The sequence below is a fragment of the Chengkuizengella sediminis genome (assembly GCF_010078385.1).
In the GTDB taxonomy this organism is placed as follows: domain Bacteria; phylum Bacillota; class Bacilli; order Paenibacillales; family KCTC-33759; genus Chengkuizengella; species Chengkuizengella sediminis.
Genome location: NZ_SIJC01000019.1, coordinates 1 through 45,677 on the forward strand (window position 1 = coordinate 1; position 45,677 = coordinate 45,677).

55 protein-coding genes and 1 pseudogene are annotated in these 45,677 nt (G+C 34.0%); 45 read left to right on the forward strand and 11 right to left on the reverse strand.

The annotated features are described in order from the left end of the window. Positions 1-106 precede the first annotated feature (106 nt). From EPK97_RS20590 to EPK97_RS20600, 3 genes and pseudogenes are all read left to right on the forward strand, one after another. A pseudogene (locus tag EPK97_RS20590) lies at positions 107-1,546 on the forward strand (heavy metal translocating P-type ATPase); the annotation flags it as partial. A 208-nt stretch (positions 1,547-1,754) separates the two neighbouring features. Continuing rightward, positions 1,755-2,708, forward strand: coding sequence for a sugar kinase (locus EPK97_RS20595; RefSeq protein ID WP_162038513.1), 954 nt, complete (start codon positions 1,755-1,757; stop codon positions 2,706-2,708). A 54-nt stretch (positions 2,709-2,762) separates the two neighbouring features. Next, on the forward strand, positions 2,763-3,425 hold the full coding sequence (locus EPK97_RS20600; protein WP_162038514.1) for a bifunctional 2-keto-4-hydroxyglutarate aldolase/2-keto-3-deoxy-6-phosphogluconate aldolase: 663 nt from the start codon (positions 2,763-2,765) through the stop codon (positions 3,423-3,425). 68 nt (positions 3,426-3,493) lie between these two features. Here the strand turns inward: EPK97_RS20600 and EPK97_RS20605 are convergent, their stop codons facing one another. Next, positions 3,494-4,300, reverse strand: coding sequence for a histidinol-phosphatase (locus EPK97_RS20605; RefSeq protein ID WP_162038515.1), 807 nt, complete (start codon positions 4,298-4,300; stop codon positions 3,494-3,496). An 8-nt stretch (positions 4,301-4,308) separates the two neighbouring features. Further along, complete coding sequence (locus EPK97_RS20610) at positions 4,309-5,214, reverse strand: LysR family transcriptional regulator (protein ID WP_162038516.1); 906 nt, start codon at positions 5,212-5,214, stop codon at positions 4,309-4,311. 256 nt (positions 5,215-5,470) lie between these two features. On the opposite strand from EPK97_RS20610, the gene EPK97_RS20615 reads away from it, so the two are divergent. Continuing rightward, the gene (locus EPK97_RS20615) at positions 5,471-5,926 is read left to right on the forward strand and encodes a chemotaxis protein CheX (RefSeq protein ID WP_162038517.1); all 456 of its coding nucleotides are present in this window, start codon (positions 5,471-5,473) and stop codon (positions 5,924-5,926) included. A gap of 59 nt (positions 5,927-5,985) precedes the next feature. Beyond that, positions 5,986-6,762, forward strand: coding sequence for an SDR family NAD(P)-dependent oxidoreductase (locus EPK97_RS20620; RefSeq protein ID WP_240903905.1), 777 nt, complete (start codon positions 5,986-5,988; stop codon positions 6,760-6,762). A 63-nt stretch (positions 6,763-6,825) separates the two neighbouring features. On the opposite strand, the gene EPK97_RS20625 is transcribed toward EPK97_RS20620, so the two are convergent. Continuing rightward, entirely contained in the window at positions 6,826-7,068 is a 243-nt protein-coding gene (locus tag EPK97_RS20625) for a YkuS family protein (RefSeq protein ID WP_162038518.1), read from the reverse strand. Positions 7,069-7,247: 179 nt separating this feature from the next. On the opposite strand from EPK97_RS20625, the gene EPK97_RS20630 reads away from it, so the two are divergent. Both EPK97_RS20630 and EPK97_RS20635 read left to right on the forward strand, forming a co-directional pair. Continuing rightward, complete coding sequence (locus EPK97_RS20630; RefSeq protein ID WP_162038519.1) at positions 7,248-7,988, forward strand: ABC transporter ATP-binding protein; 741 nt, start codon at positions 7,248-7,250, stop codon at positions 7,986-7,988. A 3-nt stretch (positions 7,989-7,991) separates the two neighbouring features. Further along, positions 7,992-9,203 carry an ABC transporter permease gene (locus tag EPK97_RS20635; RefSeq protein WP_162038520.1) on the forward strand — a complete coding sequence of 404 codons (1,212 nt, stop codon included), beginning with the start codon at positions 7,992-7,994 and terminating at the stop codon, positions 9,201-9,203. A 434-nt stretch (positions 9,204-9,637) separates the two neighbouring features. Here EPK97_RS20635 and EPK97_RS20640 read toward each other — a convergent pair whose 3' ends face one another. The 3 genes from EPK97_RS20640 to asd all read right to left on the reverse strand — a co-directional run bounded on the left by EPK97_RS20640 (position 9,638) and on the right by asd (position 12,478). Beyond that, on the reverse strand, positions 9,638-9,985 hold the full coding sequence (locus tag EPK97_RS20640) for a GNAT family N-acetyltransferase (RefSeq protein ID WP_162038521.1): 348 nt from the start codon (positions 9,983-9,985) through the stop codon (positions 9,638-9,640). Between the two features lie 125 nt (positions 9,986-10,110). Beyond that, on the reverse strand, positions 10,111-11,433 hold the full coding sequence (locus tag EPK97_RS20645; protein WP_162038522.1) for an aminotransferase class I/II-fold pyridoxal phosphate-dependent enzyme: 1,323 nt from the start codon (positions 11,431-11,433) through the stop codon (positions 10,111-10,113). 262 nt (positions 11,434-11,695) lie between these two features. Continuing rightward, positions 11,696-12,478, reverse strand: a complete 783-nt coding sequence (gene asd, locus EPK97_RS20650) for an archaetidylserine decarboxylase (RefSeq protein WP_162038523.1) — start codon at positions 12,476-12,478, stop codon at positions 11,696-11,698. 330 nt (positions 12,479-12,808) lie between these two features. On the opposite strand from asd, the gene EPK97_RS22270 reads away from it, so the two are divergent. The 7 genes from EPK97_RS22270 (at position 12,809) to pflA (ending at position 23,105) form a co-directional block, all read left to right on the forward strand. Beyond that, positions 12,809-12,937: a hypothetical protein gene (locus EPK97_RS22270; RefSeq protein ID WP_276609521.1), complete on the forward strand. Its 129-nt coding sequence runs from the start codon at positions 12,809-12,811 to the stop codon at positions 12,935-12,937. Between the two features lie 182 nt (positions 12,938-13,119). After that, positions 13,120-13,683, forward strand: coding sequence for a glycerol-3-phosphate responsive antiterminator (locus EPK97_RS20655; RefSeq protein ID WP_162038524.1), 564 nt, complete (start codon positions 13,120-13,122; stop codon positions 13,681-13,683). 85 nt (positions 13,684-13,768) lie between these two features. Beyond that, positions 13,769-15,259 (forward strand): glycerol kinase GlpK, encoded by a 1,491-nt coding sequence (gene glpK / locus EPK97_RS20660; protein WP_162038525.1) that lies wholly within the window; start codon positions 13,769-13,771, stop codon positions 15,257-15,259. A gap of 123 nt (positions 15,260-15,382) precedes the next feature. Further along, complete coding sequence (locus EPK97_RS20665) at positions 15,383-17,053, forward strand: glycerol-3-phosphate dehydrogenase/oxidase (protein WP_162038526.1); 1,671 nt, start codon at positions 15,383-15,385, stop codon at positions 17,051-17,053. Positions 17,054-17,269: 216 nt separating this feature from the next. Beyond that, entirely contained in the window at positions 17,270-19,879 is a 2,610-nt protein-coding gene (gene adhE, locus EPK97_RS20670; protein ID WP_162038527.1) for a bifunctional acetaldehyde-CoA/alcohol dehydrogenase, read from the forward strand. A gap of 173 nt (positions 19,880-20,052) precedes the next feature. Next, positions 20,053-22,323, forward strand: a complete 2,271-nt coding sequence (gene pflB / locus EPK97_RS20675; protein ID WP_162038528.1) for a formate C-acetyltransferase — start codon at positions 20,053-20,055, stop codon at positions 22,321-22,323. A 35-nt stretch (positions 22,324-22,358) separates the two neighbouring features. Beyond that, entirely contained in the window at positions 22,359-23,105 is a 747-nt protein-coding gene (pflA, locus tag EPK97_RS20680; RefSeq protein ID WP_162038529.1) for a pyruvate formate-lyase-activating protein, read from the forward strand. A gap of 1 nt (position 23,106) precedes the next feature. Here the strand turns inward: pflA and EPK97_RS20685 are convergent, their stop codons facing one another. Next, positions 23,107-23,826 carry a Crp/Fnr family transcriptional regulator gene (locus EPK97_RS20685; protein WP_162038530.1) on the reverse strand — a complete coding sequence of 240 codons (720 nt, stop codon included), beginning with the start codon at positions 23,824-23,826 and terminating at the stop codon, positions 23,107-23,109. Positions 23,827-24,039: 213 nt separating this feature from the next. On the opposite strand from EPK97_RS20685, the gene EPK97_RS20690 reads away from it, so the two are divergent. Further along, a complete protein-coding gene (locus tag EPK97_RS20690) occupies positions 24,040-24,642 on the forward strand; it encodes a WIAG-tail domain (RefSeq protein ID WP_162038531.1) in 603 nt (200 codons plus the stop codon). 28 nt (positions 24,643-24,670) lie between these two features. Here the strand turns inward: EPK97_RS20690 and EPK97_RS20695 are convergent, their stop codons facing one another. Then, positions 24,671-25,663, reverse strand: coding sequence for a ketoacyl-ACP synthase III (locus EPK97_RS20695; protein WP_162038562.1), 993 nt, complete (start codon positions 25,661-25,663; stop codon positions 24,671-24,673). A gap of 268 nt (positions 25,664-25,931) precedes the next feature. On the opposite strand from EPK97_RS20695, the gene EPK97_RS20700 reads away from it, so the two are divergent. The 3 genes from EPK97_RS20700 (at position 25,932) to EPK97_RS20710 (ending at position 27,884) form a co-directional block, all read left to right on the forward strand. Beyond that, the gene (locus EPK97_RS20700; RefSeq protein ID WP_162038532.1) at positions 25,932-26,690 is read left to right on the forward strand and encodes a YhcN/YlaJ family sporulation lipoprotein; all 759 of its coding nucleotides are present in this window, start codon (positions 25,932-25,934) and stop codon (positions 26,688-26,690) included. A 116-nt stretch (positions 26,691-26,806) separates the two neighbouring features. Beyond that, a complete protein-coding gene (locus EPK97_RS20705) occupies positions 26,807-27,031 on the forward strand; it encodes a helix-turn-helix domain-containing protein (protein ID WP_160645613.1) in 225 nt (74 codons plus the stop codon). Between the two features lie 121 nt (positions 27,032-27,152). Continuing rightward, complete coding sequence (locus tag EPK97_RS20710; RefSeq protein ID WP_162038533.1) at positions 27,153-27,884, forward strand: class I SAM-dependent methyltransferase; 732 nt, start codon at positions 27,153-27,155, stop codon at positions 27,882-27,884. Between the two features lie 3 nt (positions 27,885-27,887). On the opposite strand, the gene EPK97_RS20715 is transcribed toward EPK97_RS20710, so the two are convergent. Then, positions 27,888-28,391 (reverse strand): phosphatidylglycerophosphatase A family protein, encoded by a 504-nt coding sequence (locus tag EPK97_RS20715; RefSeq protein ID WP_162038534.1) that lies wholly within the window; start codon positions 28,389-28,391, stop codon positions 27,888-27,890. A gap of 219 nt (positions 28,392-28,610) precedes the next feature. Between EPK97_RS20715 and EPK97_RS20720 the strand changes: the two genes are divergently transcribed. From EPK97_RS20720 to EPK97_RS20730, 3 genes are all read left to right on the forward strand, one after another. Then, positions 28,611-29,630 (forward strand): GerMN domain-containing protein, encoded by a 1,020-nt coding sequence (locus EPK97_RS20720; protein WP_162038535.1) that lies wholly within the window; start codon positions 28,611-28,613, stop codon positions 29,628-29,630. Between the two features lie 196 nt (positions 29,631-29,826). Beyond that, on the forward strand, positions 29,827-30,567 hold the full coding sequence (gene rph / locus EPK97_RS20725) for a ribonuclease PH (RefSeq protein WP_162038536.1): 741 nt from the start codon (positions 29,827-29,829) through the stop codon (positions 30,565-30,567). Then, positions 30,567-31,181 (forward strand): XTP/dITP diphosphatase, encoded by a 615-nt coding sequence (locus EPK97_RS20730; protein ID WP_162038537.1) that lies wholly within the window; start codon positions 30,567-30,569, stop codon positions 31,179-31,181. Before rph ends, EPK97_RS20730 begins: the two co-directional genes overlap by 1 nt. A 654-nt stretch (positions 31,182-31,835) precedes the next feature. Here EPK97_RS20730 and asnB read toward each other — a convergent pair. After that, positions 31,836-33,680 (reverse strand): asparagine synthase (glutamine-hydrolyzing), encoded by a 1,845-nt coding sequence (gene asnB / locus EPK97_RS20735; protein WP_162038538.1) that lies wholly within the window; start codon positions 33,678-33,680, stop codon positions 31,836-31,838. A 363-nt stretch (positions 33,681-34,043) separates the two neighbouring features. Here asnB and EPK97_RS20740 point away from each other — a divergent pair, with 363 nt between their 5' ends. From EPK97_RS20740 to EPK97_RS20845, 23 genes are all read left to right on the forward strand, one after another. Then, entirely contained in the window at positions 34,044-34,154 is a 111-nt protein-coding gene (locus EPK97_RS20740; RefSeq protein ID WP_162038539.1) for a sporulation protein YjcZ, read from the forward strand. A gap of 267 nt (positions 34,155-34,421) precedes the next feature. After that, positions 34,422-34,607, forward strand: coding sequence for a hypothetical protein (locus EPK97_RS20745; protein ID WP_162038540.1), 186 nt, complete (start codon positions 34,422-34,424; stop codon positions 34,605-34,607). A gap of 206 nt (positions 34,608-34,813) precedes the next feature. Beyond that, positions 34,814-35,284, forward strand: coding sequence for a hypothetical protein (locus EPK97_RS20750; protein WP_162038541.1), 471 nt, complete (start codon positions 34,814-34,816; stop codon positions 35,282-35,284). A gap of 200 nt (positions 35,285-35,484) precedes the next feature. After that, positions 35,485-35,952 carry a hypothetical protein gene (locus EPK97_RS20755; RefSeq protein ID WP_162038542.1) on the forward strand — a complete coding sequence of 156 codons (468 nt, stop codon included), beginning with the start codon at positions 35,485-35,487 and terminating at the stop codon, positions 35,950-35,952. 39 nt (positions 35,953-35,991) lie between these two features. Continuing rightward, entirely contained in the window at positions 35,992-36,474 is a 483-nt protein-coding gene (locus EPK97_RS20760) for a hypothetical protein (RefSeq protein WP_162038543.1), read from the forward strand. Then, entirely contained in the window at positions 36,475-36,648 is a 174-nt protein-coding gene (locus EPK97_RS20765; RefSeq protein ID WP_162038544.1) for a hypothetical protein, read from the forward strand. Positions 36,649-36,759: 111 nt separating this feature from the next. Continuing rightward, positions 36,760-37,290, forward strand: coding sequence for a Holliday junction resolvase RecU (locus EPK97_RS20770; RefSeq protein ID WP_162038545.1), 531 nt, complete (start codon positions 36,760-36,762; stop codon positions 37,288-37,290). A 469-nt stretch (positions 37,291-37,759) separates the two neighbouring features. After that, entirely contained in the window at positions 37,760-38,134 is a 375-nt protein-coding gene (locus tag EPK97_RS20775) for a hypothetical protein (protein WP_162038546.1), read from the forward strand. After that, the gene (locus tag EPK97_RS22275) at positions 38,127-38,258 is read left to right on the forward strand and encodes a hypothetical protein (RefSeq protein WP_276609522.1); all 132 of its coding nucleotides are present in this window, start codon (positions 38,127-38,129) and stop codon (positions 38,256-38,258) included. The genes EPK97_RS20775 and EPK97_RS22275 overlap by 8 nt, the downstream gene beginning before the upstream one ends. Positions 38,259-38,445: 187 nt before the next feature. After that, a complete protein-coding gene (locus EPK97_RS20780; protein ID WP_162038547.1) occupies positions 38,446-38,916 on the forward strand; it encodes a hypothetical protein in 471 nt (156 codons plus the stop codon). Between the two features lie 171 nt (positions 38,917-39,087). Then, positions 39,088-39,567 carry a hypothetical protein gene (locus EPK97_RS20785; RefSeq protein ID WP_162038548.1) on the forward strand — a complete coding sequence of 160 codons (480 nt, stop codon included), beginning with the start codon at positions 39,088-39,090 and terminating at the stop codon, positions 39,565-39,567. 167 nt (positions 39,568-39,734) lie between these two features. Beyond that, complete coding sequence (locus EPK97_RS20790) at positions 39,735-40,196, forward strand: hypothetical protein (protein ID WP_162038549.1); 462 nt, start codon at positions 39,735-39,737, stop codon at positions 40,194-40,196. A 191-nt stretch (positions 40,197-40,387) separates the two neighbouring features. Next, entirely contained in the window at positions 40,388-40,597 is a 210-nt protein-coding gene (locus tag EPK97_RS20795) for a hypothetical protein (RefSeq protein ID WP_162038550.1), read from the forward strand. Positions 40,598-40,673: 76 nt separating this feature from the next. Beyond that, complete coding sequence (locus tag EPK97_RS22280) at positions 40,674-41,021, forward strand: terminase small subunit (RefSeq protein ID WP_162038551.1); 348 nt, start codon at positions 40,674-40,676, stop codon at positions 41,019-41,021. 22 nt (positions 41,022-41,043) lie between these two features. Then, positions 41,044-41,640, forward strand: a complete 597-nt coding sequence (locus tag EPK97_RS22285; RefSeq protein WP_338075740.1) for a terminase small subunit — start codon at positions 41,044-41,046, stop codon at positions 41,638-41,640. 101 nt (positions 41,641-41,741) lie between these two features. Further along, positions 41,742-41,924, forward strand: a complete 183-nt coding sequence (locus EPK97_RS21585; RefSeq protein ID WP_205690290.1) for a hypothetical protein — start codon at positions 41,742-41,744, stop codon at positions 41,922-41,924. Beyond that, positions 41,921-42,196 carry a hypothetical protein gene (locus EPK97_RS20815; protein ID WP_205690292.1) on the forward strand — a complete coding sequence of 92 codons (276 nt, stop codon included), beginning with the start codon at positions 41,921-41,923 and terminating at the stop codon, positions 42,194-42,196. Before EPK97_RS21585 ends, EPK97_RS20815 begins: the two co-directional genes overlap by 4 nt. 291 nt (positions 42,197-42,487) lie before the next feature. Continuing rightward, a complete protein-coding gene (locus tag EPK97_RS20820; protein WP_162038553.1) occupies positions 42,488-42,634 on the forward strand; it encodes a hypothetical protein in 147 nt (48 codons plus the stop codon). Positions 42,635-42,890: 256 nt separating this feature from the next. Further along, positions 42,891-43,160, forward strand: a complete 270-nt coding sequence (locus EPK97_RS20825) for a hypothetical protein (RefSeq protein WP_162038554.1) — start codon at positions 42,891-42,893, stop codon at positions 43,158-43,160. A gap of 117 nt (positions 43,161-43,277) precedes the next feature. Further along, positions 43,278-43,391 (forward strand): BhlA/UviB family holin-like peptide, encoded by a 114-nt coding sequence (locus tag EPK97_RS20830; RefSeq protein WP_162038555.1) that lies wholly within the window; start codon positions 43,278-43,280, stop codon positions 43,389-43,391. Continuing rightward, positions 43,376-43,687: a hypothetical protein gene (locus EPK97_RS20835; RefSeq protein ID WP_162038556.1), complete on the forward strand. Its 312-nt coding sequence runs from the start codon at positions 43,376-43,378 to the stop codon at positions 43,685-43,687. Before EPK97_RS20830 ends, EPK97_RS20835 begins: the two co-directional genes overlap by 16 nt. A gap of 21 nt (positions 43,688-43,708) precedes the next feature. Next, positions 43,709-44,368 (forward strand): N-acetylmuramoyl-L-alanine amidase, encoded by a 660-nt coding sequence (locus EPK97_RS22470; RefSeq protein ID WP_162038557.1) that lies wholly within the window; start codon positions 43,709-43,711, stop codon positions 44,366-44,368. Positions 44,369-44,370: 2 nt separating this feature from the next. Then, complete coding sequence (locus EPK97_RS20845; protein WP_162038558.1) at positions 44,371-44,610, forward strand: hypothetical protein; 240 nt, start codon at positions 44,371-44,373, stop codon at positions 44,608-44,610. 91 nt (positions 44,611-44,701) lie between these two features. On the opposite strand, the gene EPK97_RS20850 is transcribed toward EPK97_RS20845, so the two are convergent. Next, positions 44,702-44,848 carry a hypothetical protein gene (locus tag EPK97_RS20850; protein WP_162038559.1) on the reverse strand — a complete coding sequence of 49 codons (147 nt, stop codon included), beginning with the start codon at positions 44,846-44,848 and terminating at the stop codon, positions 44,702-44,704. 316 nt (positions 44,849-45,164) lie between these two features. On the opposite strand from EPK97_RS20850, the gene EPK97_RS20855 reads away from it, so the two are divergent. Continuing rightward, a complete protein-coding gene (locus EPK97_RS20855; RefSeq protein ID WP_162038560.1) occupies positions 45,165-45,506 on the forward strand; it encodes a YolD-like family protein in 342 nt (113 codons plus the stop codon). The last annotated feature ends 171 nt before the right edge of the window (positions 45,507-45,677 follow it).

Sequence of the window (45,677 nt, forward strand, 5' to 3'; positions counted from 1 at the left end):
TTTACGTCGTCATAAGTTTTTTCATTATCTAAATTTAAGTTTTCAAGATCTTCGTCGTTACTTTGTTCTGAATTAAGAAAAGTTTTCATTGTAAAATCTTCAATTTCTTTTAGTAACGGTTGGTGAAAGGATACCTGCGGATGGTGTGATCATTAAAGGTCAATCAACGGTGGATCAATCGGCAATTACAGGTGAATCCATTCCCGTTCAGAAAAAGTTAGATGATGAGGTGTTTTCGGGAACAATGAATCTTATGGGTTCTATTTTTATTAAGGTTACTAAATTAAATCATGAAACACTTTTTCATAAAATTATACAACTTGTGCAATCTGCTCAAAGTGAGAAATCATCATCTCAATTATTTATAGAAAAATTTGAAAGAACTTATGTGAAAGCGGTTATTGTTACAGTAGGTCTAATGTTATTTCTTCCACACTATTTATTGGATTGGACTTGGAATGAAACCATATATCGAGCCATGATTTTATTGGTTGTTGCATCACCTTGTGCCCTTGTAGCTTCCATCACACCAGCTACTTTATCTGCAATATCACATGGTGCAAAACTAGGTATCCTTTTTAAAGGGGGAGTCCATATTGAAGGACTTGCAAAAATAAAAGCCGTTGCATTAGATAAAACAGGAACTTTAACAAAAGGGCAGCCTGAATTAACAGACCTTATAGTTAGGGAAGGTATAACTCACGAAACTTTTTTGATCTATACTGCTTCCATTGAAAATCATTCCACCCACCCTCTTGCTCAAGCCATAGTGAATCATACTAAAATTGAACAAAAACTTCAGTTAGTACAACCCGATTTTATTGAAGATATACCAGGTCGAGGAGTGATTGGAAAAGTAAATGGTAAAGAATTCAAAATTGGAAATGCTGAGTTTGTTGGACTGGAGATTTCTGAAGTTTTTTTAAAGAAAAGTGGAAACGAATTATCTAAAAAAGGTAAAACACTTGTATTTGTGGCAGATCATAATGGAATTGTAGGCGTCATAGCTTTAAAAGATCACATAAGAGAGCAATCTAAAGAAGCAGTATTACAGTTGAAAAAACTAGGTATTTATACCATGATGTTAACTGGTGACGATGAAGAAACAGCAAAAGTCATTTCAAGAGAGATGTCGGTTGATGGTCACATTTCGAGGTGTTTACCTGAGGATAAATTAAATCATGTAAGAAATCTACAACAACAACATGAAAATGTGGGCATGGTAGGGGATGGGATTAATGATGCGCCTGCACTTGCAACGGCTAATTTAGGTATTGCAATGGGGGGAGGCACAGATGTTGCTTTAGAAACAGCAGATATTATATTAATGAAAAATGACCTATCGAAACTTCCTAGAGCAATTCAATTGTCAAAAAATATGAACAAGATTATTAAACAAAACATAGTTTTTTCATTAGCTATTATTTGTATTCTTATCTGTGCAAATTTTTTACAGATATTAGATTTACCATACGGGGTTATTGGGCATGAAGGTAGTACGATCTTAGTCATCCTAAATGGTTTACGTTTGTTGAAAATCAAATAATAATCATGTAGCGGCGATCTAAATGTTGGAGAGCCGCAGTTTTAAGATTTATACCTACTAAAAAAATTAGGTGTTTTAAATTACTACAAAACGATATAATAATGTGATAAAAACATTGCTAAAGCCATCAAAATATAATTTAATCAAAACTTAGAAATAGCTTCTATAACATGATTTGCATGGATTAATAGGTAGGAGGAGCCTAAATATGAATAAACAGTTTGAGGTTATCACTGTTGGTGAGAGTATGGGTTTATTTACTCCACCAGGAGATAAAACACTAGAAACAGCAACACAGTATTTCCGTTCATTTGGTGGAGCGGAAAGTAATGTGGCTATTGGCTTAGCTAGATTAGGGCATTCCGTTGGCTGGTTTTCTCGTTTGGGTGAAGATCCTATTGGTACATCCATTTTGAAATCTTTAAGAGGAGAAAATGTGGATGTATCAAGAGTTCAGTTTCATGAGAATGCATCAACTGGATTTATGATGCGCCATATCAGAACAGGTAGAGTAGAAGTTTTTTATTATCGAAAATCATCTGCAGCAAGTATGATGGAACCTAGTGATGTGGATGAGGAATATATACAACAGGCACAAATCCTACATATTACAGGAATCACACCTTCGCTTAGCTTGTCCTGTCGTGAAATGATATTTCATGCAATTCAACTAGCAAAAAAACATGGTGTGAAGGTTTGCTTTGATCCTAATCTAAGATTAAAACTATGGAATATAAACGAGGCTCGATCCACTATATTAGCAATAATGGAAAAGGTCGATTATTTCCTTCCTGGATTAGAGGAACTTGAGCTTTTGCTTGAAACTAAAGATTGGAATATCATTCAAGATAAACTGTTGGAGTTAAAAGCTATCTCTATTGTAAAAGGAGGAAATGGATTGAATTATATCATTTCCAAGGAAGGTACAATCGAAGTCCCATATGAGTTATCCGAAAAAGTTGTAGATACGATTGGTGCTGGGGATGCATTTTGTGCTGGTTTTCTATCAGGGGTATTAAGAGGCTTACCATTGGACAAAGCAGTGGAAAAAGCTCACTTAAATGCTTCAGTTGTAATTCAAGATCATGGTGACTGGGAGCCTCTACCTGATGCTAAAATGATAGATCAAATGTTATTGAAAAAACATTTTGTAGAGAGATAAACTTATTTGTATACTAAACTAAGATTAGAATGAAATGAAGTGGAGAGATGAGACATGAGAAAATACGAGACTTTAAAAAAAATAAATAAGTTTGGTGTTGTTGCAGTTTTAAGAGGAAAGTCTCCTGAGGTAGTTTGGAAGATGTCTGAAGCTGTAATTTCTGGTGGAATTAAAAGCATAGAAGTAACAATGACAGTTCCTAATGCCTTAGATATTATAGGAGAATTATCCAATAAATATGCTCAGGACGATAACTTTGAGTCTCCAGTTATTGGCGTTGGTTCCGTATTGGATGATGTAACTGCCCGATTAGCAATTCTGAAAGGAGCATCCTATATAGTTTCCCCAGCTTTTCAACCTGAAACTGCTAAGATGTGTAATCGTTATCGTATTCCCTATCTTCCTGGGGTAATGACAGTGCAGGAAGCACAGACTGCAATGGAAGCAGGAGCAGATATTGTGAAATTATTCCCTGGTAATGTGTATAGCCCTTCTACGATCTCAGCGTTAAAAGGACCGCTTCCACAATTGAATATAATGCCTACAGGTGGAGTAAATATAAATAACCTACAAGAATGGTTTCAAGCAGGTGCATTTGCAGTAGGAATAGGATCAGATTTGACTAAAGAATTTGAAAGAGCAGGAGATATATCAATCGTTACTGATAAAGCCAAGGCCTATATGAAAGCATTTCGTAGCAAAGATGAAAATGGATAGCATACAAAAACAAATCAGTCCTAAGTTCCAAGGAGCTTAGGACTTTGGAATTTTAAGCATGTGTCTAATTATAAAGTAACACTCATCTGCTGCTTTTGTTTGAAGTAGACCCACTCTTTAAAACCGATTTCCTTTAATCTTTCTGCAACTAGGTCCCATTCATCTCCTACTCGATCAGGTACATGCGCATCTGAACCAAAGGTAACGTTTACACCGTAAAACAATGCTTTTTCTAAAATATCGTCTGAAGGGTACCATCCTCCAACATCTTTTGTTTTACCGGAAGTATTAATTTCAATTGCAACTTCACACTCACCAATCACTTTTAACGTTTCATCTATACTTTCTGTTTGAATGTTTGAAAATTCAGGATAATAACCCTTCATAGCATCAATGTGTCCTAAAACCTGAAACATTCCACTTCTAGCAGACTGCTGAATAAGCTCATAATATTGATCCTTTTGCTCCATTTTCTCCTGCTCGCTTAAACCATTCCATCTTTTTTTATTAAAAATACTAACACCTTTAACTCTATGGACTGAACCGATCAAATAATCTAAGGCGTATTTTTTATACTCCTTTTGATAAATGTTTGCGTATTCAGGAAAGAAATCAGATTCCACTCCAATTAGAACCTCGATTTGACTTTTATACTTTTCCTTTAACTTTAAGATTTCATTTATATAGTTAGGAAATTCACTTTTAGCCATCGCAATTCTAGGCTCAGCTTGATCTTTAGGATGTGCAAAATAAGGTGAATGGTCTGATATCCCAATGATTTTTAAGCCTTTTTCTACTGCTGCATTGATATAATCCTCTATAGAACCTTCTGCATGACCGCATCGATTATGATGTGTGTGTAGGTCGAATTTCATTCCATCATCTACTCCGATCCTAAAAATTGTGACTCTGACATTCCTTTTAAATCATCCAAAAATTGCTGAAGTGCAGTGCTTAAATATCGATCTGATTTATAAATGACACCAACTGGATGACTAACGGCTCCCAATTCATCAACTTGAATCATTTTTAATGTGCCCATTTTTAGCTCATTTGAAATTGAAGACTTAGAAATAATGGCAGCCCCAAGATTAATTTCAACCATCCTTTTCACTTCTTCACTACTTGTTAATTCCATCACGATTTGAGGCGTAATGTTAAGCTTCTTAAAAATTTGATCCATAAACCTTCTACCTGCTGATCCTGGTGAAATCATAATAAGAGGTAGGTCTTTTAAAGACTCTGCTGGTGTATGTCTTTTATTAGCTAGAGGATGTTCAGGAGAAACAACAAGCTCAAAAGTATCATAGTATAACACGGATGTTTCAAGAGTAGGTTTTTTTTCAAATAAATAAGTAATACCGATATCAATGAATCCGCTTTCCACACTTGACACAATCTGAGATGAAGGCATCGAATGAATGGATGTTTTGATGAGTGGAAATTGATTTTGAAAATAGCTTAGAACACGAGGTAATACCTGCATAGCTATCGATGTAGTTGTTCCTAATTTAATATGCCCTTGAGGCGTTTCATTCATATCAGATAATTTTTGCTTTAATTCATCTACAATATTTAATATCTGAACCGCATGTTCTATAAAAAGGTTTCCATTGTCAGTTAAAGTGATAGGTTGATTGCGATCAATGAGTACTGTATGAAATTCATCTTCTAAGCTTTTGATTTGAGCAGAAACCGCAGGTTGTGTTAGGTTTAAAAAATCCCCAGCTTTTCTAAAGCTTTTCATTTTTGAAAGAGCAATTAAGGTATCTAATTGATTAATATTCAACAGTTTTTCCTCCTTTCTAATAGATAAAATTTATTATAGGAATAGAATGTAATAAAAAGTTTATATGTATTATTATAAGCAACCTGAGTAAGTGAAGCAAACGAAACCTTTTATTCATAAGTGATTTTCACTTTAGCACCCTCAAAAATTGTATAAATTAGTCGAAATTTGTAAGAAATTCATGTACTTCATCGTATTATTTCGTTATAATTAGCAAATAACGTCAATGTTTTTTCCAAATTAAGGAGAAAAATTTATGGATAAAAATTATATACACCCTTTTTTAGAGTCAGCAAGTAACGTCCTTGAGCAAGTAGTACGCGTTCGTCCAACATCTGGAGAACTGGAAATCAAAGATATACAATATCTTGACCATCATATTTGGATCTTAATTGGTATGAGTGGGCAAATGAAAGGAGAAATCCTATTTGGTTTACCAGAACAAGTAGCACTTAAAATAGTTTCAGAAATGATGGGCGGATTTCAAGTAAGTGAGTTAGATGAAATGAGTCAAAGTGCAATTTCTGAATTAGGTAATATGATAAGCGGTAACGCTTCAACTTTATTATATGATCGTGGTGTAACTGTAGATATTACCCCACCTCAAATTATTCAATCTATTGAACATTTTGATACGCAGAAGGCATGGACCATACCATTAAACATAAGAGAAGTTGGAGAGTTTAATATTCAAGTATTAACAATGGATTAAGGGTCAATGAGATAAAAAGAAAAAGAGCTTCTTATTCAATAGGGATAGGAGAGAGAAAGTTGCTAAAAAATAAGGTTATAGTCATTACAGGTGCTTCAAGTGGGATAGGATCTGAGATGGCGATACATCTAAGTTCTCATGGAGCCATTCCCATTTTATTGGCTCGATCCCTGGATCGTCTTCAGAAGGTATCAGCACAACTACAAGATCAGCATGAGTTTTACGAGATTGATATCTCTTCAAAAGATCAGGTTTTTGAAGTTGTCTCTTCTGTTATATCAAAATATGGAAAAATAGATGTCTTTATAAATAATGCAGGTTATGCAATTTTTAAGGACTTTATGAATTTATCCATAGATGAGATTGAAGAAATGATAAGAACGAATTATTTGGGGACAGTATATTGTTGTAAAGCTGTTATACCTTCAATGTTAGAGAGACAATCGGGTCATATTATTAATGTGGCTTCATTGGCTGGGAAGGTAGGATCTGCAAAATCATCTGCATATGCTGCAAGTAAACATGCAGTTTTGGGATTCACAAATAGTTTACGTCAGGAGTTATTTGATACCAATATCATAGTATCTACTCTGAATTGTGGCCCTATAGATACTCCCATGTTAGAAACAGCGGATGTTTCAGGTAACTACAAAAAGAACTTACCAAGTTGGTTTATATTAAAACCAGAGGCGGTAACAAAAGCAATATTAGATATAATAGTTAATAAACGAGTGGAAAAAAATATCCCATTCATGGCGAATATGGGTTCTAAATTATTACAGATCATGCCTAGGTCTTTAGAAAAGGTGACGGCTAAAATTACAAATAAAAAGTGAAGTGATAAAACCTCCAAACCTATTCATAAAGAGGAACGGGATTTGAAGGTTTATTTTGTTTAATTATTTGTTTAAACTCTGATTTACTTGATTCACAACTTCCTCTGCTGTTAATCCATCCGCATTAATGACAGAAGCTTGTGTTTGGGTATCAGCTATTCCCATCATATTTTGATCTTGTCCTGTTATGACACAGCACTGGCAGTTTTGCATATTGTTTTCTTCCAGATTAAACACTTCGTGTCCTTCATTTTGCAATGCTTGTTTAACATTGGATAAGTTATCTTCTACAGCTACTCTTGCCATGATTCTTCCCTCCGTTTATGTAAGTTTCCCCCTTGATATATCTTGTCGGGGTAGTATCCCTTTAAGTATTTTGAACCATGTTGAATGAAAATATTCTCAATCATAATTTTGATAAAAGAAACTACAGGTATTATAATAAAAAACATAAAAAGGAAAAAATTCAGATGGGGTGTTAATTTTTGAAACCAATTTTGCAATTAAAAGAGGTTACAGGAGGATATAGTTTAAAAAGACCCGTATTACATGGGTTATCTATAAAAGTGAATCCGGGTGAAATGGTTGGGTTAATTGGTTTAAATGGTGCAGGAAAAAGCACTACGATCAAACATATATTGGGGTTGTTAAAACAGCATAAAGGAGAGATTTTCATAAATGGGAATACGTTGGAGAGTAACCCAATGGACTATAGATCTTCATATGCGTATGTTCCAGAAAGTCCTTTAATGTATGACGAGCTAACAGTGGAAGAACACCTGAAATTAACGTCAATGGCTTATGGCATTGATAAAAAAGAATATGCGAGTCGTGTTGATTATTTAGTTGATGAGTTTCAAATGAGAGACAAGCTGACAAAGTTTTCTGCTCATTTGTCTAAAGGGATGCGTCAGAAGATGATGATTATGAGTGCATTTCTCGTTCAACCTTCATTATATATAATTGACGAACCTTTTTTAGGCCTAGACCCACTTGGCATTCGTTCATTGCTTGATTTAATGGTGAAAATGAAAGAAGCAGGGGCAAGCATATTAATGAGCTCCCATATTTTATCAACGATTGAACAATATTGTGATAAGCTGGTTGTACTTCATGAAGGACATGTCATTGCAAGTGGAGAGTTAAGTAATATACAATTGGCCTCTGGTATAAACAATGCGTCATTAGAAGATGCCTTTTATGCTCTAGTTAAGGGTGGAGTTTAGATCATGAAGATGTCTGATGTATGGAATAAAAGATTTAAGGATTTTTGGGCAGAGGTGTCCCCTTATTTAAGATTTGTACTAAATGGGGGACTGATTGCTTTTGTTGTTATTAGTTTTTCAATCGGGAGTATTTACTATAGGCGATTTATAGAAAATCCACCAGTTGATTTTCCAATTCATTTGTTGTTAACATGTGTTTTATTTTGGTTCATTGCATATAGTCCAATTCGCACTTATTTAAGAGAAGCAGATTTGATTTATTTAGTGCCCGCAGAATATAAAATGAACTCTTATTTTAATAAAGCTATATTTGTTAGTTTTTTAGTCCAAAGTTTCGTATTGATACTGATTTGGGTAGTATTATTCCCTCTTTATTTAGTTACCAGTGATACCAACAGTCTAATGTTCTTTGTATATTTAATTGTATTAATGATAATCAAATGGATTTTGATGTACGGATCATGGCAAGAGGTTCAATTTCAAGCTGACAATCACCGGGTAGTGTTTTCTTTTTTTCGTTGGATTATATCTTTCTGTGTTTTATATGCTGTGTTTTCTTATAGCTTTCCTAAAGGAATGTTATTCATTGCATTTGTTCTAATGACTTACATCATTTCTTTTCGATTAATACCGAAATATCAAATAAATTGGGACAGACTTATTCATGTTGAAAAGCAACACAAAGCTAGAATATATGCTTTTTTAAGCTGGTTTGTTGATGTGCCGCAACTTCCAAAACGAGTGAAGAATCGTAAAATATTAAGTAAAAGTGTTAAATTTGTTCCATTTGAAAAGAACAATACCTTTGTTTTTCTTTATTATTTAACATGGATCAGAACAGATTTATTTGGCATTGTTGTTCGTATGACTGTAATAGGAATGATATTAATATTCTTTTTAACAAATGATTGGATGAAATACCTTTTTTATATCATAATAATCTATTTAACAGGTATGCAATTATCCTCTTTAAGACAATATCATAAAAATATGTTCTGGTTATATATTTATCCTTTGCAAAATGAACGAAGAGTGGAAGGGATCTTGAAAAATTCATTTCGCATTCATCTCGTCATTATCATCATGATGACGATACCTTTTATATTAACAATTTCAAACATTCTATATGGGTTTATTTTACTAGCTGTTAGTATTTTATTGTCCTATATGTATCATCAATCATTGAGTAAAAAGATGTTGAAAGGTAAAGAGTGATAGAGGGATAATTGTCCAAAATCGCTATAATATAGTGATTATTAATTGAATATAGAACTTTCAGAATTACCAGTAAAGTGGTTTAGGAGGGTCCGGACTATATTCCTGAATTGAATAGGGAATAAATAGTCAGGCAAGTTTAAAAAAGATTCGAAATAGAGGACTTTTATGGTCTTATTATAATCAATTCTCTCAAAATAATAAAATAAAGGGATTTGGTGGTCTTATTCAGCTGTTTTTCGTTATATTTTGCATGATTTTGCTTAATATGCATCATATAAGACCACCATTTCCCGCTATTTGTTTTGAAGATAATAAAATCATGAGATAAGACCACTAATTCCCGCTATTTGTTTTGAAGATAATACTACATCCAAGTGGTAATATTCTGTACGAGGTCATCCAAGAACTGAGGCTTCACTTTTGTAGGTATCTTAGAGTTTTTTTCCCATCATGATCATATCCAACGCCTGTATTCCATTTTCCCAGACCTCTTCTGGATAATCAGCAAAAAAATTAGAACGAACATGGGTTATACGAAACCCTGCCTTCTGATAAAAGGCAAGGTTCCAAAGACTAGAGTTTGCTGTTCCTACAACAATATATTCGTACCCTTTGATTCTGTACAATTCACATATGAGTTTTATGATTTCTTTGCCGTACCCTTTTCCTTGTTCAGAAAGAGTTACAGCCATATTTTTTATTTCAACTGTTCTTTTATTTTCCTCAATGATAAGAGTGACTCCAATACAATTTCCTGATAAATCGCTAGCTTTATACAATTACCCATCATAAACATAACCTTTTACAATTTCTTTTGATTCATCAGCTAAAACGAGTAAATCTAAGTAATTTTCATAATCTGTACGTCTTACTTTTGATAACATTATTTTCATTTTGAATTTTTCTACAAAGTATTTTTGATGTATTCCGTTTTAGGTGTGAGATCCAGAATGCCTTGATAAATTTTATTAAATAAATCTTCAAGGTCATCTTCTTCTATACAAGAAAAAGCAACTCTTAGATCTTTTTCACCTAAGGCAATTGTACCAATCTCATATTTATCTAGTAAATGTACACGTAATGTTTCTGCATCTATAGTTTTTAGTTGTAAACACATGAAATACCCTGAATTAAATGGATAGTAGTCCCAAGCTGCTTGGAAGTGTTCATTTTTTAAAATGTCTTTTACTTTGTTAGCTCGGCCTTTCATTATATTGTATTTTTCAAGTTTTTGTTGCTCATAATCAGGTGACTGCAATGCATGAAGAATAAAAGTTTGTGAAGGATGTGAGCCGCTCGAAATGGTAGCACGAATAATTCCCATTGTTTTCTGCTCTAAAGCAGTATTTACTGTTTCACTATTTGCAGCAAACGTAATAAATCCAACTCGAAAACCCCATACATAATCTTCTTTTGTTGCCCCATCTACCTTAATTGCTAAAACATTTGGATGGATATTTGCAAGTTGACCAAATAAAGACTCATGAATGGAATCTTCAAAGAACAATCCGTAGTAAGCATCATCAGTAACAACAACAATATTTATTCCTTCTTCAGCACCAGCTAATATAGAATTTATAATATTCTCACTGTCCTCTGGACTTGGTGTGTATCCTGTAGGATTGTTTGGGAAATTTAAAACAACGATGGCTTTACCTTTATCTTTTTGAGAAAGAATTGCTTCCTTTAACCCATTTGCATTAAAGTTTCGATCTTTATTGTAAAGTGGGAAGTTTACAGTCTCTGTTCCTCTGCGGATTCCAAAAGTAAGTTCATAATTCTCCCAATTTTTATCAGGATAAATAACACGGTCTCCTGGTTCTGCAAATAGATCAGCTACTATACTTATTCCATGCGTTAATGCATTGGTCACAATTGGATTACTTAATGTTTTATTTTCAAGTGATGGACTTTCTTTTAACATCTTTTCCGTCCAGACTTTGCGTAATTCAGGTTTACCAGCAGGAGGTGCATATGGGTAAATATCTTTGGGTGCATATTCTGATAATGTATTTTGTATCACTTTTAAATGCATCGGATGTTTGTTCTCTATAGCGATTCCGATCGTAGCATTATATTTTTTGGCTTTTTTCCCTGCTTCTGCAGATTGACTAATAATACCTTCTTTAGGAAAGTAAATGTTTTTTCCAAGTGAAGATAACATTTCATACACATTTGATTGTTCTTCTTTAATGGTTTTGTTCAGTGACTCAGCAAGTGGGTTCATAGGACTCCATCCTTCCAATAAAATCTTATAAATTTTTGTGAATATTATAACACTTACAGTAAAAAAGATGAACCCGATCTAATGAAAAGAACGACTTAATTATACAAAATTTCGCAAATATTTATTATTGTAGATCTGATTCAAGTATATAATGAAAATTTACATAAAAAAACCACCCAAATAATGAACTGCATCCCAATTGTTAGACACAATCTAACAATTGGAGGTGCAGTTTTATGTTGGATGGTATGTTGGGAGATTTTCACTTTATCAGATGACCCAAAGTTTCTCCCATCTTTATTTTATCTCCAATAAATTTTTTCTCGTTATATTGAAAAGAATCTTTTTCCATTAATAATACTACGGTTGATCCAAATTCAAAATAAGCTAATTCATCTCCAACTGTGATCTCATTGTTTAGTGACTCAATCAGTTGAATGCTGCTCACATTCATGGCCCCTACTTTTACAAGAGCCATTTCTGTAAATTCATGTCTAATATATGAGATTAGGCGTTCATTTCTGCTTAAAACCTTCCTCATATGTTTTAGGCCAAAATCATTAACGGGATAAACTTTACCAGGTATATGTTCATTTTCTACAATTTCTCCCGAAATAGGGGCATGTATTCGATGATAGTCTGAGGGACTCAAATATAACACCATATAGAACCCATGTTTATATGTGACTGTTCTTGGTGAATGGTTTAAAAGTTCCTCTATCGTATAATCTTGCCCTTTCACGTTAATCATTTGTCCGTTCTCGATAGTTCCGATCCCAGTAATCTTAGCATCAACAGGGCTAACGACAATGTTGTCATCTTGTTGAATCTTTCTTGCTCCTGCTTTAAGGCGTCTAGTAAAAAAATCATTTAATGAGACATATTCGTTTATGTGTTTTTCCGCTTCATTTATATTAATTCCATAAGATTTGGCAAAACGAGGGATTAATTTTGTACTTATCTTTGATTTTGCAAATTGACCTGTTATTCTTGAAATTGTTTTTCTAGAAGAAAGTTCTGTCAATAAGCGAAAAATTGTTTTCATTGTTTATTTTTTCACCACATTTCTTTGATCTTTATGAAAATAACAAATGATAACAAATTGAAAATTCTAGTACTATATTATCACACTAAGGAATTGTTTAATAGTGAAAATTACATAATTCCCGGACCTTGTTCTGACTCGACTTGTTAAGATTATTTAGTATATAGTCCTGACCTTGGATATCAAGGATCGGACATATATTCCAATAATACCATTAGTTAAACCGAATGCTGAGTTTGGTTTCACCACACAATATAAATGTTCAATTTTTAAAAATAAATTTTAATAATGGGTGGTGATCTTATGCGATGGTTTAGGGGTATGCGAAACATGATGAGGAGACGAGGAATGTTGATGTCCTTGATCGCAGTATCAGCTGGAGCTGCTGCATTTGGAGTTTCTCGCCGCAGAATGAAAAGCACTGCTGGGGCGAAATTAATAAATAGATTTTTGCGGTAAAGTCATTTGTTTTCATCATTCTTGATTCTGCACTCGTCTGTTACAGACGGGTTTTTTTATACTTTAAGGATTTATATCGAGTTTTCTTTATTAATATATATTTTAGAGGGGTTTATCTTCTTTAAATCGAATATATTGTGAGAGGTTCTGTAATTAATCAATAAAAATGAGTGGTGAGGGAATTGTCAATCCAAGGTCAAAAGGTATTACCGGCTATTCGCACGATGAAAGATTTTGAGCATATGATAAGAAGTCCATACGAGTATGGTATTTTTTTGGATATGCATATTTCTAGACTTAAGGAAGTTTATCGAATGGCATATCATAATAAGAAAAAAATGTTCTTGCACGCAGACCTTATCCAAGGATTAAAAAATGATGAGTATGCCGCTGAGTATTTGTGTCAGGAGTTTAAGCCTGCTGGTTTAATTTCTACTAGGTCAAAAGTGATTTCAAAAGCAAAACAAAAAGGTGTTATTGCAATCCAAAGATTATTTTTACTAGATACAAACGCACTTGAAAAAAGTTATTCATTAATTGAAATAATAAAACCCGATTTCATTGAAGTCTTACCAGGAATCATTCCCCGAATGATCCGGGAAGTAAACGAGATAACAGGTATTCCGGTATTTGCAGGTGGTTTAATAAAAACGATAGATGATGTGAATTGTGCACTATCAGCTGGGGCTGTTGCTGTCACAACATCAGATAGATTAATATGGAGAAATTATGAAGGAAATATTTAAACTTGGGTTATTGTAGCAGGTCAGGCTATTCATTTAGTTGTAGCAATGTAAAAACATGGTTGTTTAAAAAGGGAGGAGGCTGAAAGTGAAAGATTATATTTTATCTATTGACCAAGGAACAACAAGTTCGCGTGCTATATTGTTTAATAAGCAAGGTGAAATTGAGCATATGACTCAAAAAGAATTTTCTCAACTATTTCCAAAACCGGGTTGGGTAGAACATAATGCGAATGAAATTTGGGGTTCAGTCCTAGCTGTTATTGCATCTTGTTTATCAGAATCTGGAATCACTCCTGAACAAATTGCCGGTATAGGTATTACAAATCAAAGGGAAACAACAGTAGTGTGGGATAAAAATACAGGCGAACCTATTTATAATGCGATTGTTTGGCAATCTCGACAGACAGCAGAAATTTGCCAGGATTTAACTACTGGAGGGTTAAATGATACCTTTCATAATAAAACGGGACTTCTTATAGATCCATATTTCTCGGGCACAAAGATAAAATGGATTATAGATCATGTCGAGGGAGCTCGTCAAAAAGCTGAACAGGGTGATCTGTTATTTGGTACCATCGATACTTGGTTAATATGGAAGCTGTCTAGTGGAGAATTACATGTCACAGATTATTCGAATGCATCAAGAACTCTAATTTTTAATATTCATACGTTAACATGGGATAAGGAATTATTGGATATTTTAAACATTCCATCAACAATGTTACCAGAGGTTAAACCATCATCCCATGTATATGGAAATACTTCGAAGAATCACTTTTTCGGATGCGAGGTTCCTATTGCAGGAGCAGCAGGTGATCAACAAGCTGCTTTGTTTGGTCAAGCATGTTTTAGTGAAGGAATGGCAAAAAATACTTATGGAACCGGATGTTTTATGCTGATGAATACGGGGGAGAATATTATTAATTCTGAACACGGATTATTAACAACCATCGCTTGGGGCGTAAATGGGAAAGTTGAATACGCTTTAGAGGGAAGTATTTTTGTAGCGGGTTCTGCTATACAATGGCTGCGTGATGGATTACGGATGTTCAAAGATGTCAAAGATAGTGAACAATATGCAAAGCGAATAGATTCAACTGAAGGAGTTTATGTTGTTCCGGCATTTGTAGGATTAGGAACACCTTACTGGGATAGCGACGTTCGTGGGAGTGTATTTGGGTTAACGAGAGGTACTAGCAAAGAGCATTTCATTAGAGCTACTTTAGAATCTTTAGCGTATCAAACAAAGGATGTACTTACAGCAATGGAATTAGATTCTGGGATCTCATTAAAAACATTAAGAGTAGATGGCGGTGCTGTAAAAAATAATTTCTTAATGCAATTTCAAAGTGATATGTTAAATAGCTCTGTAGAAAGACCATTAGTGAATGAAACAACGGCTTTAGGAGCAGCCTATTTAGCTGGATTAGCTATTGGTTTTTGGAAGGATCAAACGGAAATCGCTAATCAATGGAACAGTGACCGAATCTTCAATCCAATGTTAAAGGAAGACAAACGAAGCGAATTATATTTTGGCTGGAAAAAGGCAGTTAAGGCAGCTATGGCATTTAAATAATTGAAAATGTATGGTATTATATATTTAAGTTAATAAATAGGTTGGAGATCAGGAGAGACCACATAACATTATGATTTAATTCATAGTGTGTGTGGTCTTTTTCTATTTTCTAGGAGGGACAATATGGATAATCTATTTTCGAGCTTGAACAGGCATAAAAAACTAACTGAAATGAGTCAGGAAACACAGGATTTACTAATTATAGGTGGAGGAATTACAGGTTGTGGAATTGCATTAGATGCAGTCACAAGAGGGATGAAAACAGTACTAGTTGAAATGCAAGATTTTGGGGCTGGAACATCAAGCCGCTCTACAAAGTTGGTTCACGGCGGACTAAGGTATTTAAAACAATTTGAAATAGGAATTGTTAATGAAGTTGGCAAAGAACGTGCTATTGTATATGAAAATGGACCTCATGTAACTACTCCAGAATGGATGTTGTTACCGATTCAAAAAGGTGGTACTTTTGGCAAGTTCAGTACTTCAATCGGGTTAAGAATATATGATTATTTAGCTAAAGTGAAAAAGTCAGAAAGAAGGAGAATGTTATCTTATCAAGAAACTTTGGAAAAGGAGCCTTTACTTAAAAAAAAGGGGTTAAAAGGCGGAGGATATTATGTTGAATATCGCACTGATGATGCCAGGTTAACGATAGAGGTAATAAAAGAGGCAGTTAAGTATGGTGCAAATGCAGTTAACTACACAAAAGTTGACAACCTGATTTATGATGACAGCGGAAAAGTGACGGGTGCTCAAGTCCGTGAAATTGACTCAGGAAACGTGTATAAAATTTATGCTAAAAAGGTCATTAATGCAACAGGTCCATGGGTAGATAACATTCGTACAATGGATAAATCGATGAATAATAGAAAATTGCTTTTAACTAAAGGGGCACATTTGGTGATTGATCAAAAAGTTTTCCCTTTAAAACAATCCATCTATTTTGATACGTCAGATGGTCGTATGGTGTTTGCAATTCCTAGAGATGGAAAAACCTATGTTGGCACTACAGATACAGTTTATTCAGGGGATACATCAAATCCGCAATTGACTATGGAAGACAGAGATTACATTTTAAGCGCTATTCATAATATGTTCCCTGCTGTTAAGTTATCTGAGAAAGATTTTGAATCTAGTTGGGCGGGTGTTAGACCGTTAATTTATGAAGATGGGAAAAAACCTTCCGAGATATCCCGTAAGGATGAGATTTGGCAATCTGAATCTGGGTTAATCACTATAGCTGGCGGGAAATTAACAGGTTATCGGAAAATGGCTGAGACGGTTGTTGATCTAGTAACAAAACATTTTAGTGATATAGAAAGGAGAACTTTCTTAGAGTGCAAAACCAAACAATTACCTATCTCTGGTGGAGATGTAGGGGGAGCAAAGCATCTAACATCATTTATAAGTGAAAAGGAAAAGGAATCACAAAATTATGGCTTTACAAGAGCACAAGGAGAACATCTCGCTCGCTTGTATGGTTCTAATGTAGATAATTTATTTAAATTAGCTGAACAATATAGAAGCCATCATCAATATGATATTGATTTGCCGTTGGATATATTTGTACAGCTGTTATATGGAATTCAATATGAGATGGTCACAAAACCTGTTGATTTTTTTATTAGGAGAACTGGAGCACTACTTTTCAATATTGATTGGGTACGAAAATGGAAGAAGCCTGTTATTGAATATATGGCGTCAATTTTTAATTGGTCTTCTGAACAGAAGTCTCAACATATTAAAGAACTAGAGAAACAATTACATGCCGCTGAATTTCCTCAAACAAGTTAAACAACCACTGAAAATAATAAAACCTTCAATTTCACTCTTTGTTAAGTGATGTTGGAGGTTTTTACATAAAGAAGAGCTTAGATTCTTTACAAATCTAATGCATTTGTGACAAAAATCACAGCCTTATAAAACCCCTGATTCTATAATTAATTTATAAACAAACAAGTTTAACAAATAATAAATAGATTGAACCAATATTGAGGAGGAGTGGAACTCATGTCTATGAAAGAGAAGAAAGTTCAAGAGCAAGTTTCAGCAAAACAAGAAGTTGATTTATTAGTACAACGTGCTAAAAAGTCACAAGCAGAATTTTTAAAACTAAATCAAGAGCAAGTGGATCATATTGTCCAACAAATGGCATTAGCAGGATTAGATCGTCATATGGTATTGGCAAAAATGGCTGTTCAAGAAACTGGAAGAGGTGTTTATGAGGATAAAATCACCAAAAATATTTTTGCTACAGAATATATATACCACAGTATAAAGTATGACAAAACTGTAGGTGTAATTGAAGAAAATGCTTATGAAAATTTTCAGAAGGTAGCTGAACCGGTTGGTGTGATTGCAGGAGTTACGCCTGTTACAAATCCAACTTCAACAACGATGTTTAAATCTCTAATCTCAATTAAAACAAGAAATCCTATTATTTTTGCATTTCATCCTTCTGCACAACGGTGCAGTAGAGAGGCTGCAAAAACAATTCTTGAAGCAGCTATTCAAGCAGGTGCACCTGAACATTGCATCCAATGGATTGACAATCCTTCATTAGAAGCAACTGGATTATTAATGAACCATCCTGAAGTGGCGTTAGTTTTAGCAACTGGAGGATCTGCAATGGTCAAAGCAGCATACAGTACTGGAAAACCTGCACTTGGTGTAGGACCTGGTAATGTTCCTTGTTTCATTGAAAAAACAGCAAATATCAAACAGGCAGCTACAGATTTAATTCTTTCTAAATCTTTTGATAATGGTATGATTTGTGCTTCTGAACAGTCTGTGATTATTGAAGAACCCATTTATCAAGAAACTACCAAATTTATGAAGGATATGGGCTGCTATTTTCTAAATGAAGAAGAAACTGCTAAAGTATCAAAATTAGTAATTAATCCTGAGAAATGCGCAGTTAATGCTGTGATAGTAGGTCAATCTGCTAACAAGATTGCTGACATGGCAGGTTTGAAAGTGCCGAAGGATACAAAAGTTTTAGTTGCTGAATTAGATGGTGTTGGTGATAAATATCCATTGTCAGCTGAAAAGCTAAGTCCGGTTTTAGCTTGTTATAAAGTGAAGAATGCTAAAGAAGGTATACTACGTGCAGCAGAAGTAGTTGCTTATGGTGGTATGGGTCACTCTTCTGTTATCCATTCTGGAGATCAAGATGTTATTAATGAATTCTCAGCAGTATTGCAAACAGGTCGTGTCATCGTAAATTCACCATCTACACATGGAGCAATTGGAGATATATACAATACTAACCTTCCATCTTTAACTCTTGGTTGTGGAAGTTATGGTAATAATAGTACAACATCTAATGTTTCTGCGGTGAACCTAATCAATGTTAAAAGAGTGGCACATAGAACAGTAAATATGCAATGGTTTAAAATACCAAACAAAATTTATTTTGAAAAAGGTGCTACTCAATATTTAGCTAAAATGCCTGATATCACAAGAGTTATGGTAGTTACAGATGAAATGATGGTGAAGCTTGGATACGTTGAAAAGGTAGAATATTATTTACGCAAAAGACAAATGCCTGTTCATATTGAGGTTTTCTCAGATGTCGAACCTGATCCATCTGTAGACACAGTCGAACGAGGTACAGCGATGATGAATAGCTTCAAACCAGACTGTATTATCGCACTTGGTGGCGGTTCTCCAATGGATGCAGCTAAAGCAATGTGGTTATTTTATGAATATCCAGATACAAACTTTAACTCTTTAAAACAAAAATTCTTAGATATTAGAAAAAGAGTTTACAAATATCCACGTCTAGGTAAAAAAGCAAAGTTTGTAGGGATTCCAACAACGTCAGGAACAGGTTCTGAAGTGACTTCATTTGCTGTTATTACAGACAAAGATCAAGGGAATACAAAATATCCATTGGCGGACTATGAATTAACTCCCGATGTTGCAATCATAGATCCAGATTACGTGTTGAGCTTACCTAAAACAGCAGTTGCAGATACTGGAATGGATGTTTTAACGCATGCAATTGAAGCTTACGTATCTGTGATGGCAAACGATTATACAGATGGATTGGCAATGAAAGCAATACAGCTTGTGTTTGAACACCTTGAAAATTCTTATAAAGTAGGAGACGCATTATCTAGAGAAAAAATGCATAACGCTTCTACTATCGCTGGAATGGCTTTTGCGAATGCCTTTCTTGGCATCAACCATAGCTTAGCTCACAAATGGGGCGGTGAATTCCATACAGCACATGGTAGAACAAATGCGATATTATTGCCGCATGTCATTAGATATAACGCGACTAAACCTACTAAATTTGCTTCATTTCCGAAATATGACCATTATGTTGCTGATGAAAGATATGCTGAAATTGCGAGAACGCTAGGACTACCTGCAAGTACGACTGAAGAAGGAGTTCATAGTTTAATTAATGCGATTCGCAAGCTGAATAAAGCATTAAATATTCCAGAGAAATTTAAAGATGTAAATGTGAATCCTACTGAATTTGAAGCAAAAGCAAACTATTTAGCAGATCGCGCTTTTGAAGACCAATGTACAACTGCGAATCCTAAAATGCCATTAGTTACTGAATTAGCTGAAATATATAGAAAAGCGTATTATGGAAAGTTTGAATAAGTTTATGTAACACTTTAAGAATTTTTCTCAGGTGGACAATTTGCTCCACCTGAGAAAATCCTAGCTAAGCTGTCTTGCAAACTTTCTAATGTTTGTTGGTTATCCTCATTTGCAATCTTAATTTGCAAAGGATAGTTAAGTGATAGATGTAAAAATAATAGGAGGTGTTTTTCATGTCTATGGTTGAAAAAGAATTAAAACAGACAGATACACAGTTAGATGCTTGGAGAGGTTTTCAAACTGAAAAATGGGATAAAAAAATGGATGTAAAAAACTTTATTGATTTAAACATTACTTCTTATGAGGGTGACGAGCAATTTTTAACAGCTCCTACTACGGATACAAAGGCTTTATGGGACATTATAAGTGAATTAACTAGAAAAGAGCTGGAGAATGGTGGAGTATTGAATGTCGATGTAAATACGCCTTCTACCATTACTTCACATGGACCTGGCTATCTTGATCAGACAATAGAGAAAATTGTGGGTTTACAAACAGATGAACCTTTTAAACGTTCAATACAACCATTCGGTGGTGTGCGAATGGTCAAGGATGCATGTGAAGCGTATGGTTTTAAACTACCAGATGAAATCTTCAAAGTATTTACAGATATTCGTAAAACGCATAACCAAGGTGTTTTTGATGCGTATACAACAGATATGAGGAAAGCGAGAAAAGCAGGGATTATTACGGGATTGCCTGATGCCTATGGAAGAGGGAGAATCATTGGTGATTACAGAAGAGTAGCGTTATATGGGGTTGACAAACTAATTGAACAAAAACAAAAAGAGCTGCTTCAATTAGAATTGGATGTCATGAATGAAGAAGTTATCAGAGATCGTGAAGAATTAAATGAACAAATACGTAGTTTACACGAATTGAAACAAATGGCAGAACATTATGGGTATGAAATTTCTTTACCTGCAAAAAATGCAAAAGAAGCGATTCAGTGGTTATATTTCGCCTACTTAGCTGCAATAAAGGAACAAAATGGAGCTGCGATGAGTTTAGGCCGTGTATCCAGCTTCCTAGATATTTATATTGAAAGAGATTTACAAGAAGGTACGCTAACGGAAAAAGAAGTTCAAGAATTAGTTGATCATTTTATCATGAAGTTACGTATTGTGAAATTTTTACGTACGCCAGAGTATAACGAATTGTTTAGTGGGGATCCTACTTGGGTTACTGAATCTATTGGAGGAATGGCACTTGATGGAAAAACAAGAGTAACAAAAAACTCTTATCGTTTCCTTCATACTTTGTATAATTTAGGTCCAGCACCTGAACCAAATTTAACCGTTTTATGGTCAGAAAAACTTCCTGAGAATTTTAAGAACTATTGTGCAAAAGTTTCAATTCATACGAGTTCCATCCAATATGAAAATGATGATCTAATGCGTCCTCACTATGGTGATGATTATGGAATTGCTTGCTGTGTTTCTGCGATGCGTATCGGTAAACAAATGCAGTTTTTTGGTGCAAGAGCAAATCTTGCAAAATGTTTGTTATATGCAATCAACGGTGGAGTTGATGAAAAATTAGGTATTCAGATAGGACCGGAATATACACCCATTATTTCTGAGGTTTTAGATTATGATGAGGTTATGAAAAAGTTTGATGACATGTTAGAATGGTTAGCAAAATTATATATGAATACATTAAACGTTATTCATTATATGCATGATAAATACAGCTATGAACGCATCGAAATGGCATTACATGATCTTGAAATTGTACGAACGATGGCTGCTGGCATCGCTGGTTTATCTGTTGTGACCGATTCATTAAGTGCAATAAAATATGCGAAAGTAAAACCGATTCGTAATGAAAAAGGAATTGCGATCGATTTTGAAATCGAAGGTGACTTCCCTAAATATGGGAATAACGATAACCGTGTAGATTCCATTGCTATCTCACTTGTTGAAACTTTCATGAATAAATTAAATAAACATCAAACTTATCGTGGAGCGATTCCTACGATGTCTATATTAACCATTACTTCTAATGTAGTGTATGGTAAAAAAACAGGCACTACACCTGATGGACGTAAAGCAGGAGAACCGTTTGCACCAGGTGCAAATCCTATGCATGGGAGAGATACAAAAGGTGCACTAGCTTCTTTAAATTCTGTTGCTAAACTGCCTTATGAATACAGCTTAGATGGAATTTCAAATACGTTTTCAATTATTCCAAAAGCTTTGGGCAAGGAGGAGCCAATTCGAAAGCAGAACCTACATGCATTATTAGATGGATATATGATACAGGGAGCCCACCATTTAAATGTAAATGTTTTTGATCGACAACAGTTAATTGATGCGATGGAGCACCCTGAAAAATACCCACAACTAACAATAAGAGTTTCTGGATATGCTGTAAACTTTGTGAAGTTGACAAGGGAACAGCAGTTAGATGTCATAAACCGAACGTTCCACGGTTCAGTATAAAGGATATATTTAACTTCTAGGAAGGATGAGAGATGATGAGCACGACGGGTCGCATACACTCACTAGATACATTTGGAACCGTAGATGGTCCAGGCATAAGATTCGTGCTTTTCATGCAAGGCTGTGCGCTTCAATGCCAATACTGCCATAATCGTGATACATGGGATAGAAACAAAGGAGATATAAGGAAAGTTGAGGATATATTATTAGAGATAGAACTTTATATTCACTATTATAAAAGATCTAAAGGAGGTATAACGGTTACAGGTGGAGAACCGACTTTACAAGCTTTATTTGTTAAAGAGTTGTTGGAAGCTTGTAAACAACGCTGGGATCTTCATACTGCTTTGGATACCTCTGGTTTTAATGATCCTAAAAAAATTGAAGATTTGTTAAAAGTAACTGATTTGCTTTTAATAGATATTAAAGAAATGGACGATGAAAAACATAAAAAGTTGACTGGTCAGTCTAATGAGAGAATTTTGAAGCTCATACAATACGCTTCGGACAACCATAAAAAAATGTGGATAAGACATGTACTGATTCCAGGAATTACTGATGATTATAACGATTTATATGCACTTGGTGCCTTTATTGGCAAGTTAAAAAATGTAGAGAAGGTAGAGATTCTGCCTTATCACAGAATGGGTGTATTTAAATGGCAGCAATTAGGTTTTTCATATCCATTAAAGGGAGTTAGAACCCCATCTGATCAAGAATTGAAAAGAGCAATTCAAGTAGTTGAAAAAGGGATGGCGGAGCTCTCTCTCCCTATAATATAATTTAAATTCGACAGATTTCAATAGGGCAGTCAGGACAAGAGACGATGGCTTTTAAATCATTTAGCTTGTGGATGGTAATGGTTCCATTTTTCATGCTGATGATTCCATCGTCTTTATGTTTGTTTAAAAGTCTATTTACACTTTCTCTTGTTGTACCAATTAAATTCGCTATATCGGTATTCGTCAATTTAACATCTAATACGATTCCATCTTCAGTTAACCTTCCATAGGAATTACTTAATCGTATTAATGTAGAGGCTAAGGCTCCACTTTTTCCAAATAATAACAAGTCTCGAAACTTAGATTCTGTTTTTCGATGCCATAAACTCATCCATTTCAGAAATTCTACAGCAAAATCACCATGCTGATAAATGAGCATTTCCAAATCACTATGCTCTATCATCCCAATATTACAATTTGTTAATGCTTGAGCAGAATAGCTGAAGTTCAAATCACCAACTCCACCAAACTCACAAAACATATCTCCCTCTTGTAGGATATACAAAATGAGTTCCTTGCCATCATCCGTTAGTTTGTATATTTTTACTTGACCTTCATTTATATAAAATAATTTCCTAGCTGGTTCTCCCTCACGAAACAAATATTGTTGTTGTAAAAAATGATGGGAGTACATTACACTTTTTAATCTATCAACATTTTCATCAGATAAAAATAAAGATATTTGACCTGAGGATTTACAGTTTAGAGTAAGATGATCCATGTTTGAACACCCTCCTGGTTCATAATCATATCGTTTAGAATGTGCTCTCATTCATATTATATAACTTTTTCAACAAGATTGCTGTAAGAGTTTTGAGAAACTAAGAACAAGTACTTTTTCTATTTTAGGTATGTGCACATTTTCTTTGAATTCCTGTACATATCAATAGAGGATGACATATGTTACTAAATAAACGTAAAGGGAGGTTTTGGAATGAAAAAAAAGCGGAATCGTAATAAAAAAATGAAAAAGATAGATCCCTCAATAAATGAATTAGTGTGGTTGGATGAAGAGAAAATAGATTCCTTTAGAGAGAATATACCCATCCATGACATAAGCTGGTTTCCTGATTTTCAATTTTTAAATCAAATTCCACAAAAATCATCAAAAAAAAAGAAAAAAGTAAAAAAAAATAAACCTCTGATCTATACGAATCCATTTGAATTTAGTTTTGAATATAATAGTTTTGATGATGAAGAACCGACGATAACTTATCGTGATAAAACCGATAGCAACGTTGATGATAAGCAAAATGAACAACTCAAAACGATCCATCAATATAACAATACTGAATTTAAATTGAATATTGATGAAAAAAGTACAGAGATGTTCATTTTTTTTGATACTCCATTTAAAAATACGGATTATGTTCTTGTAGCTATGACAGATTGTTCAAATTGTTTTGCAGCACTAAATGAAAAAACTGCGGAATACGCAGTTATTGATATTGTTCTTATTGAAAATAATAATGAAGAACGAGATGAAGAAATAGAACAACATGGTTTCTTATCTTGGATTGCCATAGGTGAATCGTAGTATTATTGAATCAAAAACAGGATGTTCTTCATTTTCTAGGATTCAAATTCCATTTTACCAATAAACCAGCATAAACTAATCCACCACCAAAACCATAAAGTAACAAATGGTCTCCATTTTTGATTTTATTTTGGTTTAGACCTTCTTGAATAGATAATGGAATGGTTGCAGCAGAAGTATTTCCACAATGTACAAGACTGTACAGTGTTTTTTCAATTGGAAAATCACTTCTTTGGCATATAGATTCAATCATTCTTAGATTTGCACTGTGAGGAATAAACCAATTCACATCTTGTAAACTGAAATCTGTATTTTCTAAAACTTTTAACATTCCTTTAGGCACATGATTTACCGCCCATTTATATACCTCACGACCGTTTTGGACTAAAAAGCCTTCATTTTTAAGATCAACCCCATTTAAATTGTTGGATAATCCTGTTTGATATAAGTGGATTCCTCCATCACCATTGGAACCATTGTAGGAAGAAATGAAACTAGGCTGTTTTTCATCTCTTTCTACCATTACAGCGCCTGCACCATCTCCAAATAAAATACAGGTTGAACGATCTGTATAATCAGTTATTTTAGATAATACATCTGCACCGATAACAATAATTTTTTTGTGGAGACCAGCAGTGATTAGCCCATTTGCAACTTGCAAGCCATACGTAAAACCTGCACATGCAGCTCTAAGGTCAATGGCTCCTGTTTTTTTTAACTGAAAATGAGCTTGAAGTCTACTCGCTGTACTAGGAAATGAAAAATCAGCGGTACTTGTAGCTACAATAATTAAATCTGTATCTTCAATATCCACCTCATAACTTTCCATCATATTCTTAATGGCTGCGATACATAAATCACTTGTGTATTCTTTATCTGCAGCTATGCGTCGCTCTTTAATTCCAGTACGTTTTACTATCCATTCGTCATTAGTATCCACGATTTGTTCTAAATCATGATTTGTAAGTACTTTTTCTGGTACATAAGATCCAATAGCAGAAATTCTTGCTTTTGAATTCATATTTAGGTTGCTCATTACAATTAACCCCTCTTTTATAAAATAAATATATTGTTTAGAAAAATCTGAATATCTTTAAGTATTAGTACCTAGTGCTAATTATGAAGATAAGGGTTTGATTTGTCAATGTACTACAAAATTCATAAAAAAATATGATATTAACTTTTCAGGAAAGTACAGTACGAATTACCAAAGCATTCTATGTTTATTTTTCAGCTAAAAAATCATCCTAAGAGAGATACAAAAAATCAATATAGGATGGAGGCGTATAATGGTAAATTCAATGTTTACTAAATTAATTGTTGCTGGTTCACTTATCTTTTCATTAAGTGCTTGTACAACTGATAATGAAGGTGCTATGGATAATCGAACAGGGGATAATGTTAGCCCGTATGGAGTATATGACTCGAATAGGAATTACAATGCAAACCGTTTAGGTATGAATACCCGAAATAACATCTTAAATACAGATAAACTACGGGCCAGTGACATGCGTGCAAATAATGTACACCAAAATACAAATGTGAGAGAAAGTAAAAAGATTGCAAATGCAATTGTAAACATGAAAGAAGTAAATAGAGCAAATGTATTACTAACGGATAATAATGCTTACATTGCAGTGGAATTAACTGACAATACTAAAAATGGAATGACAAGAAAATCCATGAAAGGAAAATCGCTTAAAGGCACCTCTAAAGGTAATACTGAATACTATGGTTTAGGAATGAATACAGGTAAAAAGGTTCGATCATTTTCTGATACAATGACAGATGATGTGAAAAAGAAAATATCCAGTAAAGTAAAATCGATGGATAATAATGTGAAAAATGTGTATGTTTCTGCAAATGCCAATTTTGTAGACCGTATTAATAATTACATGGTTGATATTGGTGAAGGTAGACCTGTTAGAGGGTTTATGGATGAATTTAATACATTTATGAATCGAGTTTTCCCAATGAATATGGATAAAAATGTAGATTATAAAGACAACAATAATCAGCGCAGTATAATGAATCGAACAAATAGATAAATTTATAGCCTATTTTTCGAAAACTGCCGCACCATCGACCGCTACTTTTCATAAAATAATTTGACTGTATCCCTTGACCTTGTAATTCTAAACCCAAACAAGGAGGGGTGACGATATTGAAGGGTAGCGACGATAAAGGAAAATTCATATTAACAAACCGTGAACGTGAAGTATTCGAACTGTTAGTTCAAGACAAAACAACTCGAGAAATTGCTAAAGAGTTGTATATAAGCGAAAAGACAGTTCGAAATCATATCTCCAATGTCATGCAAAAGTTAAATGTTAAAGGTCGTTCACAGGCAGTCGTTGAATTAATAAGGCTTGGAGAATTGAAAATATAATCATGTGTATATTTCACATTCATTGAATACCTTCTTTGACTTTCCTGTTATTATGGGATTGGAAAAGAAGGTTTTTGAATGTTAAAATAAATATCACGAATTTAAAAGTGAGGAATCATTTATGCATAATTGGTACGAAGATAGCTTCGGTGAAGATTATTTATTGGTTTATAGACATAGAAATTTACAGAATGCTTATGAAGAAGTAAAAAAAATGATCAAATGGTTGCATTTACAAGATAAATCATCTGTATTTGATTTATGTTGTGGTATGGGAAGACACTCAATGGCTTTATCGGAATTTGGTTATACAGTTACTGGTATGGATTTATCAGCAGTATTACTTCAAGAAGCAAAAAAACTAGATAAGAATAAAAAAGTAACTTGGATTCATGGGGATATGCGAAAAATTCCAACAAATGAATCTTTTGATGCTGTAGTAAATTTATTTACATCCTTTGCCTATTTCGAATCAGATCAAGAAAACAGTAAAGTTTTATTAGAATTAAGTCGTATTTTAAAACCGAACGGGAAATTTATTATTGATTTTTTGAATGCTAGTGTTGTAAAAGAACATTTGGTTCCCTATTCAGAACGTTCTACAGAGGGTGTGAAAATTGAAGAATATCGTACTATTGAACAGGAGTTTGTACAAAAACGTATTATCATTAAAGGTGAAAATCAAGAACGTACATATATTGAAAAAGTAAAGTTATACGATTTGTCTGCATTTGAACATATGATATCTTCTGCTGAATTGCAGTTGGATTACGTGTTTGGGAATTATGATCAGGCTCCTTATGATGAAAAAACGTCTCCACGTCTTATTTTAGTAGGTCACAAACAAGCTTAGTCATTATTCCACAGCTCCATGTTTTGAATGTGCGATTCGACTGCTTGCAGCGGCAGCGATCGCACCTATGATGTCATCTAGAAACGTATGAATAGGTTGATCATCTTTATCATTTAATTTTTTAAGTATACCTGGTTTTAATTTGTCTATATATCCGAAATTGGTAAAACCAATACTCCCATATACATTTACGATGGATAAGGCCAAAATTTCATCACATCCATATAACCCCTCGTCATTTTCAATCATTTCTAATAATGGAGATTCTAATTTTTTTTGCTCAGCCAATATATCTAATTGAATTCCAGTTAGAATAGCATTTTGAACTTCTCGTTTTTGTAAAACCTTTTCTACATTCTTCACACAATATTCAATTGTTAAATCAGGAAAATATTCTTTTTGTAAAAATAAAACTAATTCAGCTATATCCTCTAAGCTAACCCCTCTTTTTTTCAAACTTTCCAGAGTTACTTGTTTTACTTTTTCACTATCTAATTGATAAGACATTTAAATTTTTCCTCCAAGTATGATATGTACCTTATTTTAAACAATACACAATAGAATTATCCTATTTTAATTTCCTAATCATCACAGAAAAAGAAGAAATTATGTCTCTGATTACACTTGAATATTTTTTTCAAAATTAAAATTGGACAAAATGAAGTATAAATTATAACTAAGCTCGTATACATAGTAGTACAAAACCTAGATGGGGAGGAAAAGTACATGAATCATTACAAATGGATAAAACAAGTGACATTCGTATCACTTCTAGTTCTCCTGGCAATGACAGCAGGGTGTTCGTTATGGGACGCAGAGGAAAGTAAACTGATTGATCCGCCTCCTAACGATATCATGGCCAGTTTAGAACTCGATGATGATCAAGTATACAGCGATGAGGAAGCAATTGAAAATGTGCAGATGTCCTTATATTTTAAAGATCAATATGGTTATGTCGTACCTGTAACTATGAATATTCCTTATGTGGAGGGAATTGCAAAGCAAAAGCTGAGATATATGGTAGAGGATGGACCTATTTCTGAAAAGTTACCATATGATTTCACTCCTGTGATTCCGAGTGGGACAGAAATATTAGGACTGAATATCGAAAATCAACTAGCTATTGTAGATTTTTCAGAAGATTTTTTAAACTATGAAATGAATGACGAACGTAAGCTTTTAGAAGCAGTTACATGGGCCTTGACAGATTTTCCAACTGTTGATCAAGTTATTATTAATGTAAATGGAGAAACTTTGAAAAAAATGCCTGCACAAGGAATTCCACTTCATGAGCCATTATCTAGAGAGATGGGGATTAATATTGAAAAGTCTGAAGGAGTTCCGCTAAGTCAAACATCGCCTGTTACATTATATTTCTTAAACCAGACCAAAGATTTGCAAAATTATTATGTACCTGTTACAAGGTTAATTCAAAATCCAGATGATATTGTAGTAGCCACACTGAATGAATTAATAAAAGGACCATTTGAGCCTTCAGGTTTAAATTCTGTGATGATTTCATCCGTTGAAGTTATCAATACTGATCAATCCCAAGACTTAATAACGTTGAACCTAAGTGATCATATTTTAGGTATAGATCAAATGGTATCAGAAGAAAGTTTACAGTCCATTATTTTATCACTTACTGAAAATACGAATGCTACACAATTTCAGTTTTTAATTAATGATGAAAGTTATAATACACCAGTAACAAAACCCGCTTATATGAATATATTTGAAATGTAATAGTACCCACAAAAGTGAAGTAAAGCTTTGAAGCTTATACCTTAACCGTCAATATGATTGTGAATTGACGGTTTCATTTTTTTTGCAGAAATAAAGCTTGTGGGTTTAAGTTAAATCAATGTTTTGGTAAAATGAGGTGTATTCTAAATAAAAAAATGCATACGATAAGTTCATAACAATATTAGGGGGAACTAAATTGAGAATAGATGGAAGATCAAATAATGAATTAAGACCGATTAAAATTACAACAGATTTTAACAAATATGCTGAAGGATCTGTATTAATTGAATTTGGTGATACGAAAGTGATTTGTACAGCAAGTATTGAAGATAGAGTTCCTCCTTTTTTAAAAGGGCAGGGTAAAGGTTGGATCAATGCAGAGTATTCAATGCTCCCTAGAGCCACTCAAACAAGAAATCAACGTGAAGCGGCAAAAGGGAAATTAAGTGGTAGAACAATGGAGATTCAACGTTTAATCGGTCGTTCACTTCGCTCTGTCGTGAATTTAAAGGCATTGGGGGAAAGAACGATAACTTTAGATTGTGATGTAATTCAAGCGGATGGAGGTACACGTACGACTTCCATTTCGGGTGCTTTTGTAGCCACTGCACTTGCAATAAATAAATTTTTCAAAGGAAAACAGTTGCCGCAATTTCCACTTACAGACTATTTAGCGTCCGTAAGTGTAGGGATTGTTAATGAAAAAGCTTTGTTAGATTTAAATTATAAAGAAGATTCCACAGCGAAAGTAGATATGAATGTGGTGATGACAGGTCAAGGTAAATTTGTAGAGCTACAAGGTACAGGGGAAGATGCACCATTCTCCAAAGAAGAATTTACAGAGTTAGTTGATTTAGCTGAATCTGGGATTCAAACTATTATTCAATTACAAAAAGATGCTTTAGGTGAGATTAGTAAAAAAATAGGAGTTAAATAATGATCAACGAAGAAATTGTAATAGTAGCTACTAAAAACCAAGGAAAAGTTAAAGAATTTACAAAGCTGTTTCACAAATTAAATAAAGAAGTACGGAGCTTAGCAGATATCGATCAAGTCCCAGAAATTATTGAGGATGGCAATACTTTTATAGAAAATGCAGAAAAAAAAGCAAGAATCATTGCCAATCATTTGAACACCCCAGTCATTGCAGATGATTCAGGTTTATGCGTTGATCAATTAAATGGAGCCCCTGGTATTTATTCCGCAAGATATGCTGGTGAACATGGTAATGATAGTTTAAATAATCATAAACTTCTAAGTGAATTAAATAAATTAAATATCGAACCTGATAAAAATGGATGCTTGAGCCAAGCACAGTTTATGTGTGCGCTTGTGCTTGTAAATCCTGTTTCAGATCAAGTGATTAAGGTTGAAGGGACATGTAGAGGATGGATTATAGATCAACCAAGAGGTGAGTTTGGTTTTGGTTATGATCCGCTATTTTATTTGCCTCAATATGAAAGTACAATGGCAGAATTAAATGTTGATGAAAAAAATAAAATCAGCCACCGTGCAAATGCATTAAATAAATTATACGAAATATTAAAGTAAACCTTTCTGTCAGTGGCGTTTTCATCATCCTCCACCTGAAAGTTAAACTAGGACAGTTGTACTGATCCATCGTATCTGATCATGGATGAGCTATTTTGTAGGAATTATCAATACAGGAAGTTTTTGAGGAATGCGGGAAAAACAGAATAAACTAAAGAAGACTCGTCAATTGGCGAGTCTTCTTTAGTTTAAGATTCATAAATTTAATATTAGATGTGGTATACACTTTTAGTTGGAAGAGATTTAGTTATGAAATAACGGGAATTTTTGGTCTTATCCTTTATAAAATTAGCTCAAAATAAAAATTGAGGGAAATCCTGGTCTTATTTCATCCATATTCACATAAAACTGCCATATCTGGACTAGATACAACATAATAAGGACCATATTTCCCGCTAATTTAAAAAAATCTTAAAAAATAACTAAATAAGACCGTTTATTCCCTTTATTATTAGTTTTTCTCTAAGGCAAGTATTTTCAATTTCCATAATGTTATTTATGTTTATTTGCAGTGTGAAGAAATAAAAGTAATTACGTGTTGCGGAATTTTGACGTTTTGAATGTTGGAGCATCCTTCACAAAGAAATATACTTCTAAAGAAGGATTCGGCAGCATTTCTTCTAATGGTCATTGATAAGTGTATTAGTATAAAATTCATTTTATACTAATATTATATTTTCTAAGCCATAAATCCACCTGAGCTAAATAAGCAAATAACTGAGGTCCTGACATTAATTGACCAAACCAAGGGAAATGATAAGATTTTACATCGGAGTTGGCGATTTCCTTAATTTTTTTTACGTTAATTAAAGATTGTAGTGGAGAAGAAGGATCATCAAGTATTTCCAAAATCCATTTTTTTACAGCCTCCGTGTAATCGGGATTATGTGTTTTAGGATAAGGGCTCTTTTTACGTTGAATGACATCCTCAGGCAGGATTCCTTTTAATGCTTTTCTTAGGATGCCTTTTTCACGATCTCCTGCTGTTTTAATTTCCCAGGGAATATTCCATACATATTCAATTAAACGATGGTCACAGTACGGAACACGAACTTCAAGACCCACTCGCATACTCATCCGATCTTTTCGATCCAATAAAGTTGGCATAAAACGAGTAATATTCAAATAAGACATTTGTCTCATTTGTTTTTGTACTTTAGTTTCTCCTTTTAAATGGGGAACTTCCCCTATTGCTTGTGCATAACGATCTTCTACATATTGTTCTGGACGAATCCACTCTTTTAGTTCATCTGATAAAATTTCAAGCCTTTTATTTAGTGTAAGTGACCATGGAAAAGTATTTGCATTTAAAGAATCCTCCCTATGAAACCAAGGATATCCACCAAATATCTCATCGGCAGCTTCGCCAGATATAGCCACTGTAGCCTGTTTTTTAATCTCACGACAAAATAAATAAAGTGAAGCATCCACATCAGCCATTCCAGGAGTGTCACGTGCATCCACAACCGCTTTTAAAGATTCTACTAACTCTGGGGTATCAAATTGTATGTTTTGGTGATTCGTGTTTAAAAAACTACTCATTCGTCGAATCCAGGGTTGATCGGAATTTGGCTGGAAATCATTTTCTTTAAAATGAATTTCGTTGTCTACATAATCGACGGAGAATGTATTCACAGTTCCTTGTTTTGTTTGATTATAATAATTTACTGCTATCGCTGTAAGAGCGCTAGAATCTAAACCACCAGATAATAATGTACATACAGGCACATCTGAAACAAGTTGTCTTTCCACTGTATCGATCAATAGTTCTCTAATCGTTTGAGCTGTTTGATCTTCATTTTCAAAATGAGGGTGTGATTCTAATTTCCAATAAGGATATTTTTTCAAACCATTTTTTTCTAATTCCAAACAATAACCGGGTTTTAATTCCTCCATGTTGTTGTATATGCCATGTCCTGGCGTGCGAGCTGGTCCAATGACAAATATTTCGGCTAAACCTTCGGCACCAATTTCTGGTTTGAATGTAGGATTCTCTAATATGGCTTTTGGCTCTGATCCAAATAAAAAAGTAGAATGATGGTATGAGAAGAATAGAGGTTTTACTCCTACCCGATCTCTTGCTATAAATAATTTCTCTTGCAAATCATTCCATATTGCAAATGCAAAAATTCCATTTAAACGTTCTACACATTTTGCTCCCCACTCAATGTAAGAAATTAATACAACCTCTGTATCACAATTAGTTTGAAATGTATGTCCACGATTTATAAGTTCCTCTTTAAGTTCAAATGCGTTATAAATCTCACCGTTATAAACAATGACAAATGTTTGGTAATCATATTTACGCCACATCGGCTGTGCTCCATTTTCTGGATCAATGACACTCAATCTGCGGTGACCAAGAGAGCAATGAGGAGATATCCAAGTTCCAGAAGCATCAGGTCCACGTGGAGCTAGTGTTTTTGTCATGTCTTCCAGAATTGTTGGGTACTTTGTTAAATCATCATTCCAATTAATCCATCCAGTTATTCCACACATAAGGTTTCCGTCCTCTCTTTGAAGTCATAATGGTGATATTTTATGCCTATAAAATAAACATTGTTAAAACATATGCTGAAAGAGTAGTGAAAATGTTACTGTACGAACATGATGAATGGAAGTTATTTTGTCAGGATTTACTGACATTTGGGAGCAACAAATTAGAAGGGGGAAGAAAAAATAAAAAAACCTCACTATCTATGATCTATGAAGTGAGGTTTTTCTGTGTTTTATTCAATTACTACTGTTACATAGATTTTAGCACATTGGAAAAATGTGCGCTTGTATCAGAACATCAGTCCAATCACATTAGATATCTAAACATATTCTATATTACGTCATAAATAAAGGAGGGATATTACAATGAGTTGTTATGGTGGTTATTCCCGTGGACGTTCAAGTAGTGGAGCTGTAATTGTTTTAGTACTATTCATTCTTTTAGTTATCATTTTAGCAGCTGCGGTTTTTGTTTAAATTTAACTAACTTTCAATTAACATTTAACCAAAATTCCCCAAGAGTAATAGCGGAGGATTTGGCTTGGAATCTATCGTACTTCAATTTTAGCAGCGGGTCTTTGTATATAGACCAATAAATAGTTTCAATGGGGAATCTTATCTCCATTGAGACTATCTTTTTTACATTCCAGCCCATAGATAAGAGTCCAAGCAAATTCATTAGATTGTTCATAAGATAGGATGAACGGATAATTTAATGAGAAGTGACATATGAGATCCTACGTAATGGAGAACGTCTTACATTCATTAATGATGAAATGGATTATGCAGTTGCTGACGAAGGAAGGGCATACGAACTTTCCAAACTTTCCTATAGTGGATAATAATCCAAGTGCTGGAATTAACACGTATGAACTCGTATGTACAAGAGTATTTGGTCATCTGCAACGTTTGTTGGTTCCCGAAGTTTAAAAGCCACTGTATTTACAGTATAGATTACAGTTTTAAAATAAAATTTTATGATTAAACGGATAACAGGAAGGGAGCTATTGCGTTCTTTTTTTGTTAGAGCGTTTAATTATACGAATGTCTATAGATAAGAGTCCAAGCAATTAAGTTATATTCTTCATAAGATAGTGTGAAATGGTATTTAATTTAAGAAGTTGGGAGGCGATTTTATGGGACTAAAAAAAGGAACTTTTGTTGTTGCTCAGACATTTTCAGTATTAGATCCATATGATTCAGCGTCTAAAAATATAATCGAGCTTTCTAATGATGGCGATTTTGCAATTGTAGCTACTGTCGATGTATGTGTTAAAAATCCACAGAGAACACAGGTATCACTGGATTCAATGGCTCAAATCGCAGTAAGAGCAACTGATTCTACTTTTGAAGTAACATATGAAATCTTGCGTAATGGGATTGTCATTGCAACAATCAATGATGAAATGGATTTTGTTCCTGCTAGTTTTATGGGTCAAAATGGAAGGCATACGAACTTTCCAAACTTTCCTTTACTATTAGATAATTATCCAAGTGCTGGAATCAATAAGTATGAACTCAGAGTTACAAGGGTTTTAACAAGTGAAATAGAAGATGAGATTTTTGTTGCATCCAGAAGTTTGAAAGCAACAGTATTTACATCATAGATTGTTTGAAAATAAAATTTTATTATTAAACGGATAACAGGAAGGGCGCATTGTTGCGTTCTTTTTTTATTAGAAAAAAATTATATGAAAAGGCGAGGATAACTTTTGACAAAATTAAAAATAAAATAAGTCTTTCGTCCAATCAATGAATGCTGTTACTGCATAACCTATCTTAAAAATATCTAAGAGGAGGTAATGTCATGGGTGTATTTGATAAAACCATTTGTGATTGTTGTGTTGGTCCAATGCAATGTGTTTTAGAGCAATTAATGGGAAAAGAAATTATTTTTAATACTTTTGGTGGTTCTCTTTGTTTTCCAATTATGGAGGTGAAAAATTTTATTGTTTCTGGTGAAGTGTTTGGTGGTCAAAAGGCAACTATTCCTATTTGTAATATAACTACTATTAGATCTTTAGAAGATGAACAATTTACAGTAAATTTAAAACCAATACAAAAAAATATCAAAGGAGAATGTGTTTGTTGCGAAAACCCCATAACCAATTTCACGAACTCATTACCAAGAGGTGAGGAAGTATTAATTAGACTTTTTGATCAAACAGTGGAAGGCACAATAGGTGATGTAGGGCAAGGACTTGTGATTGTGGAAGAAGAAAATCAAAATGTAGCTGTATCTAGTTGTGTTATATCTTTCATACTCACTAATTAATACAAAGAAAATTAGAATAAAGTGAGGTGATAGCCATTGATGGCAACAATTAAAGCCATTTTAGATTCTGGTGCAGCATCAGCAATGACCATAGAAGAGATCATGCTACAAGAAATTTATGATTGGAACTTATCGAGTGAAAAGAATGGATGCATACTGGATACAACTACTAGAAATGAATCGGATATTAAGGATCGAAAGAAAATGACAGTAGGTGAGAGTGGCAGGCTTGAAGAAGCAACAAATCTAGCAAACAACAAACTCATTCATGGCTTTATTAGAAAACTAGTCGATCAGAACGCTAGAACCTTAGAAGATATCAAAGCGTTGCAAAAGGAATTTGAGAACCAAAAGAGTCAACGGAATCAATACAAAACAAGATCTAACGGAACATCTGGTAAACCTAAACTCTCTGTTATTCAACCATCTGAAGGTGGTAGGGCAGAAACAAAAGATGAATTAAAGTTAACAAGACAAATTGATGGTGAAGATGCAAGGGAGTTAGTTAGTGGAAGAGGTTAGTTGAGAAAGGGTGAGGATATGATAATTGCAGGTCAAGGGGAAGTAGTGGACGGTGAAAGAACTTTCATAGTTTTTGCAACGGAAAGAGAATTGAGATTATTAATGGATAAACCTTTAGACTACACAAAATTGTTGAATGTCGGTGATGAAATCAACATCCATTCAAAATTTTGAAATAGTAAAGGAACTGCAGCAGACAGGAAATAAAGTGATTAACGGTATAGATAAACTAAGGAATTTGATTATAGATACTAATTTGGTCGGTGTTGAAAAGGGGGATTTGGAATGACTTACGCTAACCGAGGAATGGGGTTTGAACAAATGATAGATTACACCAATGCCATGTATGAACGTAAGGGACAAGCTGTAATCAATAAACGTCCAACACCTGTAAAAATACTTGGAATGAGTGGTGGCAGGATATCAGGGTTTCTTGAAAAGCCATCAACAGTGGACTATGACGGAACATATCAAGGACTTTCAATTGTGTTTGAAGCGAAGTCAACAAAGCAACTTAATAGATTCCCACTCTCTAACATTGAGGATCACCAATTTGAGTATTTAGAGAAATGTCATAGACATGGAGCGATTAGTTTTATCCTAATTTCCTTTGTTAAACACAGAACGATATACCTCATGCCTTTTATCACTCTCAAACACTATTGGGAGGGTAGACAGAAAGGGAAGCGAGGAACACAAAGTATAAGTCTTGAAACACTAGACGTAAATGCGTATCCAATCAATCAAGGGAAAGTTCCAGTTGATTATTTAAAGATTGTGGATCAAGTTTGGAAGTTGGGTAAACCAGCAGCTTAACAATTGAATTGAAGTTAGAAAGGATATCAACGAAGTAGCAGCACAACAATTAATTGTTTGAGTTTTAAGGGACATTGGACAGTGAAGAAAGAGGTAAGAGCAATTTAACAATAAAATGGAATTTTATAAGTATTAAATCATTTCTTTTTATAAGATTTAAAGCAGTGGTTCAGTCTAAACCAAATAATCAGCACTAAAAGAGTAGCAATTAGTATAAGTAAAGCCTTAAATCCGAAAAAGACAGCAAAATAATGCAACACAATAGTAATAGCAAATGATGTTGGTATGCTAATCAATGCCTTCTTAATGGAGCGATTGTCAAAAAGTACAAATCCACAATGTATCAAGCTAAAAAGCACGTAAGTAGTAAGAGTTGTTTTATCCATAAATTTATCCTTTATATTGTTTATTTAATGATAGATGAAGGGGGAAAAGAAGAACAAGTGTTAAATAATGGGAGGGTAAGAGCATGAGAGAGTTAACAATAGAAGATAAACAAACAGTATTAGATGTATTAAATAATTTTGAAGTTTATGAAGAGTCAGGTGGAGAAGATGCCTATATCTTAATAGAAAACAGTGAAGAAAACCGCAAAAGATTAAATGATGTAGGTGTAACAAACAAAGAGATAGACAATGCAGCAGACGAAGAATTCTTTTGTACTATAGCTTTAGCATTTAACGGAGGTTATGCAGATAACTATGAATATGGCAAATTCGTTTTATGGGGTCCGATAGATGATGAATTAAGGCGAAGAGTAATTAATTTTGAGGAGACGCAGTGTGATGCTTTACGTTTGTTACAAGCTTTAGAGGAGTTGGAAGGAGTGAAAGAGGTTGGTTGATACAAATGCAAACTTACCATCAGAAGAATTTGAGAGATTGAGAGAAATAGAGAAGAAATACAGGGAATTAGAGTTCGATATATGTGTGTTGGTTGTGAGTATGATGTTGAATCTAACAAAGTGATTAACATTGATATAGAAAAATTTAAAACAATTTGGCTTAAACATACTGGAGAATTTGTTTATAAAGGGACAAAGATTAGATACAGAAGAGGAAAAGAAATTGTGAAAGAGGTTTAAATGGAAATTACCCTCGGTAGTTGGTGGACTAACCGAGGGTAAGAATAAGTGTTCATTGGGGGTGAAAAAAAATGATAGAGTTATTTCCAAGTATCACTGAACAAGATAAAGAACAAACGAAATTTTACCTAAAAAAATACCCTGATATGAAAATCTTGATGAAGGACTATGAAAAACATGCTGTAGATTTGTATGAAACGGACGTTGAGGGTGAGACAGCAAAGAAGGAAAGTAATGAGGAATACTATTCAAACAAGACTGCTAACACTGTAGTTTTTGACGAGAAAAGACGGTTAATATACTTGGAATATAAAATACTCACTGAAGCCATTGAAAGGGCTGTAACCTTGATTATAGACGAAGAAGAACGGAAAGCAATGTACTATAGACATTTAAGAGGATACAGCTACAAGGAAACTATGAATTTCATGCCATACTCTGTAAGTTCAAAAACATTTGATCGGAGATTAACAGAAGGGTTATGTTCAGTAACAAACACATTGAAGCTTTGGGGAGTATTAGAAAGAGAGTGGAAATATTGACGGTAAATTGACGGTTAATCCATAGTATTATTATATTATGAGATATAAAGGAAGGGCGCACATAAGCTCTCTTTTTTGTTTGAATGTCTACAGACATCAGTCCAAGCAACTTCTTTAGATTGTTCATAAGATAGGATAAACGGATAATTTAAGAAGTTGGGAGGTAAGTTTATGGGACTAAAAAAGGGACCTTTTATAGTAGCTGATACGGTTTCAGTTTTGGATGCATATGATGTTAATGCTGGTGCAATTCTCCTTCCTAGCACTATACCTCCAACGCCTTTAGTTGTAGCTACCGTCGATGTATGTGTTAAACATCCACAGAATATACAAGTTTCATTAGATACAATGGCTCAAATTGCTGTAACTGCGGCAGGTGGGGATGTATCTGCAACTTTTGAAGTGACATATGAAATCTTGCGTAATGGAGAGGTCATTGCAACGATCAATGATGAAATGGACTACGTACCTACTTCTACAACACCTCCAGGTAGACATACAAACTTTCCAAACTTTCCTTTAGTGGATAATAATCCAAGTGCTGGAATCAATACGTATGATCTCAGGTGTACAAGGGTTACACCAGATGAGAATATACAACTTTTGTTTATTGCATCCAGGAGCATAAAAGCAACAGTAATAACATTATAGATCTCAGCTTGAAAATAAAATTTTATGATTAAACGGTTAACAGAAGGGCGCACATAAGCGCTCTTTTTCCATTCCAGCCCATAGATAAGAGTCCAAGCAACTACATTAGATTGTTCATAAGATAGTGTGAAATGATATTTTAATTTAAGAAGTTGGGAGGTAAGTTTATGGGATTAAAGAAAGGTCCTTTTGTCGTAGCCCAGACGTTTTCAGTATTAGATCCGTATGATCCAGCGTCTGAAAATATAATCGTGCTTCCTGATGATGGTGATTTTGAAATTGTAGCTACTGTCGATGTATGTGTTAAACAGCCACAGAAAACACAAGTATCACTGGATTCAATGGCTCAAATTGCTATACTGGCGTTTGAGAATCCTGTAACTTTTGAAGTGAGATATGAAATCATGCGAAATGGCACAATCATTGCAACAATAAATGACGAAATGGATTATGATAATTCTAATAATACAGAAAGGCATACAAACTTTCCAAATTTTCCTATATTGGATGATAATCCAAGTATTGGAATCAATACGTATGAGCTAAAAGTTACAAGAGTTTCTACATTCTCTGTAGAAGATATCTTTGTTGCATCTCGAAGTCTAAAAGCCACTGTATTTACTTTATAGTTTGAAAATAAAATTTTATTGTTAAACGGTTAACATTAGGGCGCACATTAAGCGCTCTTTTTTTTATGGGAAAATATCATCCATTGTGCTAGGGGAGGGAAGCAGGATGATAAAAAATAGTGAAAAAGATTTTTTATGTTAAAATATAATCTGTGAATACAACTAAATAACAACAAGGGAGAATGGACTTAATGTATGGATTAATGGGTTTATTTTCATTAGCAACAATAGTCTTTGGTCTAGCGACAAGTGTATTATACATTTATGCGATAGTTAAGGGTTTGGGCTTTATGAAATCAAAAACTGATAATGATCTAAGAGCTAATGAAATTATGGAACGTAATAATCAATTGATAGAGCAGCTACTTGCTGAAAGAAATGAGAAAAAAGAAAATAATTAATTCAAGGTAAGCACTCATAGTAGTGCTTTTTATTATGCATATAATTAATTATGGAGGTGTGAGGTGATGCCTTGATATGAACTGGGATAAAATAAGAAAGGAATACGAATCAACCTACATTACGTTAAAGGATCTGGCTACCAAGCATGGTCTTAAACTTGGAACATTAAAGAGTAGAAAGAGCAGAGAAAAGTGGAAGAAGGATGCAACCTTAAATAAAAAGGATGCAAAAAAGGTTGCAAAGGATGCAACCGAGAAAACGAAATCAAATGAAGTAGTAAAGAGCCTTATTGAATCGGACGAATTAACCGATAAACAAAGGCTTTTTTGTATTTACTATGTAAAAACCTTCAATGCAACCCAATCTGCTATTAACGCAGGTTATGCTGCTGATAGAGCACATGTTACAGGGAGTGAGTTGTAAGAAACCGTAAGTTTCACAAGAAATTAAACACTTAAAAGGAGCTATGGCTCAAGAAGTATTTTTAGATGCCATGGATGTCTTGAATAAATACATCAAAATTGCCTTTGCTGACATTACAGACTTTATTACTTTCTTTAGAAAAGACATCGTTACAGGAGAGGTTGAAGCACTGCTAAATTCAGATTTAAGTGTGAAGGATATCATTCCTATGTTGAAATCTTCTAACGAGGTTTATTTCAAAGATATGGATCAAGTCGATGGCTCAATGATCAGTGAAGTAAAGAAAAGCAAGGATGGTATTTCAATTAAACTTCACGACAAAATAATGGAAGCTTTGATTAGTGACACAGATAATACAAATTTTCTTTCAGAAGAACCAATGTGGAGTGATTTTGCTAAGATATTATACGCAAGTGTATGTATGAAATTTGGATTTCTAAAAGAATATATGATGATATGCCATTTATTGATACCCCCCCACCTCTTAATTAAAGGGGTATTTTTTATAGACCGTGCTGCCTACCCAATTTACACACAGACCTTAAATTTTGAAATTGATTGGAGGTTTTTTGAATTGATACAAAAAGTGAAATTTATAAGAAAGAATACGAGAAATTAATCGAGATATTCAAAGAAGTAGAAGAGTCAAAGAGGAAGCTAGTAGAAGGATTAATTGATGATGCTGCCTATCTTAAAGCTGAAAATACTGTGCTTAAAGAGGTGTTACTACAAACAGGTATGGTTAAAGTTCACCCTGAATGTCCAGAACTACAAAAACCTGTAGAAGCAGCTAAACAATACAGGCAAAATATTAATAGTTATGCTGTAGCAATCAAAACACTGAAAGGGGTCTTTCAAAAGAACATTGTAGATGAGGACGATGATATGGATGAGTTTGAATGAGTGATTATCCTTATAACGTTATTCAGGCTGAGTATGATGGTACTCATTCTTATTTGTTGGAGTATATCAGTAAGTGTAAATCAGGTAAAATTCTAATTGGCCATGAACTCAAGTTAATGCTGGATAAACTATTGCAACATTTTGAAGATCCTGAAATTAAAGTTGATTTCGAGGATGGACATAAGAGAATTAAGTTTATTGAGACAAAATGTAAACACTTTGAAGCACCATTTGCAGGGAAACCTTTTCTATTAACGATGAGGAGCCATTGACTGTATTGGTTCTTTTTTTATGCTTTAATATAGCTGAGCACTAGTAACAAACTTAGGATAAAGCACATTTTTAAACAAGCAAGTCACTTGTCTATACCAAATGAAGGGTATGAACATAGAATATGTTGGCACCTACTAATTTACTCATAAAATCTCTCTACGGTAACCTCACTATTAAATAGTGGGGTTTAATCTATGAAAAATGTGTACTTGCACTAGGGTACTAGTCCAAACAAAGTAGATCCTCTGAACATATTATATATTACATCATATTGGAAGGAGGTTGAGCTTATGGGTAAGCATAATTCTGCTACAGGTTCTGGTATTGTATTAGTGCTCTTTATACTCCTAGTAATCATACTAATTACTTCAACAAGATCTTCTTCGCTCACAAGGAGATTGGGCGCACAATGTTTTTGTGATGCCCTATTTGTTTGAATTGGTATAATAACACATTTTCAAACAATCAAGTCACTTGTCTATACCAAATGAAAGGTACTAACATAGAATATATTACCTCCTAGTAATAGGAGGGTGTGCGCTCATAGAATCTCTCTACGGTGTAAACCTCACTATTTATTAGTGGGGTTTTAATCTATGAAAAATGTGTACTTGCACTAGAACACCAGTCCAAACAAAATAGATTTTCTGAACATAGTATATAGTACATCATATAGAAAGGAGGGATGATTCTATGGCATCTAAAAAAGCATCCAAAAAAGGATTTAGTAGAATAGCTGCCATTGCCCTAGTACTCTTTATTCTTCTCGTTATCATATTAGTTGCTGCAAGAGGACGTTCGAGATATGGCTCATCAGGGGGTTCAATTGATTTTACAAATCCACAAGATCTATTAGATTTCACTAGAGACCTAGATACATTTAATGAGATGGAGGCATTAGCTGCAAGAGTTGAAGAATTTCGGCAGGGTACTATACAAAGCCCATTGCAGCAGTTTGTATGATTTAACATAGTATATAGTACATCATATAGAAAGGAGGGATTAAGATGAGTGGACACAGTGGTTCTGAACCCTGCTTTAAATAGGCAGGGTTATTTTTTTTAAGGAGGGTGAGGGAGATTGGAATTAAATATCATTCAATATTTTTTAACTCAGGGACCCTTTGCGGTCCTTTTTGTATGGTTGCTTATTTATGTCTTTTTTAGGGGGTGGAGAGATTGGAAGAAATTATGAGACAAGTCAATCGTTTGGATACTGAGCAAGTAGAAATGAAACGTCGTCTTGATAAATTGGAAATTAATGATGAAAGACATGAGGAGGATATAAGGCAATTATACGCACATCAAGAAGGAACAAAAGCTTATGTAAATCAGATCCTGCAAAAGTTAGATAGTTTAGAAACAAAATTATTCAATGCTTTATCAAACACCACAGCAAACAATCTTAAAGAACGTCAAGGCTGGATGGAGCTTTTTAAATATGTGATCACTGCCACGATTGGTGCGGTGATCTTCTATTTATTTCAGTGAATTTAGAAAGGAAGTGATAGCGTGATAGCTCCTAATATAACTGATCTAAGAGGAAAACTACCAGAACATAAAATAAAGAAATATAAAAAACGTAGATTAGAAGATATTCGTTCCATCGGGATTCATCATTCACTTACCCTCACTGGAAGTGCTGAATCTTTTGCAAGGTATCATGTAGGTAATAACAACTGGCCAGGGATTGCCTACCCTTATGTCATTGACCATGACGGTAGAATCTATTGGTGTTGGGATCACGATGTGATTACTTATCATGTTGGCAACTCCAACAAACATGCTTTAGGAATCTGCATGGTTGGCGACTTTAGAAAACAGTTACCTACTAAAAAACAATATCAATCATCATTATGGTTAGTAGATTATTTGAAAAGGCAACTTCCAAATGTTACACAGATTAAAGGACATTCTGAGTATCTAGGATATAGTTGGAAGTCTTGTCCTGTAATTGATATGAACAAGTTTAGGAGTGATGTAGAAATGAGTAATCAAGCAAAAACAAAATTCAAAGACGTACCTAATAACTATTGGGCTGTTACGGCTATAGAAAATATAGCTGAACAAGGGTTAATGATAGGTTTTGAAGACGATACATTCAGACCAACAGAGCCAGTTACTAGAGAACAGTTAGCCGTTATATTAACTAGATTGAAAGGGGAAAATTAATTATGGATTTTCAAGTATACGATATTGCAATCGTACCGATTATAGTCGCTTTAGTTCACTTAGCAAAACAATTAGGGTTAGGGGCTAAATTTCAACCAGTTTTATCCTTGGTATTAGGGGTAGCAACTGGTATTTTTTATGTGGCTCCTGGTGATCCAAAGCAAGCTATTTTAGTTGGTATTGTAATGGGATTAGCTGCTAGTGGATTATGGAGTGGTGTGAAAAATACAGTAGAGAAGTGAATAGATCCCCACTGGCTCATAGTGTAGCTGGTGGGGGGTATCAAATATTTATATAAAAATTAATACAAAATTAAAGTACCCAAAAACTTTATCAAAATGCTCGCATCCATAAGTTCTCGAAATTGACACCCTCATTATATCTCGAACCTCCACTTGCAGCTACTAAAATAATAACCAAAAGTATAAATAATACCAGTACAATAGCTGCACCAGTAGCAGAACCACTGTGTCCACTCATGTTAATCCCTCCTTTCTATATTAGATGTAATATATACTATGAAAGGAAAATCTATTTTGATTGGACGGGTGTCTTAGGGTAAGTACACATTTTTCATAGATTAAAACCCCACTATAAATAGTGAGGTTTACATCAAATTGAAAGTGGTCTTCTGTTTTTTTGAAATAGTTCTAGTTTTATTTATTCTCTTAATCCATCATATGTTTTTATGAGTGTTTTGATTGGGTGTTTGTTTTGGAAATATTAAATTGTGCTCTTGCGTATCCTCCTGTACCTCTTATATAATAAGAACAAATGTTCTTAAGGGGTGAAACAAATGAAAGAAAATAAACTAACACCTGGTTCTAATATGATGTGGGAAGCAAGCCGTATAATACTACCTGAACATAAAGAACTCATGAACTATTATCAAAAAGAAAGAAATAGAAAAACGAAACCAGAACTTGCAGAGGAAGAAGTCAATATTATATCTCAACAGTTATCAGATTCCATGTTAAGTAAATCAAAAATTACAGTTGAATTGTTCAGAGCTTTTGGTCAGAATGCATTTAAGACTGGAACAGTAGCTAAATTCGATACCCAATTAAGACAAATTAAATTAGAGCATGAGCATGAATATGAGTGGATTAAGTTTGGTGATATTGTGGGGGTGTCCTGATGCTTACCGACCTTGAAAGAAAAGTATTGCGTATTCTGTATAATAGATTTTTTTATTTATAGCAAGATATAAGTATAAGGAATAGGAGAGAACACAATTTTGCTACATTGTTATTTAAGTCCAATCGAATAGATTTCTTACCGCATAAAATATCATAAAGTTATTTCGATT

Excerpts from the sequence above, each read along its gene's own strand:
- pflA (WP_162038529.1), top strand. The coding sequence starts at position 22,359 with ATGAGCACGACGGGTCGCATACACTCACTAGATACATTTGGAACCGTA.
- EPK97_RS20825 (WP_162038554.1), top strand. The coding sequence starts at position 42,891 with ATGGCATCTAAAAAAGCATCCAAAAAAGGATTTAGTAGAATAGCTGCC.
- EPK97_RS20710 (WP_162038533.1), top strand. The coding sequence starts at position 27,153 with ATGCATAATTGGTACGAAGATAGCTTCGGTGAAGATTATTTATTGGTT.
- EPK97_RS22280 (WP_162038551.1), top strand. The coding sequence starts at position 40,674 with ATGAACTGGGATAAAATAAGAAAGGAATACGAATCAACCTACATTACG.
- EPK97_RS20750 (WP_162038541.1), top strand. The coding sequence starts at position 34,814 with ATGGGACTAAAAAAAGGAACTTTTGTTGTTGCTCAGACATTTTCAGTA.
- EPK97_RS20720 (WP_162038535.1), top strand. The coding sequence starts at position 28,611 with ATGAATCATTACAAATGGATAAAACAAGTGACATTCGTATCACTTCTA.
- asd (WP_162038523.1), bottom strand. The coding sequence starts at position 12,478 with ATGAAAACAATTTTTCGCTTATTGACAGAACTTTCTTCTAGAAAAACA.
- EPK97_RS20790 (WP_162038549.1), top strand. The coding sequence starts at position 39,735 with ATGGGATTAAAGAAAGGTCCTTTTGTCGTAGCCCAGACGTTTTCAGTA.
- EPK97_RS20700 (WP_162038532.1), top strand. The coding sequence starts at position 25,932 with ATGGTAAATTCAATGTTTACTAAATTAATTGTTGCTGGTTCACTTATC.
- adhE (WP_162038527.1), top strand. The coding sequence starts at position 17,270 with ATGTCTATGAAAGAGAAGAAAGTTCAAGAGCAAGTTTCAGCAAAACAA.
- EPK97_RS20740 (WP_162038539.1), top strand. The coding sequence starts at position 34,044 with ATGAGTTGTTATGGTGGTTATTCCCGTGGACGTTCAAGTAGTGGAGCT.
- EPK97_RS20615 (WP_162038517.1), top strand. The coding sequence starts at position 5,471 with ATGGATAAAAATTATATACACCCTTTTTTAGAGTCAGCAAGTAACGTC.
- EPK97_RS20770 (WP_162038545.1), top strand. The coding sequence starts at position 36,760 with ATGACTTACGCTAACCGAGGAATGGGGTTTGAACAAATGATAGATTAC.
- EPK97_RS20745 (WP_162038540.1), top strand. The coding sequence starts at position 34,422 with ATGGAGAACGTCTTACATTCATTAATGATGAAATGGATTATGCAGTTG.
- EPK97_RS20795 (WP_162038550.1), top strand. The coding sequence starts at position 40,388 with ATGTATGGATTAATGGGTTTATTTTCATTAGCAACAATAGTCTTTGGT.
- EPK97_RS20730 (WP_162038537.1), top strand. The coding sequence starts at position 30,567 with ATGATCAACGAAGAAATTGTAATAGTAGCTACTAAAAACCAAGGAAAA.
- EPK97_RS20760 (WP_162038543.1), top strand. The coding sequence starts at position 35,992 with ATGGCAACAATTAAAGCCATTTTAGATTCTGGTGCAGCATCAGCAATG.
- asnB (WP_162038538.1), bottom strand. The coding sequence starts at position 33,680 with ATGTGTGGAATAACTGGATGGATTAATTGGAATGATGATTTAACAAAG.
- EPK97_RS20690 (WP_162038531.1), top strand. The coding sequence starts at position 24,040 with ATGAAAAAAAAGCGGAATCGTAATAAAAAAATGAAAAAGATAGATCCC.
- EPK97_RS20595 (WP_162038513.1), top strand. The coding sequence starts at position 1,755 with ATGAATAAACAGTTTGAGGTTATCACTGTTGGTGAGAGTATGGGTTTA.
- EPK97_RS20820 (WP_162038553.1), top strand. The coding sequence starts at position 42,488 with ATGGGTAAGCATAATTCTGCTACAGGTTCTGGTATTGTATTAGTGCTC.
- EPK97_RS20600 (WP_162038514.1), top strand. The coding sequence starts at position 2,763 with ATGAGAAAATACGAGACTTTAAAAAAAATAAATAAGTTTGGTGTTGTT.
- EPK97_RS20715 (WP_162038534.1), bottom strand. The coding sequence starts at position 28,391 with ATGTCTTATCAATTAGATAGTGAAAAAGTAAAACAAGTAACTCTGGAA.
- EPK97_RS20645 (WP_162038522.1), bottom strand. The coding sequence starts at position 11,433 with ATGAACCCACTTGCTGAGTCACTGAACAAAACCATTAAAGAAGAACAA.
- pflB (WP_162038528.1), top strand. The coding sequence starts at position 20,053 with ATGTCTATGGTTGAAAAAGAATTAAAACAGACAGATACACAGTTAGAT.
- EPK97_RS20665 (WP_162038526.1), top strand. The coding sequence starts at position 15,383 with ATGGATAATCTATTTTCGAGCTTGAACAGGCATAAAAAACTAACTGAA.
- EPK97_RS20685 (WP_162038530.1), bottom strand. The coding sequence starts at position 23,826 with ATGGATCATCTTACTCTAAACTGTAAATCCTCAGGTCAAATATCTTTA.
- EPK97_RS20605 (WP_162038515.1), bottom strand. The coding sequence starts at position 4,300 with ATGAAATTCGACCTACACACACATCATAATCGATGCGGTCATGCAGAA.
- EPK97_RS20635 (WP_162038520.1), top strand. The coding sequence starts at position 7,992 with ATGAAGATGTCTGATGTATGGAATAAAAGATTTAAGGATTTTTGGGCA.
- EPK97_RS20845 (WP_162038558.1), top strand. The coding sequence starts at position 44,371 with ATGGATTTTCAAGTATACGATATTGCAATCGTACCGATTATAGTCGCT.
- EPK97_RS22270 (WP_276609521.1), top strand. The coding sequence starts at position 12,809 with ATGATGAGGAGACGAGGAATGTTGATGTCCTTGATCGCAGTATCAGCT.
- EPK97_RS20855 (WP_162038560.1), top strand. The coding sequence starts at position 45,165 with ATGAAAGAAAATAAACTAACACCTGGTTCTAATATGATGTGGGAAGCA.
- EPK97_RS20785 (WP_162038548.1), top strand. The coding sequence starts at position 39,088 with ATGGGACTAAAAAAGGGACCTTTTATAGTAGCTGATACGGTTTCAGTT.
- EPK97_RS20780 (WP_162038547.1), top strand. The coding sequence starts at position 38,446 with ATGATAGAGTTATTTCCAAGTATCACTGAACAAGATAAAGAACAAACG.
- EPK97_RS20755 (WP_162038542.1), top strand. The coding sequence starts at position 35,485 with ATGGGTGTATTTGATAAAACCATTTGTGATTGTTGTGTTGGTCCAATG.
- EPK97_RS20815 (WP_205690292.1), top strand. The coding sequence starts at position 41,921 with ATGAGTGATTATCCTTATAACGTTATTCAGGCTGAGTATGATGGTACT.
- EPK97_RS20625 (WP_162038518.1), bottom strand. The coding sequence starts at position 7,068 with ATGGCAAGAGTAGCTGTAGAAGATAACTTATCCAATGTTAAACAAGCA.
- EPK97_RS20775 (WP_162038546.1), top strand. The coding sequence starts at position 37,760 with ATGAGAGAGTTAACAATAGAAGATAAACAAACAGTATTAGATGTATTA.
- EPK97_RS20695 (WP_162038562.1), bottom strand. The coding sequence starts at position 25,663 with ATGAATTCAAAAGCAAGAATTTCTGCTATTGGATCTTATGTACCAGAA.
- EPK97_RS20850 (WP_162038559.1), bottom strand. The coding sequence starts at position 44,848 with ATGAGTGGACACAGTGGTTCTGCTACTGGTGCAGCTATTGTACTGGTA.